General features: G+C 43.8%; 62 protein-coding genes and 1 pseudogene (2 of these 63 running past the window's edge). 24 read left to right on the top strand and 39 right to left on the bottom strand.

Annotation, left to right across the window (positions count from 1 at the left end; genetic code table 11):
• Positions 1–1009 carry the 5' portion of a replicative DNA helicase gene (dnaB, locus tag CW740_RS02595; protein ID WP_106646064.1) on the bottom strand. It extends 377 nt beyond the left edge of the window, so only the first 1009 of its 1386 coding nucleotides appear in the window; the start codon lies at positions 1007–1009; the stop codon falls past the left edge of the window.
• 289 nt (positions 1010–1298) lie between these two features.
• Between dnaB and CW740_RS02590 the strand changes: the two genes are divergently transcribed.
• The 6 genes from CW740_RS02590 to CW740_RS02565 all read left to right on the top strand — a co-directional run bounded on the left by CW740_RS02590 (position 1299) and on the right by CW740_RS02565 (position 5271).
• Positions 1299–2039: an endonuclease NucS domain-containing protein gene (locus CW740_RS02590; RefSeq protein WP_106646063.1), complete on the top strand. Its 741-nt coding sequence runs from the start codon at positions 1299–1301 to the stop codon at positions 2037–2039.
• A gap of 321 nt (positions 2040–2360) precedes the next feature.
• Positions 2361–2657 (top strand): hypothetical protein, encoded by a 297-nt coding sequence (locus CW740_RS12420; RefSeq protein WP_157826391.1) that lies wholly within the window; start codon positions 2361–2363, stop codon positions 2655–2657.
• Positions 2658–3153: 496 nt separating this feature from the next.
• Positions 3154–3552, top strand: coding sequence for a thiol-disulfide oxidoreductase DCC family protein (locus CW740_RS02580; protein ID WP_106646061.1), 399 nt, complete (start codon positions 3154–3156; stop codon positions 3550–3552).
• Positions 3549–3971, top strand: a complete 423-nt coding sequence (locus CW740_RS02575; RefSeq protein ID WP_227523883.1) for a hypothetical protein — start codon at positions 3549–3551, stop codon at positions 3969–3971. Before CW740_RS02580 ends, CW740_RS02575 begins: the two co-directional genes overlap by 4 nt.
• 47 nt (positions 3972–4018) lie before the next feature.
• Positions 4019–4417 (top strand): GFA family protein, encoded by a 399-nt coding sequence (locus CW740_RS02570; protein WP_106646059.1) that lies wholly within the window; start codon positions 4019–4021, stop codon positions 4415–4417.
• A 23-nt stretch (positions 4418–4440) separates the two neighbouring features.
• The gene (locus CW740_RS02565; RefSeq protein ID WP_106646058.1) at positions 4441–5271 is read left to right on the top strand and encodes a hypothetical protein; all 831 of its coding nucleotides are present in this window, start codon (positions 4441–4443) and stop codon (positions 5269–5271) included.
• A gap of 138 nt (positions 5272–5409) precedes the next feature.
• Here the strand turns inward: CW740_RS02565 and rplI are convergent, their stop codons facing one another.
• The 3 genes from rplI to rpsF are packed head-to-tail and all read right to left on the bottom strand — an operon-like array spanning position 5410 to position 6531.
• Positions 5410–5865, bottom strand: a complete 456-nt coding sequence (rplI, locus tag CW740_RS02560; protein WP_106646057.1) for a 50S ribosomal protein L9 — start codon at positions 5863–5865, stop codon at positions 5410–5412.
• 25 nt (positions 5866–5890) lie between these two features.
• Positions 5891–6118 (bottom strand): 30S ribosomal protein S18, encoded by a 228-nt coding sequence (gene rpsR / locus CW740_RS02555; RefSeq protein ID WP_012800504.1) that lies wholly within the window; start codon positions 6116–6118, stop codon positions 5891–5893.
• Between the two features lie 14 nt (positions 6119–6132).
• Positions 6133–6531 carry a 30S ribosomal protein S6 gene (gene rpsF / locus CW740_RS02550; protein WP_018625237.1) on the bottom strand — a complete coding sequence of 133 codons (399 nt, stop codon included), beginning with the start codon at positions 6529–6531 and terminating at the stop codon, positions 6133–6135.
• A gap of 223 nt (positions 6532–6754) precedes the next feature.
• Between rpsF and CW740_RS02545 the strand changes: the two genes are divergently transcribed.
• From CW740_RS02545 to CW740_RS02535, 3 genes are read left to right on the top strand one after another with little or no spacing between them, the layout of a single operon-like run.
• Complete coding sequence (locus CW740_RS02545) at positions 6755–7246, top strand: hypothetical protein (protein WP_106646056.1); 492 nt, start codon at positions 6755–6757, stop codon at positions 7244–7246.
• A gap of 25 nt (positions 7247–7271) precedes the next feature.
• The gene (locus CW740_RS02540) at positions 7272–8252 is read left to right on the top strand and encodes a type II secretion system F family protein (protein WP_106646055.1); all 981 of its coding nucleotides are present in this window, start codon (positions 7272–7274) and stop codon (positions 8250–8252) included.
• 2 nt (positions 8253–8254) lie between these two features.
• Complete coding sequence (locus tag CW740_RS02535) at positions 8255–8743, top strand: pilin (RefSeq protein ID WP_106646054.1); 489 nt, start codon at positions 8255–8257, stop codon at positions 8741–8743.
• 4 nt (positions 8744–8747) lie between these two features.
• On the opposite strand, the gene asnC is transcribed toward CW740_RS02535, so the two are convergent.
• On the bottom strand, positions 8748–9218 hold the full coding sequence (asnC, locus tag CW740_RS02530; protein WP_106646053.1) for a transcriptional regulator AsnC: 471 nt from the start codon (positions 9216–9218) through the stop codon (positions 8748–8750).
• Positions 9219–9396: 178 nt separating this feature from the next.
• On the opposite strand from asnC, the gene asnA reads away from it, so the two are divergent.
• A complete protein-coding gene (gene asnA, locus CW740_RS02525; RefSeq protein ID WP_106646052.1) occupies positions 9397–10389 on the top strand; it encodes an aspartate--ammonia ligase in 993 nt (330 codons plus the stop codon).
• 128 nt (positions 10390–10517) lie between these two features.
• Here asnA and CW740_RS02520 read toward each other — a convergent pair whose 3' ends face one another.
• Positions 10518–11210, bottom strand: a complete 693-nt coding sequence (locus CW740_RS02520; RefSeq protein WP_106646051.1) for a hypothetical protein — start codon at positions 11208–11210, stop codon at positions 10518–10520.
• 123 nt (positions 11211–11333) lie between these two features.
• Here CW740_RS02520 and CW740_RS02515 point away from each other — a divergent pair, with 123 nt between their 5' ends.
• The 4 genes from CW740_RS02515 (at position 11334) to CW740_RS02500 (ending at position 14993) form a co-directional block, all read left to right on the top strand.
• Entirely contained in the window at positions 11334–12536 is a 1203-nt protein-coding gene (locus tag CW740_RS02515) for an Nramp family divalent metal transporter (protein WP_106646050.1), read from the top strand.
• Positions 12537–12607: 71 nt separating this feature from the next.
• On the top strand, positions 12608–13366 hold the full coding sequence (pxpA, locus tag CW740_RS02510) for a 5-oxoprolinase subunit PxpA (RefSeq protein ID WP_106646049.1): 759 nt from the start codon (positions 12608–12610) through the stop codon (positions 13364–13366).
• An 8-nt stretch (positions 13367–13374) separates the two neighbouring features.
• Entirely contained in the window at positions 13375–14067 is a 693-nt protein-coding gene (pxpB, locus tag CW740_RS02505) for a 5-oxoprolinase subunit PxpB (protein ID WP_106646048.1), read from the top strand.
• Positions 14064–14993, top strand: a complete 930-nt coding sequence (locus tag CW740_RS02500) for a 5-oxoprolinase subunit C family protein (RefSeq protein WP_106646047.1) — start codon at positions 14064–14066, stop codon at positions 14991–14993. Before pxpB ends, CW740_RS02500 begins: the two co-directional genes overlap by 4 nt.
• On the opposite strand, the gene CW740_RS02495 is transcribed toward CW740_RS02500, so the two are convergent.
• The 4 genes from CW740_RS02495 to CW740_RS02480 form a co-directional block, all read right to left on the bottom strand.
• On the bottom strand, positions 14990–15667 hold the full coding sequence (locus tag CW740_RS02495) for a hypothetical protein (protein WP_106646046.1): 678 nt from the start codon (positions 15665–15667) through the stop codon (positions 14990–14992). The genes CW740_RS02500 and CW740_RS02495 overlap by 4 nt on opposite strands.
• A 29-nt stretch (positions 15668–15696) precedes the next feature.
• A complete protein-coding gene (rlmB, locus tag CW740_RS02490) occupies positions 15697–16437 on the bottom strand; it encodes a 23S rRNA (guanosine(2251)-2'-O)-methyltransferase RlmB (RefSeq protein ID WP_106646045.1) in 741 nt (246 codons plus the stop codon).
• A 30-nt stretch (positions 16438–16467) separates the two neighbouring features.
• Positions 16468–18885, bottom strand: a complete 2418-nt coding sequence (gene rnr / locus CW740_RS02485; RefSeq protein ID WP_106646044.1) for a ribonuclease R — start codon at positions 18883–18885, stop codon at positions 16468–16470.
• Positions 18886–19029: 144 nt separating this feature from the next.
• A complete protein-coding gene (locus CW740_RS02480; RefSeq protein WP_106646043.1) occupies positions 19030–19320 on the bottom strand; it encodes a hypothetical protein in 291 nt (96 codons plus the stop codon).
• A gap of 150 nt (positions 19321–19470) precedes the next feature.
• Here CW740_RS02480 and hldE point away from each other — a divergent pair, with 150 nt between their 5' ends.
• On the top strand, positions 19471–20889 hold the full coding sequence (hldE, locus tag CW740_RS02475) for a bifunctional D-glycero-beta-D-manno-heptose-7-phosphate kinase/D-glycero-beta-D-manno-heptose 1-phosphate adenylyltransferase HldE (protein ID WP_188459734.1): 1419 nt from the start codon (positions 19471–19473) through the stop codon (positions 20887–20889).
• A gap of 70 nt (positions 20890–20959) precedes the next feature.
• On the opposite strand, the gene CW740_RS02470 is transcribed toward hldE, so the two are convergent.
• The 15 genes from CW740_RS02470 to CW740_RS02400 form a co-directional block, all read right to left on the bottom strand.
• Positions 20960–21424 (bottom strand): hypothetical protein, encoded by a 465-nt coding sequence (locus tag CW740_RS02470; protein ID WP_106646041.1) that lies wholly within the window; start codon positions 21422–21424, stop codon positions 20960–20962.
• Between the two features lie 222 nt (positions 21425–21646).
• Positions 21647–22408, bottom strand: a complete 762-nt coding sequence (locus tag CW740_RS02465; RefSeq protein ID WP_106646040.1) for a class I SAM-dependent methyltransferase — start codon at positions 22406–22408, stop codon at positions 21647–21649.
• A gap of 261 nt (positions 22409–22669) precedes the next feature.
• Positions 22670–23266, bottom strand: a complete 597-nt coding sequence (locus CW740_RS02460; RefSeq protein ID WP_106646039.1) for a Yip1 family protein — start codon at positions 23264–23266, stop codon at positions 22670–22672.
• A 45-nt stretch (positions 23267–23311) separates the two neighbouring features.
• Positions 23312–24025 (bottom strand): fumarate/nitrate reduction transcriptional regulator Fnr, encoded by a 714-nt coding sequence (gene fnr, locus CW740_RS02455; protein ID WP_106646038.1) that lies wholly within the window; start codon positions 24023–24025, stop codon positions 23312–23314.
• A gap of 72 nt (positions 24026–24097) precedes the next feature.
• On the bottom strand, positions 24098–25474 hold the full coding sequence (hemN, locus tag CW740_RS02450) for an oxygen-independent coproporphyrinogen III oxidase (protein ID WP_106646037.1): 1377 nt from the start codon (positions 25472–25474) through the stop codon (positions 24098–24100).
• Between the two features lie 274 nt (positions 25475–25748).
• Positions 25749–26480, bottom strand: a complete 732-nt coding sequence (locus CW740_RS02445; protein ID WP_106646036.1) for a sulfite exporter TauE/SafE family protein — start codon at positions 26478–26480, stop codon at positions 25749–25751.
• Positions 26477–26728 (bottom strand): cbb3-type cytochrome oxidase assembly protein CcoS, encoded by a 252-nt coding sequence (gene ccoS, locus CW740_RS02440; RefSeq protein ID WP_106646035.1) that lies wholly within the window; start codon positions 26726–26728, stop codon positions 26477–26479. Before ccoS ends, CW740_RS02445 begins: the two co-directional genes overlap by 4 nt.
• 2 nt (positions 26729–26730) lie before the next feature.
• The gene (locus tag CW740_RS02435; RefSeq protein WP_106646034.1) at positions 26731–29175 is read right to left on the bottom strand and encodes a heavy metal translocating P-type ATPase; all 2445 of its coding nucleotides are present in this window, start codon (positions 29173–29175) and stop codon (positions 26731–26733) included.
• A 1-nt stretch (position 29176) separates the two neighbouring features.
• Positions 29177–29689, bottom strand: a complete 513-nt coding sequence (locus CW740_RS02430) for a FixH family protein (RefSeq protein WP_106646033.1) — start codon at positions 29687–29689, stop codon at positions 29177–29179.
• A 15-nt stretch (positions 29690–29704) separates the two neighbouring features.
• Positions 29705–31114: a cytochrome c oxidase accessory protein CcoG gene (gene ccoG, locus CW740_RS02425; RefSeq protein WP_106646032.1), complete on the bottom strand. Its 1410-nt coding sequence runs from the start codon at positions 31112–31114 to the stop codon at positions 29705–29707.
• 42 nt (positions 31115–31156) lie between these two features.
• Entirely contained in the window at positions 31157–32068 is a 912-nt protein-coding gene (gene ccoP / locus CW740_RS02420; protein WP_106646031.1) for a cytochrome-c oxidase, cbb3-type subunit III, read from the bottom strand.
• Positions 32061–32246, bottom strand: a complete 186-nt coding sequence (locus CW740_RS02415; RefSeq protein ID WP_106646030.1) for a cbb3-type cytochrome oxidase subunit 3 — start codon at positions 32244–32246, stop codon at positions 32061–32063. Before CW740_RS02415 ends, ccoP begins: the two co-directional genes overlap by 8 nt.
• Positions 32246–32869 carry a cytochrome-c oxidase, cbb3-type subunit II gene (gene ccoO / locus CW740_RS02410; protein ID WP_106646029.1) on the bottom strand — a complete coding sequence of 208 codons (624 nt, stop codon included), beginning with the start codon at positions 32867–32869 and terminating at the stop codon, positions 32246–32248. Before ccoO ends, CW740_RS02415 begins: the two co-directional genes overlap by 1 nt.
• 12 nt (positions 32870–32881) lie before the next feature.
• On the bottom strand, positions 32882–34312 hold the full coding sequence (gene ccoN / locus CW740_RS02405) for a cytochrome-c oxidase, cbb3-type subunit I (protein WP_106646028.1): 1431 nt from the start codon (positions 34310–34312) through the stop codon (positions 32882–32884).
• Between the two features lie 463 nt (positions 34313–34775).
• On the bottom strand, positions 34776–35297 hold the full coding sequence (locus CW740_RS02400) for a hypothetical protein (protein ID WP_106646027.1): 522 nt from the start codon (positions 35295–35297) through the stop codon (positions 34776–34778).
• A gap of 214 nt (positions 35298–35511) precedes the next feature.
• Here CW740_RS02400 and CW740_RS02395 point away from each other — a divergent pair, with 214 nt between their 5' ends.
• From CW740_RS02395 to CW740_RS02380, 4 genes are all read left to right on the top strand, one after another.
• On the top strand, positions 35512–37002 hold the full coding sequence (locus CW740_RS02395; RefSeq protein WP_106646026.1) for a S10 family peptidase: 1491 nt from the start codon (positions 35512–35514) through the stop codon (positions 37000–37002).
• Positions 37003–37153: 151 nt separating this feature from the next.
• Entirely contained in the window at positions 37154–37723 is a 570-nt protein-coding gene (gene efpL / locus CW740_RS02390) for an elongation factor P-like protein EfpL (RefSeq protein ID WP_106646025.1), read from the top strand.
• Positions 37724–37795: 72 nt separating this feature from the next.
• Positions 37796–38464: an alpha/beta fold hydrolase gene (locus CW740_RS02385; protein WP_106646024.1), complete on the top strand. Its 669-nt coding sequence runs from the start codon at positions 37796–37798 to the stop codon at positions 38462–38464.
• Between the two features lie 90 nt (positions 38465–38554).
• Entirely contained in the window at positions 38555–39358 is an 804-nt protein-coding gene (locus CW740_RS02380) for a DODA-type extradiol aromatic ring-opening family dioxygenase (RefSeq protein WP_106646023.1), read from the top strand.
• A 9-nt stretch (positions 39359–39367) separates the two neighbouring features.
• Here CW740_RS02380 and CW740_RS02375 read toward each other — a convergent pair whose 3' ends face one another.
• From CW740_RS02375 to orn, 14 genes and pseudogenes are all read right to left on the bottom strand, one after another.
• Positions 39368–39589: a DUF1653 domain-containing protein gene (locus tag CW740_RS02375; protein WP_106646022.1), complete on the bottom strand. Its 222-nt coding sequence runs from the start codon at positions 39587–39589 to the stop codon at positions 39368–39370.
• Positions 39589–40767 carry a DUF418 domain-containing protein gene (locus tag CW740_RS02370; RefSeq protein WP_106646021.1) on the bottom strand — a complete coding sequence of 393 codons (1179 nt, stop codon included), beginning with the start codon at positions 40765–40767 and terminating at the stop codon, positions 39589–39591. The genes CW740_RS02375 and CW740_RS02370 overlap by 1 nt, the downstream gene beginning before the upstream one ends.
• Before the next feature lie 77 nt (positions 40768–40844).
• The gene (locus CW740_RS02365; RefSeq protein WP_106646020.1) at positions 40845–42146 is read right to left on the bottom strand and encodes an adenylosuccinate synthase; all 1302 of its coding nucleotides are present in this window, start codon (positions 42144–42146) and stop codon (positions 40845–40847) included.
• A gap of 210 nt (positions 42147–42356) precedes the next feature.
• Positions 42357–42542 (bottom strand): DUF2065 domain-containing protein, encoded by a 186-nt coding sequence (locus CW740_RS02360; protein WP_106647995.1) that lies wholly within the window; start codon positions 42540–42542, stop codon positions 42357–42359.
• A gap of 82 nt (positions 42543–42624) precedes the next feature.
• The gene (gene hflC / locus CW740_RS02355; RefSeq protein WP_106646019.1) at positions 42625–43509 is read right to left on the bottom strand and encodes a protease modulator HflC; all 885 of its coding nucleotides are present in this window, start codon (positions 43507–43509) and stop codon (positions 42625–42627) included.
• A gap of 9 nt (positions 43510–43518) precedes the next feature.
• Positions 43519–44583, bottom strand: a complete 1065-nt coding sequence (gene hflK, locus CW740_RS02350) for an FtsH protease activity modulator HflK (RefSeq protein WP_106646018.1) — start codon at positions 44581–44583, stop codon at positions 43519–43521.
• 92 nt (positions 44584–44675) lie between these two features.
• Complete coding sequence (gene hflX, locus CW740_RS02345; RefSeq protein WP_106646017.1) at positions 44676–45974, bottom strand: ribosome rescue GTPase HflX; 1299 nt, start codon at positions 45972–45974, stop codon at positions 44676–44678.
• Positions 45975–46148: 174 nt separating this feature from the next.
• Positions 46149–46490: pseudogene (gene hfq / locus CW740_RS12645) on the bottom strand (RNA chaperone Hfq); the annotation flags it as partial.
• A 184-nt stretch (positions 46491–46674) separates the two neighbouring features.
• Positions 46675–47628: a tRNA (adenosine(37)-N6)-dimethylallyltransferase MiaA gene (miaA, locus tag CW740_RS02335; protein ID WP_106646016.1), complete on the bottom strand. Its 954-nt coding sequence runs from the start codon at positions 47626–47628 to the stop codon at positions 46675–46677.
• Between the two features lie 47 nt (positions 47629–47675).
• Positions 47676–49436, bottom strand: coding sequence for a DNA mismatch repair endonuclease MutL (gene mutL / locus CW740_RS02330; protein WP_106646015.1), 1761 nt, complete (start codon positions 49434–49436; stop codon positions 47676–47678).
• A 43-nt stretch (positions 49437–49479) separates the two neighbouring features.
• Positions 49480–50820: an N-acetylmuramoyl-L-alanine amidase gene (locus tag CW740_RS02325; protein WP_227523882.1), complete on the bottom strand. Its 1341-nt coding sequence runs from the start codon at positions 50818–50820 to the stop codon at positions 49480–49482.
• 14 nt (positions 50821–50834) lie between these two features.
• Complete coding sequence (gene tsaE, locus CW740_RS02320) at positions 50835–51314, bottom strand: tRNA (adenosine(37)-N6)-threonylcarbamoyltransferase complex ATPase subunit type 1 TsaE (protein ID WP_106646014.1); 480 nt, start codon at positions 51312–51314, stop codon at positions 50835–50837.
• Between the two features lie 31 nt (positions 51315–51345).
• Positions 51346–52854: an NAD(P)H-hydrate dehydratase gene (locus tag CW740_RS02315; RefSeq protein ID WP_106646013.1), complete on the bottom strand. Its 1509-nt coding sequence runs from the start codon at positions 52852–52854 to the stop codon at positions 51346–51348.
• Positions 52855–52891: 37 nt separating this feature from the next.
• Positions 52892–53440 (bottom strand): oligoribonuclease, encoded by a 549-nt coding sequence (gene orn, locus CW740_RS02310; RefSeq protein ID WP_106646012.1) that lies wholly within the window; start codon positions 53438–53440, stop codon positions 52892–52894.
• 166 nt (positions 53441–53606) lie between these two features.
• Between orn and CW740_RS02305 the strand changes: the two genes are divergently transcribed.
• The 5 genes from CW740_RS02305 to CW740_RS02285 all read left to right on the top strand — a co-directional run.
• Positions 53607–53975, top strand: a complete 369-nt coding sequence (locus CW740_RS02305) for a 4a-hydroxytetrahydrobiopterin dehydratase (protein WP_106646011.1) — start codon at positions 53607–53609, stop codon at positions 53973–53975.
• A gap of 33 nt (positions 53976–54008) precedes the next feature.
• Positions 54009–55016 carry a small ribosomal subunit biogenesis GTPase RsgA gene (gene rsgA, locus CW740_RS02300; protein WP_106646010.1) on the top strand — a complete coding sequence of 336 codons (1008 nt, stop codon included), beginning with the start codon at positions 54009–54011 and terminating at the stop codon, positions 55014–55016.
• 94 nt (positions 55017–55110) lie between these two features.
• Positions 55111–55962 carry an archaetidylserine decarboxylase gene (asd, locus tag CW740_RS02295; protein WP_106646009.1) on the top strand — a complete coding sequence of 284 codons (852 nt, stop codon included), beginning with the start codon at positions 55111–55113 and terminating at the stop codon, positions 55960–55962.
• A 153-nt stretch (positions 55963–56115) separates the two neighbouring features.
• A complete protein-coding gene (locus CW740_RS02290; protein WP_106646008.1) occupies positions 56116–56646 on the top strand; it encodes a cytochrome b in 531 nt (176 codons plus the stop codon).
• 321 nt (positions 56647–56967) lie between these two features.
• On the top strand, positions 56968–57671 hold the 5' portion of the coding sequence (locus tag CW740_RS02285; protein ID WP_106646007.1) for a sigma-54 interaction domain-containing protein. The gene runs 643 nt beyond the window's last position; 704 of the gene's 1347 nt are visible here — the first part of the coding sequence; it begins with the start codon at positions 56968–56970; its stop codon lies off the right edge, out of view.

The following is a 57671-nucleotide window of genomic DNA, read 5'->3' as shown; positions in this document are numbered from 1 at the left end:
GCATCAACTGCAAGTAATCGACCATGATAAGTCCAACGCTGCCGTATTCACGCGCCACTCGACGCGAACGTGAACGCATTTCAGCAGGCGAAAGACCGCCCGCATCATCAATCAATAATTTGGTATGGTTTTTCAGCTGCAGGACGCCGCTGTTGAATTTGTCCCAATCTTCGCTGGACTGAATCTGCCCCGAACGTATCTTGTTCTGTTCCAGACGCCCCAGTGAAGAAATCGAACGCATGATAATCGACTCACTCGGCATCTCAAGACTGAACACTAGAACCGGCTTGTCCTGATTGAGCGCTACATTCTCGACAATGTTCATGGCAAAGGTGGTTTTACCCATCGACGGACGAGCTGCCACAATCACCAAATCACCCGCCTGCAAACCGGAGGTCATCTTATCCAGATCGGTAAAGCCCGTCGCCAGACCAGTAATGCCGCCTTTATTCTTCTGAATAGTTTCAATACGCTGAATGGTGCTTTTCAGGATGTCTTCAACCTTGCTCGGACCTTCGCCGCTGGCTTCGCGCGCCTGCGAAATGGCAAATACTTTACGTTCCGCCATATCCATCAATTCAGCCAAGCTACGCCCCTTGGGATTGAAGCTGGCATCAGCAATTTCATTCGACGCTGAAATCAATTGGCGCATAATCGCCTTTTCGCGCACGATTTCCGCATAAGCGCGAATGTTAGCGGTACTTGGCGTGTTTTGCGCCAAATCACCCAGAAACGCCAGACCGATATCAGTTTCGCCCTTATGCTCCAGGTGCTCCGACAAAGTAATCACATCCATCGGCTTAGCCATATTGGCCAGCTCTTCCATCGCCTTGAAAATCTCACGATGGTTTTTCACATAAAAGTCCGTGGCGAGCAGCATCTCAGACACCATCTCCCACACCTCATTATCCAGCATGACACCACCAAGCACCGACTGCTCGGCCTCGATAGAATGCGGGGGAACTTTTAAGTCTTTGATTTTATTATCTGATTGATTGGCTGTAAGCATTTTAAGGTTCTAGCGTTAACAATAAGTTATGGCCGCATTCAAAATACAGAACACGAACCCATTCATAAACCACAAGAGTTTACCACGTAAGCCATTTTAACTCTTATGCCATCAACAGCAATACAATAAAGCTTTGGATGACTTGAGGATAAGTTGTGGATAAGTACCTTATATTGAGTTGATGTCACAACCACCTGATTGTACTAACAGTAGCATGGCTTGTAATAACGAATGAAAGATAATAAGGTTTTCCCAACGACTACTGATAACTTCTTAATTGTGGGGCTTTATGGCATCAGTTTATGAAAAGCCTGTAAGGGTACTTATCCATGAAATGGTCCATGAATTCGATATGAATTCACAGTCCATCATTTCACGTGTAAATATTCGCTCTTGGTTTAGTAAAAACTATCCAAAAATAAAAAATGGCACCATTTCAGCACATTTGCTTAGAATGTCAGTTAACGCCAAAAGCCGTGTTCATCACCCAGTAAAGCCAGGTGAAGATGATCTATTTTATCAAATTGATACTTCACATTTTCGTCTTTATAACCCGCAAAGTGATCCCCATCCAATTTACCCCGGAAATAACAATAATAATGAAGATAATGAAGAAATGGATGATGTAACAGAAGAAGTTAGTCAAGAATTTGCATATGAAAAAGACTTACAGAATTACCTTTCAAAGAACCTTCACCTCATAGAGCAAGGACTAATTTTATATGAAGAGGAAGACATAAAAGGGATTGAGTTTCCAGCAGGAGGGAGGTTTATAGATATTTTAGCTAAAGATAAAAACGGTAACTTTGTCGTTATAGAGCTCAAGGTTTCTAAGGGGTACGACAGGGTTGTGGGTCAGCTACTCAGATATATGGCTTGGATAAAGCAAAATCAGGCTGAATCAGGTCAACTTGTAAGAGGAGTCATTGTAGCTAGAAATATCTCAGGGGATTTAAGACTCGCCTGTACACAAGTCCCAGACATTCAGTTATACGAATATGAACTTTCCGTCAGTTTGAAACAAGCGTAACTTCGAAAAGCTAATGGGGTCAGGAAGCTAATTGGGTCAGAGTAAATTACAAATAATAATACGGTGTTATAAATGAAGCGAATATGTCCTGCCTGTAATAAGAAAGAGCTTTATTACAAGCCCTTCTTCTCTCACCCATGAATTAATGGGGTCAATTAATGGGGTCAGAGTAAATTATGAATTAATGGGGTCAGAGTAAATTAAAGCCAGCACTCGTAGCCTCGAAGGAACAAAGTGACTTCGAGGTTTTTATTCGATATCCCTCGACTAGCCTGATTTTAACCAAAGCTACAGCTACAAATTTGTTAAAAGGTAGTTCAAATGAGTAATGAGCAACACTATGTAGAATGCAGCGAACATGGACAGCAGCAGGCAACCTTTGTTTGCCAGCACATAGTCCAGAGTCTTCGAGATGGTAAGCTAAGAGGATTTTGGTCTTCAGAAGAGAGTCCTGACAACCCCAGACCAGATTCCTGGTGCTCAACATGCGAAGATGTAGTAAATCGCGTTGGTGAGTGGAATGAGGAATCAGAATCTTTCGCTGGCATAAGCCTGTTGTGTGGCGTCTGTTACGACCGCGCGAAAGATATGAACACAAGAAACCATAACAAGAGATAGTAAGAATTCTGGAAGTAGCAAGCGTAGCCACGAAGCACTGCTCTGAGCACGGAATTATACATATGAATGAATATCTACTTTACACTCAAATAATTTTAATACTGCTAGTGCCAAGTATCTATATGCTTAATCTACATACGTCCCTCTTGGTTGGCGGAAAAGCAACTAAAGCCTTTGATGCTTTCACTATAATATTGTTATTTCTTGGAATAGCATATTTAATTTGGCAAGGCCTCTCAAAATATACCATAGGAGTTCTGTGTATCGCAGCAAGCCCCCTTATACATAGCCAGATCTTTAAAGTTTGCTTCCGTGCTTTCGTAAAGAAATTTGGTCGGCCACCAAAAGATGTTTATTTAAATTTTCGGTCAGGATTATTCTGGGATCGCGCCTTTGCAATATGTGTATCTTTAGGTTGTATATATATTTCATGGAGCCTAGTTTTCTATTTTCACTGGGAAGTCATAGAATCAATAAAATCAAAGTAAGTTTACCCATGCCAATCCACCCAATCATACTCTTCGACGGTGAGTGCAAGCTTTGCTCTGCGTGGGTGCCTTTTGTAATCAATCGTGATCCTGGTGCTGCGTTTAAGTTCTGTTCGGTTCAGTCGCCCAAAGGTCAGGAGTTGTTATCAATGCATGGTCTTGATACTGAGAATTTTGAGACGATGGTTTTGATCAAAGGTGATGAAGCTCACTTTCGTTCGGAAGCCTTTTTCGAAATTATTAAACAGCTCAAAAAGCCTTGGCCCTGGCTGAGGATTTTACGTATTTTTCCTGTACGGTTTCGTGACTGGTGTTACGACCGAATTGCTCTTAACCGCTACAAGCTTTTTGGCAAACACGATTATTGCATGATTCCGAGTAAAGAAATTATGGATCGGTTTTTATGATGAGTATTTCATTGGCAAAACGTTGGCTGCAGACCTTGGCCATTATTCATGTCATTGGTGGCTTGCTGTTACCCGTTATGGTGTATACCTCACTAGCAGCACCTTACTTCCAGCACCTACAGACCGCATTCCCGAACAGTAACCCTCAGTCATTACAATTTCTGATTGGTGTCTTTGGGCCAACCGTCGCTAGCTGGGGGCTGTTATTTTTCTATGCGATTGGAAAGGCATTTGAAACTAAAACCAAAAAAGACTGGTGGTTGTTAGTTTGCGCAACTCTAGTCTGGGCGGTGTTAGATACCACCTTCTCTCTCGCTAATCACGTTGCTGCCCATTTTTATCTAAACGGGTCTGTTTTAGTCTTGTTTTTAATCCCTTTATTATTGACTAAGAAACACTTCAAAAGTCAAACGACCTAGAGTATTTTGAACAGCAGGAAGTCAGATACAAAGCCTAGGAGCTTACTATGCAAATAACAGGTTCATGCCTTTGCGGCAAAGTACAATTTGATATAAGCGATAATTTTGACAGTTTTTATCTTTGCCACTGCTCCAGATGCAGAAAAGCAACTGGAACTGCTCATGGGGCAAACCTGTTTGCGACTAAAGCTACTTTAAACTGGCTCAAAGGTCAGGAGCTGGTAAAAACATTTAATTTACCCAACACCCGTTTTACCAAAAGCTTCTGCACAGAGTGCGGTTCTTCAGTACCAACAGAAATTAAGGGAAAACTCGTCATTGTCCCGGCGGGATGTTTGGACTCCTCGCCAACTATCAATCCTACTGCTCATATATTCTTTGATGATAGGGCAAGCTGGGAAGATAAATTATCAGACACCAAGCGATTTGCTGCCCTTCCTAAATAATAATTTTTAATAAGGATCCTACTATGAAAAAACTTTTAATGACTGTGCTTGTACTTGCGATATCTGGCTGCCAAACAAACTCAAAGCAAGCTACTGATAGTATGGATAATGTCACTGCTCCTGGGGAGTCGCAAAAACCACTGTTCTATACACCTGAGCAAATTCAAAAAATTCAATTCAGCGAACAGGCAGGGTATCTCATCTGGATTAAAGACTCTCTTGCCTGGACCGCAACTGACAAAGTTCGTGAAGAGTTGGATCTTAGTACCATTGATAACCCACTAGGCTGGCTCGTACATCTTGATCCTGAAGGGAATCATCGTGTGAGCTTTTATCGTTCTAATAGTGATGGAGAAATCCTCTCATTCGCGGATGTATTCTATAACGACAGCTTCGAAATTTCCGGTTTTGAAGCTCACCCCAAGCGAGCAGTTACCGAAGACGAAATAGTCATGCTTACCGCACTCTCTAGTGCTGGGAACAGCATTACTGAAGCTTGTTCAGAAAACTTAAACAGTGTCGTACTAGAAGATGATGATGGATGGAATGTTTTCTTTTTGACACCACCAACAGATCCCGGCGTTATTCCAATTGGTGGCGCACAAAGATTATTGGTCTCTAAAGATGGGAAGTCTGTTATGGAACACGAGCACTACTCTAAAAGCTGTATGAACCTTCAGCCTCAAGGAGAAGATGTACATGCGCTAATGATGACTCATATTGTTGATGAGATCCCGTCTCCTGTTCATGTCTTTACCAGTTTGAGTTATGACTACCCGCTTTATGTAGCTACTTCACTGGGTTTGTGGCAAGTCATTGAAGGTGATATCGAAGAAGTTAAGGATGCGAATTAAAACCAGATTTGAGAAAGCGGAGTGGACTTTTGTGTCCATGAGCATTTCGAGAAGAGTTTTAACAAAGCATTGATGAAGATTATGCGCCAGAAAAAGAAAAGGCACCCGAAGGTGCCTTTTTTTTGAGCTCTAAAACAATTAAGCTTGTTCTTCGCCAACAACAACAACTTTGATGTTAGCTTCAACTTCTGGGTGCAAATGCACTTCAAAAGTGAATTCGCCAGTTTGACGAATCGCGCCTTCTGGCATACGAACTTCTTTCTTCTGAAGTTCAACGCCTTGAGCTGTAACTGCGTCAGCGATGTCAGCTGTGCCAACAGAACCGAACAATTTACCTTCGTCACCAGCGTTAGCTGCGATAGTCACAGTCAAGCCAGCTAGTTGCTCTGCACGCGCTTGTGCTTTAGCCAATTTCTCGTCAGCGGCAGCTTGTAGTTCAGCACGACGCTCTTCGAAATGTTTGATGTTTTCCTTAGTTGCAGGAACCGCTTTACCTTGTGGAATCAGGAAGTTACGACCATAGCCGGCAGCTACAGTTACGCTATCACCTAAGTCACCAAGATTGCGGATTTTTTCAAGTAGAATGACGTTCATCGTTATTTCCTCTTAAAAATGCCGCTTATTCGTGGCTGTCAGTGTAAGGCAACAAAGCCAAGAAACGAGCGCGTTTTACTGCAGACGCCAATTGACGTTGGTATTTTGCGCTTGTGCCTGTGATACGGCTAGGTACAATTTTGCCTGTTTCTGTGATGTAGTTTTTCAAGGTTGCTGTATCTTTGTAATCGATCTCAACAACACCTTCAGCCGAGAAACGGCAGAACTTACGACGACGATTAAAACGTGCCATGATATGTCTCCTTATTACTCAGCCGAAGCTTCTTCAGTTGATTCAGATTTCTCTTCTTTGGCTTCTTTACGAGGCTTTTCAGCTTTCTCGTCTTTTTTAGCAGCAGCCATAGGAGAGGCTTCGGTAACAGCTTCTTTACGACGCATTACCATGTTACGCAAGATTGCGTCATTGAAACGGAATGCATCTTCAAGCTCTTCGATGATTTCGCCTGTAGTTTCAACGTTCATTAAAACGTAGTGCGCTTTATGAAGTTTGTTGATTGGGTAGGCTAGTTGACGACGACCCCAGTCTTCTAAGCGGTGAACTGTGCCAGCCGCGTCTGTGATCATCTTTGTGTAACGTTCGATCATGCCAGGCACCTGATCAGATTGGTCAGGGTGCACTAGGAATACGATTTCGTAGTGTCTCATTAAAGTCTCCTTTCGGTTTCCAGCCACCAGTAACTCTTTGATTTGTATAAAAAGTTAAAGGCAACAAGGAGTAAACCAGATTGTCAAAAAATTAGTGGATAGCCACTAAGGGCGCGTATTTTAAGGATTTTAGCCCTTTGGGTCAAGGTAAATTGACCTTGTCGACTGGCTGTATTAGTATCGACTCAAACATGGATTTTAGAATTATAAACTTGGACTCTCTTTGAACTCTCTGCGCAAAAAATACCCTTTTCAGCTTGGTAAGAGCTTTTTTAAGGCCGACTCCTGGTTGAGCCTTGAAGTGATTGCAGTTCTGGCAATTATGACGACTCTGACCCTTTTTGGGATTAGAATCACCGCAGACTATTTCTATAAGGTTGCGATTGCAGCGCCTTTAAGCCACCAGTTTATAGAATACCGCCTTGAACAGCAGGAATATTATGCCTGGCACGGTAACTTTAAACAGCAGGGAAAGGATTATGAGTGGTTCGAATTTGGCGATAATTTGCCCAAAATTGATCAGCTTTATACACAATCTGCTAAATTCAACTTAGTCATGCAGCCTTTTCAGCAATACCCCTCGACACAAGTGACATTCATGCTGGATGATAGCCATAACTCTGTCATAAGCCCTGCTTGTACTGTTAAGCAGGATGAAACGTTCCACCTGATGCCTTTTTTCTGTAAAGAGGGTTCGGTAAAGAAGCAGCTATAAAATACAACAGATATTATAAATTATTATGAAAAACGATAACTCACAATTTTACTTGCGCCAGTTTGTACACCTGATGGCCAAGGGCGAAGAGCCCAGGACGGCATTTAACATCATGGTTAACGAAGTTCCTGCAGAGCAACGTGACCGCTGGCAGCAGGCACACACTATCTATGAGGCCACACAAAGCCTTGAGCGTGCTTTTGAAAAGCTGAATATCAAAGGTTCACCAATTACCGAACAGCTTCGTCGCGGTAAAGAGCTGGGCCTGAATGAGCTTGAAGTCCTGCAACACTACACTGCGGCCAACTCAAGCGAAATGCAGATTGCGCAGATTGTCAAAAGCCGCATTCTGCGCAGCACTGGCTACGCAGCTTTATTGAGCGTGATAGCTCTGTTGGTGCTTGGCGTTTTCAGTCTGTATCTGGTTCCTGCTTACAATAATATTATTATGGATGGTCAAATGTACTCATCCAGCTTCCAGCATCGAATGGATGTACTGCAATTTAAATCTTGGTGGTCGCTGCTTCTTTATTTGCCACCTGTTTTAATTATTGCGTTATTCGTGTTGGCCAATCTGACTACTGTTGAGTCATACACACAAAGCAAACTTCTTACCAAGCTACCGATTATGCGCGGCATCATGATGCACCTGAGTCGTGTTCGCTTCATTTATAACTTAAGTGCTTTTTCACAGAGACTGCCTGATAATCAGAATGAACGCTTAAAAGCACTCAACTCACCGTTCTTTAGTCAGTCAGAGCAACTGACGTTTGATCATATTTTCTATGCTCAGGAAAAAGAACAGCTGCTGGCTCTTTTCAAGCTTCAGACCTTTGCTGAAGAAAGCCCTACTTTAATCAACTCACTGGAAACACAGGCGATTGAGTCCACACACCGTAAAACTGCCATGCTGGCTATCACATTACATCTACTGGTCATAGCCATTGTATTTCAGGTCGTTCTTTCAATTTATTTACCAATTTTCCAGATGGGTTCAGGATTTTAATTATGAAACACACAATAAAAGCATTCACCCTGCTCGAATTAATGGTGGTCGTGGCCATCATCGGCATTCTGGCTGCCATTTCTTTACCGGCATATCAGGATTATATCGTCCGCGCAAAAATTGCTGAAAGCATCACTCTGGCCAGCGAAGTGCAGAGCACGGTTAAAGAATATTACAAGTACCACACCAAGTTTCCGGCGGATAACATGGAAGCTGGTGCGCCCAAGCCAGAACACCTGTTAGGTAATTACGTCACAGGTATTGAAGTTGAAGATGGCGCGATTCACGTAACGCTAGGGAACAAGGTTAATCATCCCTTGGAAGGTAAGATCTTGAGCATTAGACCGATTTACGTGACCGCCAATCCAACCAGCCCTATTTCGTGGGTGTGTGGTGGCGATGAGCCTCCCGCGGGCATGAGCGCAGCTGGCGAAAACAAGACCAACATTGACGCTAAGTACCTGCCTTCAAGCTGTCGTAAAGCATATTAGTACCCTAAATCAAAAGCCCATCAATATCCCTATGGATCGGATTCTGTAGGGATATCATGGTTTCCGTCGAGCGCACCTGCTCAATGGCCTGCAATTTATTAATCAACACATCCTGAAAGGTTTCGATATTCGGTGTCACCACCTTGGTCAAAATACTGTATTGGCCAGTGGTGTAATAGGCCTCTATCACTTCCGGGATTTGCTCCAGTAAAGCCGCCACCGGCTGATAGTCCTTGGCACTCTTCAGGAAAATACCAACAAAACAGCAGACATCAAAGCCTAGCGCCTTGGGCTCAATTCTTACCTTGGTGCCTTTAATAATGCCAGCCTGACGCATTTTCTCGATTCGCACATGAATCGTTCCTGCACTGACATCCAGCTGTTCGGCAATTTTGGCGTAAGGTGTACGTGCCTCGAGCAACAACTCCGACAGTATCGATTTATCCAGATTGTCGATTTGATAATCTTTTTGCAATTCACAGCCCCTTTTTTAGATATTACCCAACAGAAACCCTATTAATTAGATCTTATATCGCTAACAAACTGTTTTATTAGACAGATATTGCATATTAACCCGACAAATTAGATAAATATAGCTCAATTAGTCAATTAGTTATCGATATAACAACGATTCATAGGAAAAGGGGTTCACCATGCAACAGTTACCACACCAGGCTTTTGTACAGGATCAAAAATTGATTCAAACCATCAAAAGTCAATTCACCGATGCTTTAAGCGAAGCACTTTCCCTAATCGAAGTTCAGGCACCGATTTTGACCATCAAAGGCGATGGCATCCAAGATGATCTGAATGGTGTCGAAAGGCCGGTGTCGGTATCGAGTAAAACAATCAATAAGCAGCTGGAAGTGGTGCAATCTCTAGCAAAATGGAAGCGATTGTTGCTAGCACGAGGTGGTTTTCAGCCGGGTCATGGCATTGTTGCGCAGATGCGCGCTTTGCGTCCTGATGAGGAATCACTGAGCGAACGTCACTCTTTATACGTGGATCAATGGGACTGGGAGAAAGTGATTACGGCATCAGACAGAACCACTGACTATCTGCAACAGGCGGTCAAACAGATTTATGCAGCCATGCGTTCGATTGATTTAGTAGTCGCAGAGCAGATGGGGCGCGAACCAATCCTGCCTGAACAGATCACTTTTATTCACAGCGAAACACTTCGCCAGCGCTATCCTGAATTGAATGCCAAGCAGCGCGAACACGAAATTTGTAAAGAGTATGGCGCTGTCTTCCTGATGGGTATTGGCGGAGAGTTAGGTGATGGCAGTATCCATGACGGTCGCGCACCCGACTATGATGACTGGAGCACACCAACCAGCGAAGGCCTGCAGGGTTTGAACGGTGATATTCTGATCTGGAACCCAATCCTCAAAGACGCCTTCGAAGTATCTTCCATGGGTATTCGGGTATGTAAGGATGCACTCATTCGACAGCTCGAACTACGCCAGTGCCAGTACCGATTGCATATGCCCTGGCATCAAAAGCTGATACAGGATGAATTGCCACTAACCATTGGCGGCGGTATTGGCCAATCACGTTTAATCATGCTGTTGTTGATGAAGGCACACATAGGGCAGGTTCAATTCAGTGTATGGCCTGATGAAGTGGCGGTGGGATTGCTGTAAGTAATGAACGCCCTATGACAAAACAAAATGGTGTCATCCCGCGGTCAAGCCGCGGGATGACGTACAGTTTGGTAAATCCATAGTTCCAGATTCCGGTAGGGGCAGTGCCTATGTGCCTGCCCGAAGAATTATTCTTCGGTGTCGGGTCTTGAAAGATAAACATACATCTCCCCTGACTCATCACCCATATTATCAGAAATAGTCACATACTTGCTATATTCGGATTCTCTGAGTTGTGATGAGACATCAAAAAAGGCAGTGATTTTGTGACCCATTCCTTGTTCATTTGGTGTTATTGAAACTCGACATTTTGTGGTTTTACATTCGATACCATTAAAGCTCATATTTAAAAGTAAATCTGACTCATGAATCATGTCTGTAATATCATCCTGAACCTTGTAAGCCCAGCTTGGGTCTACCTTTTCTTCTTCAAATTGCTCAATTAAACTCTCCTTTTCAGCTCTTAGCTTTTCTACTTCCTCTTTATCAATCGTATTGCTTTTGCTTGAAGCTCTCATTGGTTTTGAGCTTTCCTGAGCTATATCTTTATTTGCTAGTAAATCTTCCAACTCTTGGATGCGAGATTTATCGGCTTTTCTATTCTCAGAAATTTCAGCAATTGTTGTTTCTAACTCTTTAATTTTTGCTTTAAGAGCCAATGTAGTTTCAGCTCCAGCAACTTGATTATTATTAATCTGATTTGTCTGTTGTTTTGTCGGAGTGCTAATAACTTTCGTTATGCTCTGATCGTTTTGATTAAAAAAAAGATATGCATTTGCCGCTAAAGACAGAATCAGGCCTACGATAAGGATTTTTTTCATTATTAACTCCATGTTTTATAAATATTGTTGGCTATGCTTTATACCCCATGACAATTCCTCATGCAAATAATTGCCTGAGATATCAAATAGATGTAGGCTCATACAAAACGAAATGTGAACAGTATGACAAAACGAAAATTCTCTTTTGGGCCAGCTACCTTAGTCACCGCCGCTTTTATTGGCCCCGGCACAGTGACAGTTGCAACCAAGGCTGGTGCAAGCTTCGGATTTGTATTGCTGTGGGCACTGGTGTTTTCAGTTATCGCCACTATGATTCTGCAAGAAATGACTGCACGCCTGGGAGTGGTTGGCCGGAAAGGTCTGGGTGAGTCGATTCGAGAACAGTTTACCAACCCTCTGGCCAGAGGCGTGGCCGTTATTCTGATCATTAGCGCGATCGTCATAGGCAATGCAGCTTACGAAGGTGGCAATATTGCTGGAGCAACCTTAGGGATTGATGCGGTCTTTGGCGAGTGGTTTCTGGCAGGCACTTTAAATGGCTGGGCATTACTGATCGGTATCATTGCTTTCGTTCTGTTGTGGACAGGAAGCTATAAACTTATCGAGCGCTTTTTGATAGCCATAGTATTAGTGATGAGCGTATCTTTCATTTTGACGTTTATCATTACCAAACCCGACTTTGGTGAACTCTTCTCTGGCTTGCTTATTCCAACACTACCAGATGGCGCTACCTTAACAGTCATCGCTCTGATCGGGACCACTGTGGTTCCCTACAATTTATTCCTACACGCCAGCAGCGCCAAAAAGAAATGGCATGATGAAAATGATTTACCAGAAGCTCGTCGGGACTTGTTGATATCAATTCCGCTTGGTGGCCTGATAACCATGGCGATTATTTCCACCGCGGCCAGCGCATTCTTCTCAAAACAGATAGAAATCAATTCAGCAGCAGATATGGCTTTAAGCTTGGAACCATTGTTTGGAGCAAGTGCCAAATACCTGATTGCTCTGGGTTTGTTTTCAGCTGGCATCACTTCAGCGATTACTGCCCCGCTGGCGTCTGCCTATGCACTGGCTGGCCTGATGCAGCTCGGCAATGATATGCGCTACATTAAATTCCGAGCTGTCTGGATCGGTATCTTAGTAACTGGAGTTATACTAGCTTCGATCGGCTTTAAACCCATTTCGATTATCTGGTTTGCACAAATCGCTAATGGCATCTTGCTTCCGGTAATTGCTATTTTCCTGTTATGGACCATGAATCAGTCTTTTCTGGGAAAACACAAGAATTCAATTACGCAAAACATCCTGGGCGGTCTTGTGGTTCTGGTAACCTTAATGCTCAGCGGACGCAGTCTGATGTAAGCTTTTGGGCTTCTTAATTAACACCAGGTTAAACAGCTTGTTACCACTGGAGTGTGCTAAACTAATCAATTATGACAACCAAATATTCCATCGACATTAATTGTGATCTGGGCGAAAGCACCAACCCACAAAAATGGGAAGCCGATTCGCACCTCATGCCCTACATCTCTTCCTGCAACATTGCCTGCGGCGGTCATGCTGGTAACGCTCAAAGTATTAAAGTCACTGTTGCGAATGCAATTCACAATCAACTTAAAATTGGGGCTCACCCTTCTTACCCTGATAAGGACAACTTTGGTCGCGTCTCAATGAAGATAGGCGAGCAGGAATTGAGACAAACACTGCGTCAACAGATTGATACAATTGCAGAAGAATGTCAGCGGCAGAATACCGAATTACACCACATTAAACCGCATGGTGCTCTGTATAATGATGCAGCGGCAAACAAAGAGTTAGCCTTAATCATTGCCGAAGAAATTAAAAGTTTTGGTGATGGTATTAAGCTGATGGGGCTGGCTCAGTCAAACCTGTATACCGCAGCACAGGAATTGGAGTTAGAATTTTTGCATGAAGGATTCATGGACAGAAACTACCATGCCAATACTCACCTGGTCCCAAGAGGCCATGCACAAGCGCTTCACAAAACTCTTAATGAAAGTCTTAGTCAGGCACTGAGTCTGGCAAAGGGAGATTCCATTTCGTCTATCGAAGGTATTCCGCTGACATTGAAAGTTGATACCATTTGTCTGCATGGTGATAACCCCAATGCCAAAGACATTGCACAGCGGCTATATCAATTGCTTCGTGAACATGAAATTGAGATCAGCTAATAATAAAGATGCCATTCAATAACAAACTCTTCGTAAACAGCGACCATTCTATTCTTATTGAATTTGATGGTGATATTTCAGAAAACCTTTTGCGTTATATTCTGGGCGTAGCGGAATCAATTGAGCAAAGCCCACCAACTGGTTTTATCGAATTAGTTCCTGCCTACAACAGTCTACTCATTATTTTTGAGCCACTGGAGTTTCAGCCGGAGCAGGCTTTGTCTCAGATTGAGACTGATATGAAACAAGCAAAGATGCTAGATGCCAGTAGCGGTAACACCATAGAAATACCGGTGTGCTATGACGAAAGAGTTGCTGAAGATATCAACTATGTTGCAGATTACTGCAGCATGACGGTTAAAGAATTGATCGAAGCCCACAGCAGCCAGGAATATACCGTCTATATGCTTGGATTCCTGCCGGGCTTTCTCTATTTAGGTGGTCTTGATGAGCGACTTCACTGCCCTCGCCGCGACAACCCACGAACAAGAATAGAAGCTGGCTCTGTTGGAATTGGTGGCAATCAAACAGGTATCTACCCAATTGCCAGTCCCGGTGGTTGGCAGATTATTGGCCGCACGCCAAAGACCATGCTGGATATTCATAAGTCACCACCCGCTATTGCCCATCCGCTGGATAAAGTGCGCTTCGTACCCATCAGCTATGAAGAGTTTGAACGACTCATCGAGGCAAGCGAATGAGTATTAACTTCATCAAAGCTGGCATGCAAACCAGCCTACAGGATCTAGGTCGTCCTGGTTTTAGACGATTCGGAATTCCCAATAATGGAGCGCTTGATCCAGTCAGTCTACAGATTGCCAATTGGCTAGTCAGCAAACCTTTAAACTCTGCCTGTCTTGAAATTACCCAGGCTGGGCCAGTGATTGAATTCACTCAAGATATGGCCATTGCTGTGACAGGAGCTCACTTCGAACTTTCGATTGATGATATACCAGTGGATATGCATCAGACACTTTTGGTAAACAAAGGTGAACGGTTAGCTTTTGGCAAGTTAGTTAATGGCGCCAGGGCTTATCTGGCTTTTTCTGCAGAACCTGATTTACCAAAAATTATGGAAAGTTACTCAACCAATTTAATGGCCAATTTTGGTGGATATGAAGGAAAGGCCTTTAAGAATAATAACACGCTGCCATTAACCAATATCGTTAATCCGAAAACTAAAAAAACTCCGAAAGAACTACAGCTTGAGTTTGGCGACAACTATCAAATTCGTTTTGTTGAAGGCCGTGAATGGTCAGACTTTTCTAATGCCACGCAAAATTCATTCATGGATTCAGGATATAAGGTTACCAGTCAAAGTAACCGCATGGGTATGCGATTAAAAGGAGAAGTTTTAAAAACAACTGAAACATTGTCGATGACAACCGCACCCATCACACCTGGTACCATTCAGATACCACCAGATGGCCAACCGATAATTACTTTAGCTGATGGCCAAACAACTGGTGGGTACCCAAGAATTGGGCAGGTTATAACTGCAGATTTGTCGATATTAGGACAACTGAAAGCTAATGACTCGATTAGCTTTCAGTGCATAGATGTTGATGATGCGATTGATTTGTTGAACGCAAAGACTAACTTACTGAAACAATTCCTTTATGTTTAATCTGACTCTTCGTCTTCCTGATACAAATACATAAAGATTTCGTTCGTTTCCTCATCAAAAGTAGCTTGATTGCTTAAGTTCTTTAACAAATCACTGCTATCGAATAATTGAGAAGCATCCATCATTGCCATCATTCTACTGGACTGCTTATCATCAAAGGTTTCCAGAGTGACTTTGCAAACAGTCGTTTTACAAGTGACATCTTTAAGATTTAATTGATTGGTAATGTCGGAATTGGCAAACAAATCATATACTTCGTCCTGTCGCCTAAATGCCCATGCAGGATCAACAGATTCTTTGTCAAAGTCCTCTTTTGGTTGGTTCATATCCAGTCTAAGCTTTTCCACCAACTCTTTGTCCATCTCCTTGCTGGTTTTAAATGTAATAGCACCTGTAGATTTTGAAGAAGAATCGGCTTGCTGTTGTTTTAGCAATGCAATTTCACTTTCAAGTTCAGCAATTTTATCAAGATACAATTGCTCTTGTTTAAGATCTTCATTTTCCTCGACTGCTTCCTGCTTTATGATTTGTTCTTCAACTTCTTGTTTGATTTCAGCTTTTTGTTTAGTGACTTCTTTAACGACAACATTTTCTTTCTCAGATTCGTTATTTAATAAGAAATAACCATTTGCTACTAAAGATAAACCCAATAAAACATAAACAACTTTATTCATTATTATTTCCTTCCCTTCAATTAACACAATTACTTTGTTCTTTGTCGAACCGCCTCAAATAAAGTTACGCCTGTGGCTACAGACACATTTAAACTGGATACTTCGCCAGCCATTGGAATCTTAATCAGGTAGTCACAGTTTTCGCGTGTCAATCGACGCATCCCCTCGCCTTCAGCGCCCATGACAATCGCCAATGGGCCAGTTAAGTTGGCTTGATAAATATCCTGATCAGCTTCACCTGCGGTTCCAGCGATCCACACTCCAGCTTCCTGTAATTGTTTCATGGTTCGAACCAAATTAGTCACTGGGATAAACGGAACGGTTTCAGCTGCACCACAAGCAACTTTGCGCACCACATCGGTAATGCTGGCTGCGTTATCTTTTGGAGCAATCACCATATGAACACCTGCTGCATCGGCGCTTCGTAAACAGGCTCCCAGATTATGCGGGTCGGTCACACCATCAAGAATCAGGATTAGTGGAGCTCCATCAATTTGACTGAGCAATTCTGGAATATGCTTTTCATGAAAGCTTTTTTTCTTTTCTGGTCGACAAACTGCAATTACGCCTTGATGACGTTGGTCAGTCATTTCATCGAGTTCGTCGCGATCTTTTTGAATAACTGGAATATTCTTATCCTGCGCCAACTTAACCACTTTGTGCGATCGCTGGTCATGGCGATTGCTTTGAATATACAATCGCTCTACTCTTTCACTACTACGTTTTAATAGGACTTCGACAGCATGTAGTCCATAAACTAATTCTGACATGAGTTACTCTTTTAAATTTGGTTGAAACTGCTACTTACTTTTTTTCTTACCATTCTTGCCGCGTTTTGGCTTGGTATTTTTCGCACCTTTCTTGGCACTGCCAGAGGCTGGTTTACTGCCTTTCGCAGCACCTTTACGGTAATCACGACGCTTCTTACCATCTTTCCCTTTCTTGCCATCACCACTGAGCGAACCTGATTTTTTAGCTTTGGCATAGAGTTTTTTACGCTCTTGTCCTTTGGGTTCTTCGCGCTTAACGTACTCACGCTCGATTAATGCAAAATCAATATTTCGCTGTTCCATATCGACGTTGGCGACCTTAATTTTGACACGATCACCCACTCGGTAAGACTGTCGTTTATGCTCTCCAATCAAGCGCATTTTCAAGGCGTCAAAATGATAATAATCATCACCCAGTTCACTGATATGGATAAGACCTTCGACGAACAATTCATCAAGTGCCACAAAAATACCGAAGCTTGTCACACTGGAAATGGTTCCCCAATATTCCTCTCCTACACGGGTCAACATGTATTCACACTTAAGCCAATCAACCACATCGCGTGTTGCCAAATCGGCACGACGTTCAGTCATGGAGCTGTGCTCAGTAAAAGCTACCAGTTCTTTTTCTTCATACTCAATGCCACCATCTGTACCGGCCATTTCAAACTCACGTGCCAGTATCGCTTTGATGATGCGATGAACTAATAAGTCAGGATAACGACGGATTGGTGAAGTGAAGTGAGTATAGGAGTCAAACGCTAGACCGAAGTGCCCTTGATTGTCAGGACTGTACACTGCCTGCATCATTGAGCGAAGCATCATTGTCTGTATCAGTTCCTGATCAGGTCTTTCTGCAATGGCATCATGCAATTCGCGATAATGACGAGGCTCAGGTGTTGAACCACCAAACAGGAAAATGCCTAACTCACCCAGAAACGCTCTGAATTTTTCCAGCCGCTCCTCGGAAGGTCCCTCGTGAACACGATACACGCCCGGCTTTTCATGTTTCTCAATGAACTCAGCAGCTGCAACATTGGCACAAATCATGCACTCTTCGATAATCTTGTGGGCATCATTTCTGACTCGGCCAACAATTTTTTCAATCTTTTTATTTTCGTCAAAAATGATTTGCGTTTCTGTGGTCTCAAACTCAATGGCTCCGCGCGCTTCTTTTAACTTTAGCCTTGCTTTAAATAATTCGTGCAGTTCTTTCAGGTCGCCAACCAGTGGCGCATATTCTTTTTGTAATGCTTCGTCGCCACTTAAAATGCCCCATACCTTGTCATAAGTAAAACGGGCATGAGAATGCATTACGGCTGGATAGAACTTTGATGCAGTTACTTGCCCCGTTGCCGTTAATGACATCTCGGCCACCATACACAGACGATCAACTTTAGGCTTCAATGAACATAAGCCGTTAGATAACAGCTCAGGCAACATAGGTACAACGAATTCTGGGAAGTAAACTGAATTACCGCGCTCTAGCGCTTCCTGATCTAACGCGGAGCCTGGTCGGACATAGTGACTGACATCGGCAATCGCTACCCATAAAGTCCAGCCGCCTTTCGCTTTACGACGACAATACACCGCATCATCAAAATCACGAGCATCTTCACCATCAATGGTGACCAGTGGTAACTGGCGTAAATCGACACGCCCCTGCCAGTCTTTTTCGGTAACCTCAACGGGTAACTCACCCACTTCCGATAACACATCATCCGGCCATTCATAAGGAATCTGATGATTGCGAATGGCAATCTCGATTTCCATTCCTGCTGATAAATAGTCACCTAAGACTTCGGTGATGATACCGCGTGCGTGCTGATTACGTTTTGGTCTTTGAACAATTTGTGCAACAACCACCTGACCGATTTCGGCATTCATGCAGTCGTCAGGTGCAATGATTAAATCATGTAAAATTCGTGGGTCTTCTGAAGTTACAAACTTCATTCCATTTTCTTCGTTAAGACGGCCAACGATGTGGCTGGTTGAGCCATCGAGTATTTCAACAATGGCGCCTTCAGTGCGGCCACGACGATCCACATTACGGACTCGCGCAAGAACCTTATCACCATGAAATACGGTCTGCATCTCTCGTGGCGACAAATACCAGTCATCACCACCTTTTTCCAGCGCGAGATAGCCGTAGCCATCTCTGTGCGCCAGGACTTTGCCCCGCACCAGATCGGTAGCATCAACCAGACAATAACGACCTTTTCGATTACATATTAACTGGCCATCACGCTCCATAGCGTTTAAGCGTTTCTGCAACGCTTCGACCTGCTCAGGTTCCTTCATCTCCAATCGCTTGGCCAACTGATCCAGCGATACAGGCTCACCGGCCTCTTCTAACTGACGCAGAATAAACTGACGGCTTGCGATAGGGTTTTGATAACGCTGGGCTTCTAGCTCAGCTTGAGGGTCCTGATTCTTTCTTTTTGACATAGAGTATTCCTAGTTACAGAGCTATCAAATAATGGCTCTGAGCCATTGTAACGGTTATCCGAAGCAAGGCCAATCAATCCCATTGAATATCTCCAGATAGCAAAAAGGCGACCTGATGTCGCCTTAATACTTATGTTCTTGCAACTAACCTTTCTTCGACTCAGCAATGTAGTACCTTGCCTTATTGGCATTTTTGACACAGGCATCATAGGACTCAAAGGTCTGGTTGGTTTTAGCCGCGGTAAGTAAGCTGGCTGCCTTGGTATAGTTCACGCTTCCTGCAAAACCTTCACTCTCTGCAAAGTTAAGCTCTTTGTAAGCCACATCCAATGCGGCTCTACAGGTAGCCGCACTTTCTTTTTTGGGCGCTCCAGCGCAAGCTAATAAAGTCAAACTTACTAACGATATTACTGAACATTGAATCAATACTTTCATCGCATATCTCCAGTTTTGGGTATAAAGTTACTATAGCCCAACCAATAGACTCCGCAAATACACTCTTCACAATTTTCTGATTAACTCTTACATGCCTGCCCACAAATGGGTATTATTACCGCAACATCAAGCAATCACTGGGTTTGCCCCTTGAAAGTAACGCTACCTGACTTTTCCAAAGCAAAGATTTTAGTAATTGGCGACATTATGCTGGATCGCTACTGGCATGGTGGTACTTCACGTATTTCTCCAGAAGCGCCGGTGCCCGTGGTCAATGTACAGGAAACTGAGGATAGGGCCGGTGGCGCAGGCAACGTAGCGCTCAATATCTCAGCGCTCGGCAGTCAGGTGACATTATGCGGCATCACTGGTCAAGACGAAGCTGCTGACAGTCTCAGCAAATTGCTCGATGGCCATAATATCCAGTGTGCCTTTGATCAAAGAGCGCATCAGAACACCATCACCAAACTACGTATCATCAGCCGACACCAGCAACTGATCCGTCTCGATTTCGAAAAGGACTTTTCACTCCAGTCAGGAATAGACCTTGAACTGGTAGCTGACCTGATTAGCCAACATGACTTAGTTGTCTTGTCGGACTACGGCAAAGGTACCTTGCAGGATCCTCAGTCGATCATTCAGGCCGCCAGAAAAGCAGGTAAACCAGTGGTGGTTGATCCCAAAGGTACAGATTTCACTAAATACCAGAATGCTACCGTCATTACACCGAACCAGTCTGAGTTTGATTTGATCGCAGGTAGTAGTGCTAATGAGGAAGAATTCCTCAGTAAAGGTCAAACACAAAGAGAAACCCTCAAGCTGGATGCATTGTTGGTAACTCGTAGCGAAAAAGGCATGGCGCTGTTTGAAGAAAGCCATGAGCCATTCTTGCAACCAACCCAGGCTCGCGAAGTTTTTGATGTGACTGGCGCAGGCGATACGGTTGTTGCAGCATTAGCAACGGGGCTTGCCAGCGGTCTTGATCTTAAAACCGCCACTCAGATTGCCAATCTGGCCGCAGGCATCGTAGTTGCCAAGCTGGGAACAGCAACCGCCACCCGTCAGGAACTGCTCAATGTCATGTTGCAACATCAACCTTTATCACAAGGGGTTGTCACTGAATCAGAGTTATTAGAATTGCTACAGAAATCCAAAGCCAGTGGCGAAACCATTGTCATGACCAATGGCTGTTTTGATATTTTGCACGCAGGCCATGTCACCTACCTCAAACAGGCTGCAGCTCTTGGTGATCGCCTCATCGTAGCCGTCAATAGCGACGATTCAGTACACAGACTTAAAGGCGAAGGTAGACCGGTTAATCCAGTTGACCAACGTATGGAAGTCCTCGCCGGACTCGCCAGCGTAGACTGGGTCGTAGAGTTCACCGAAGACACACCCGCACGATTAATTGGCGAGTGTCTGCCTGATATTTTAGTCAAAGGCGGCGATTACAAACCCGACCAAATTGCCGGCGGTGAAGCCGTCATGAACAATGGCGGTCAGGTAATTATTCTCGATTTTGTGGATGGGGTTTCAACTACGAAGATTATTGAAAAGGCGCGGGGCTAGATTACTACTTGTAGAGGTCCCTTAAAGCAAAAACCTCGAAGTCACAATTGTTCCTTCGAGGCTACGCTAGCTATTTAGTTTCAAACTTTTCATAAAGCTTTTTTTCAAGCTCCTTGAAATATGGGTTATCTGCAGACCATGCTTTACTCCCAAAACCATCTGAGTCTTCATATTTATATGTCATGATAATGTATTTACCAGTACCTTCAACTTGTGCTCCCTGGCAGTAACCCCCAGAAACATACATCGGAACCTCGCTTGTCTGCTTAAAGATTTTGATAGGTAATGAGCGATATTCGTACTCTACGCTACCGATATAAATGAGCCCCTCTTCACCCATTTCATATGGACTATCTTTATAGGATTTTTCAATATGCCTCTCAAATTCTTTATAATTAATTTCAACAACATATCCTATAAAAATATGTTCAGCTTCTTCAATCAAGTCCTCAATAGGAGTGTAATCCACTGTACAAGCATTGCTACTTTGTATAATTGAAAAAAATGTAATAGCTAAGAAAAATAGTTTCTTCATGACTTTTCACTAATTGTTAATACCGAGCTTAGATAACAATATTTGATTAAAAGATTATTAATTTTATTATCTGTAGTTGTTCCAAGGTCATTAAAGAGTGAAATGTTGAGTTTTGCAATGACTTTATATGAATGGAAAATGTAGATTCCGCATCTGAGTGCGGAATGGCTTGATAGTGGACCAAGATCGAGCCTGGTGCTTGGCTACATCCTACTGGCTTCATTAATTTTCAGGCTTACGGCAGACGATGAGTTTTATCGGCCACTGTACTTTTTTCATGTGGTTTGTATCACACCAAGCGAAGATGAGTTTTTGCGATAGTTGGCTGATAGGGTTTTTCTGTTCCTGCTGAATATAGTTCTGTGTTGCTGACCAGCTGTTGAGGTAACCGATGACCTGATCGAAGGTCCAGGTCTTTTCAACTTTGAAGTCCGGTGTGGGAATGGTTTGAAATGGGAACTGGTAATCTGAAAAATTATTTTCCAAAGTTTCCCGTTGGTTAGGCCAGTAGTTCTTTAATACATTTTCGTATAAATGTCGGATGACTGCGTCTACTTCGTGATTGATTTGCAGTAATTGATAATTCCAAACCGCCAAAATTCCGCCGGGCTTTAGAATTCGCTTAGCTTCAGCAAAGAATTTGTCTATATCAAACCAATGCAGTGCCTGTGCGACTGTTATGATGTCCATGCTTTCATCAGGAAATTTACATTGCTCGGCTCTGCCGACGAAATATTTGATGTTTTTCCGTTGGTGAGCGTTTTCAAGCTGACGAGTACTAATATCGGAGGCATAGACTTTACTGAAACTCTGAGCAAGTCCAATTGCTGCTTGACCATTGCCTGTTGCCACATCCCATGCATTTTCATGGTTGTCACTCAACATGGCTAGATAATGAAATAACTGATCCGGATAGTCCGGACGGTAGCGCCGATAATTTTCAGCATTTGAAGAGAAATTAAATCCTTTATATACAGATTCCATCGTATACCCCACTCCTGTTCCCCTAGATATGTCGCTTGCATTGTTTCAGAGGCGACAAGGCTTAGAATAGCGCGGAAGCTGATGAATTTCAAAAGGTATTATTTTGTGGTTTTACGGTGTCAGTTATGACGATTGTTGGATTAGGTGCTTTATCTTTATTTATACAAAGAGCAGATTCCGCATCGGAGTGCGGAATGACAAGATGTTGAGAATTGATGCTTGCGATAGCAATTGAGGGCCGCCATGGCCCTCTTAATATATTTAGCGAGTAAAAACTGGCCCCATGCCGTTGGCCCAGAAAATGACGCTGATAGCAAGTACTGCCACAATCAGTACCAGGGCTACGGTAAGAATTGAGTTGGTGAACAGAATGCCACGGTCTTTATCGATTCTCATCATGATTGGCGTTCCTGCGAAGAGTATTCTTAACGCTAAGGCAACGGCGACCAGAGTCAGCAGGGTATTAAGCCATAATAATGGATAGGCACTGGTAATGCTGATCAGGAATAGTGGCATGCAGGAATAGGCAACCAGAACGAAAGCATCGCTGACGGTTGCATTCGAATCATAAGTTTGTGCCATCCAATGAACCAGGCGGGCAAAAATATAAAGACCGACCAGAATGGCTAAATAGGCGGCGATTGAAATAGTCAGCGCGCTTTGCCAAGTCAGTTTGACTGGCTCTTCGTAACCGATTCGCCAACCGCTGTAAACTGCGCCAATAAATGCGAAGACTGGTGGCAATAACGCCATCCAGATCACCATTCGGATATAGGCCTGTTTGACAGAAAAGTTTTCTTCTCTTAATTGCTCCCAGGCCTTTGCTGGATTATATAGAACGTTAAAACGATTTTTCATTGCCCTGCCCCCTTGTCCTTTCCGGTTCTTTTTAGTCTCAAGACTTTAGTGGTGACACTTACTCCCGGCTAGAACGTTCAATTGATTGAAATCGGTAATCGTCACTTCTTTATCTTTTATCGCGATCAAACCATTTTGTTGAAGCTTTGTGAAGAGACGGCTAACAGTTTCCACTGCCAGACCTAAATAATTAGCGATATCGCCACGCGTCATTACCAGGTTAAAACAGTTGCGTGATAATCCACGTTTGCCGAAGCGGCTGGATAGGTTAACCAGAAAAGCCGCCAGACGCTCGTCGGCGCTTTTCTTATTGAGCAGCAGCATTAATTCCTGGTCATCATGGATTTCACGACTCATGACGCGTACAAGCTGCTGTCTCAAACCAGGAATTTCTCCCGAAAGCATTTCCAGCTTGTGATATGGAATGGTGCATACCATTGAGGTTTCCAGCGCTTTGGCCATACTTGGATGCTTGCCAGAACTGATGGCATCAAGACCAATGATTTCACCGGCTAAATGAAAGCCTGTGATCTGCTCTTCGCCACTTTCGGAAATGGTATACGACTTGATACAGCCCGAACGAACTGCATAAATAGCCTGGAATTCTTCACCAGAACGAAAAAGCATCTCATTCTTATTGAGAGGCTTTTTGCGCTGAATAATGCTGTCCAAATGCTCGACTTCGGACTCGGCCAGCATTACCGGCAAACATAACTGGTTGATACTACAACTCTGACACTTAATTGATGGCAACGCCATAAGATTCACACACCTGAAAATTTATCCCAGTTTAGTACATTCTGCCCTTTTTTCAAACGAATTTAGGAGAATCTAGATAGCTTTAGAATACGTCGGAATGATGTTAACTTCCTTGAAATATGCATCAAAAGCCATGCAAATGTTACGAATTAACAATCTTCCGGCATCGTTGACCTGAATCCCTGTGTCAGTCAGGTTAAGCAGGCCGTCTTCTTCAAAGCGAACCAATGATTCCAGCTCATCGGCGAAGTATTCTTTAAAGTTGATATTAAAAGCTTTTTCGATATCGCTGAAATCCAGTTTAAAGTGGCAAATCAATTGCATAATCACTTCACGACGTAACAGATCATCGTCTTCCAGATAACAGCCACGCCATACTGCAAGCTCACCTGCTTCTACTCGTTCGTAATACTCATCAAGACCACGCATGCTTTGGCTATAACTATTGCCAACCTGACTGATGGATGAAACACCCAATCCCACCAGGTCACATTCTGCGTGAGTGGTGTAGCCTTGGAAATTACGATGCAAATCGCCATGTTCCTGAGCTTGAGTCAACTCATCATGCGGTAAGGCAAAATGATCCATGCCGATATAAACATAGCCCGCTTCAGTCAGCTTTTTGATTGCAGACTCAAGGATACGGAGCTTCTCTTGTGGAGAAGGTAAGTCGTAAGCATTAATACGACGCTGTGGCTTAAAGCGATGCGGTAAGTGTGCGTAGTTAAATACCGACAAACGATCAGGCGCCATGGTAATTATTTTATCAATGGTTTCATTAAAACTATCGACCGTTTGATGTGGCAGACCATAAATCAAATCGATATTGATAGAGTCAAAGCCATGACGGCGCGCCTGTAATAACAGATGACGGGTGTCTTCTTCTGGCTGAATGCGATTGACCGCTTTTTGCACTTCAGGATTGAAATCCTGTACACCCATGCTTAAACGATTAAAACCAGCATGGGCAAGACTGGCCATGGTTTTGTTGTCCACGCTACGCGGATCAATCTCAATCGAGAACTCGCCATTATCGTCGTCAAACTCAAACAGCTCGCGTAATTTATTGACTAAACCTTCAATCTGCTCATTTGAAAGGAAGGTTGGCGTACCACCGCCCCAGTGAATCTGTGTGACTTTACGGCCTTTGACATAAGGCGCAATCATTTCCGCTTCTTTAACCAACGCAACCAGGTAGCGATCCGCTTTTGATTTGTCCTTGGTAATGACTTTATTACAGGCACAGTAGTAACAGATATTTTCACAAAAAGGGATGTGCAAATAGAGCGACAATGGCTTGCCAACATTGGATGTTTTTAATGTCTTTTTAAAATCCTCAACTCCAAAATCATCGTTAAATTGCAATGCAGTTGGATAGGAAGTGTAACGAGGACCTGCGATGTTGTATTTTTCAACGAGTTCGCGGTTCCAGATTGAAGATTTAGGCATAGCCTGCACCTGTTTTGCTTTACGATGGATACAGGATAGGTAATTTAACGAACAAGCGGATTGATCTAGATCAACTGGATTCGAGTCTGCTAATTTATTTGTAATTCAATCGGTTATAAAGATTCATTTTCAATACATTTTCTAATTAATAAACCTTTTTCGAGTTACTTTTTGTGCTTCAACTGGCTGCTTGTCAACAAACTTGATCAGCACTATTCCGATGAGATTGATAAATGTCAGGCTTTTGGTTCAGAGCCGTATTTAGCGCCAATATTTAATGGTGAGAATGGTTTATTTTTGTCTGCATCTGATGATGCTGATGACCATCTTGTCCATTAGATATTTTAATAACTGCTTGATAAATAAAGAAGCTTCCCCATAGTATGAACAAGAGTCCAAAGATAGCACGCACCTTTTGGTTGCGGAAAAAATTAACCAGCTTATTGCTAAACACACCAACTGCGAACATGGCTGGCAAAGTGCCCAAACCAAAAGCTACCATGCTGGTAAAACCACCCATGGCTGTTCCTGACGTACTGGCCATTGCTAGAGCGCTGTATACTAATCCGCAGGGCAATAGCCCCCATAGCAATCCTACAACGGCGGCCTGATGAAATCTTTTGATGGGTAAGAATCGACTCTGTACCGGTGACACTTTTTTCCACAGTCTACGACCGAGCTTTTCAAAGTAAACGAGCAGGTTTTGCCAACTTAATAGATAAAACCCCATCATGATCAACATGATACCGCCCAGAACGATCAATACTGGAAAGTTGGTCCACTTGCTAAAAAGATAACCAAAGCCACCAACTAAAGCTCCAAGAATACCGTAACTGAGTACTCGGAATATCTGATAAGTGAAAGACAGGCGCAGTGACTTTTCCTTCGCAGTACCGGTATTGAGCGCAACGGTTAAGCCACCGCACATGCCAATGCAATGTGTTGAACCTAGAAAACCCATGGCAAAAGCTGAAAACAATGCGGTTAATAGTTGCTCGCTAATCATGCTTTTGAACCTGGTTGATCATTATCTTCTTTAGTAGAGTGTTCCGATTCTTTTTGTTTATGGCCGTTCTCTTCAAAGTATTTTTTTTCACCTCCTTTCTCATCGAAATCTTTCTCTTCGAAAAGGATTCTACTCGCCTCTTTATCCAGATCAGAATACTGATCAGAGTTAACTGCCCAGAAGAAAATGCCAACGGCTATTGCCAGGAAAATCAGGGTCAGTGGTATTAACAAATAAATTGCATCCATGATTAGTTTGCGACCTGCTGCTGTTCACGCTTCAATTTCAATGAGTTGACCACCACGACAATGGAGCTCAACGACATACCAATAGCTGCAAGATAGGGAGGTATATAGCCCATAGCAGCAAATGGAATCATCACTGCGTTATAGATCAATGCCCACGATATATTTTGTTTAATAACCGATTGAGTCTGTCGACTTTTTTGCAAGATAAAAGGAATGTCCAATAAGTTTTCTGACAACAAGTAAGCATCTGCAGTAGTACGCGTCAAGTCGGAGGCCTTTGCCATTGCTACCGATGAGTCCGCGGCAGACATCACCGGTGCGTCATTTAATCCATCACCGACCATCATTACGCGTGCCCCTTTGGACTGCAACGATTTGACATAAGATAACTTCTGCTCTGGAGTCATGCCGTTAGTCCAACTCTCAATGCCTAATTGCTTTGCTAACTTTTCAGTTTGCTCGCTGGGATCACCGCTCAGAATATGTAATCGATAGCCTTTTGTTTGTAATTGCATGACCATAGCTTTGGCCTGCTCGCGAACCTTATCGGTTAATTGCACATGAGCAAGAAGTTTCTGACCATCATAAAGCCACAAACCCGAATTTTCAGATTGAGACTCAACCTCATCAAACTGTCCATCACAGGATTCGATAAACTGACGATTGCCGAAATAGAAAGTATCGCCTTTGATAGAGCCTGATACGCCTGCAAACGAATGATGCTTAATATCAGACGCAGTTACTTCATTATTTTGATATTCGTAGAAAGCCCGAGCGATTGGATGTTCCGACTGCGACTCCAGTGCTGCGATAATAGCTAGAACCTCCTGCTTACCGAGCCCTGAAAATAACTCTACCTTATCGACAACAAATGCGCCTTCTGTCAAAGTTCCAGTCTTATCAAAAATCACATCAGTGACATGACTGGTGTTTTGGAGAAAATGCTGGCCTTTAATTAATACGTTCCTTTGATTATGTGCCAACGCACCACAGGTCATGGCTATCGGTGTTGCTAAGCCAAGTGCGCAAGGACAGCTCACCACCAACACTGAAAGGGTAATCCAAAGGGCTTCCTGTGGTTCATGACGCAGCCAATACCAAGCGACAGTTGCTGCCAATAACAGAATAAATAAAACAAAATAACGAGCGACGGTATCTGCCAATAATCCGATGCGTGGCTTTTCAAGCAATGCTGCTTCCTGCATGCTCAATAATTTTGCCCAATAACTGTTATCTGATGTGCCGCTGACTTTAAGACGGATAGCCTGATGGGTATTAACACTACCGGCCATCACCATCTGACCCTGATGCTTTTGGCGTGGTAAAAACTCACCGTTAAGCATGGCTTCATTGACTTCAGCCTGTTCGCTGATGAGTTCACCATCAATCGGTACTGTCGCACCGGGACGGATCAAAATTTCATCGCCCTGCTGCAGCTTTTTCAAAGACACCATTTTGCCTTGCGATTCATTGCAGCTTACTCGTTCAGCATAAACTGGCAGGCTATTTTGTCCTTTATAGACTTTTTCACTGACCTGTTGACGCGCCCGGAACTCAAGGTAGCGTCCTATCAACAGGAAGAAGACAAACATGGTGACCGAATCAAAATAGACTTCACCGCTCTGAGTGAGCACAGCCCAGATACTGGCGCCATAGGCTAGAAACAGCGCCAAGGTTATCGGCACATCCATATTCAGACGAAACTGTCTTAAAGATTGAATAGCACTAAAGTAAAAAGGAAATCCTGCATAGAACAAAACAGGTGTAGCGATCAAAAAGCTAACGAGGCGTAAGAAGTGTCCGTGCTGCTGATTGATGTCGTCCCATGCGCCAAGGTACAACCCTACCGCATACATCATCACTTGCATCATGCCCAGTCCCGCTAAACCTAAACGTCGCAACCAACTTTTTTGTTGCTTAACATTGATAGCCAATGCCTGCTCGGGTTTATAGGGAAGCGCTGAATAACCCAACTGATGTAGGCGCTTCAGAATTTTGCTTAGCTCTATAGCCTCAGGCTGCCATTGAAGGTTTATGGTCTGCGCGGCCACATTAACCTGGACACCAGTTACTCCCGGTATCTTTCTCAGGGTTCGTTCAATCAGCCAGGCGCAGGCACTACAGCGGATGGGTTCTGATAATAGAATAATCGAGGAAGACTGATCATTTGTTACTGAGTCTTTTTGCGTTACCCGATATTCAGCCTGAATATCCTCTTCGTCAAAAGCTACCAATTCGGGAGGGAGCTCCTGATCAGGACGAATCGCCTGTTCGGTTCTAAACTTATAATAATCGGTCAGACCATTGCTAACGATGGTTTCCGCAACGGAATAGCAGCCCACGCAACAAAACTCACGTTCTTTGCCCAGCACTTCTAGCGTCTGATGATAATTTGCCGGAATAGGCAAACCACAGTGAAAACACTCGCTACGGACTTTTGCGTCCATCTTAATAACCTAAGGTCAATTCACGCTTAGTTGGTAAAGTCCATATCTGCTCAAGTTCCCATTCATCACCATAGGGGCGAAGAGTTACGTGCCACTTTCCCTGAGTGTCTTTTTCTGAACCATCGGCCATCAGTTCCGCAAAATAGACACCATTGGCATTCTTTTTTAAGGCCAGTGAAAAATCTCTCTCCGCCAAAGTGGCATGACGAAAATCCAGAAATAAACTGTCATCGATCGGTTGCTTTGACTGAAGCATGATTTCAAGTCGAGTGCCGCTCAAATCAACATCTGCCCGAATACCCATTTCCTTAGCAAGCTGGCGCTTTTCCAGAATCTGATTGATGGCCAGTCCTTCTTTGTAATAATCATCCTTAACCATGCTGGCAGGATTGTTCACCGCAATCGTTACCAATAAAATTCCAGTCACCACCGAGCTGGCTGGAATGGCAATCACAAACCAGGGCCAAAATTGTTTGTACCAGGGTTTAGTATCTTTATCTTGCACTTGATTCATGGGTATTCCGCGCGATTAGCGTCTTCTAACTGGACCAATAAAATTGGTCCCTTGATTAATAGCAATGGACTCATCATCCACGCTTTGCAAGCGAACGGTCAGCTTTTCAGTTGTGCCCGTTAAATTGAAGGGATCAATCGACACCCGAACAGGAACCGTGATCACAGCACCAGCTGCCACCGTTACTGTTTCAGGACCTTGATAGACCAGCTCCGAATGACCGGTGATATCAATCGCGTAAGTGTGTGCCTTCTGATCCTTATTAACGATTCGCAAGTTATAAATATTTTCGATAAAACCTTCTGCCGTCGTTAAATATAGGCGATTTCGATCTTTGATAATATCGAGTTCCAGTGGGGTACGAAGCCACACCGACAACACAAAAATTAAGCTGATTAATATCAGTATCGAGCCATAACCAATAGTCTTGCCACGTAACAGCTTCACTTCTTTACCATTATCACGATTTTCAGTGGTATAGCGAATCAAGCCAGGCTCATAGCCCATCTTATCCATCACTTCATCGCAAGCATCAATACAGGCCGCGCAGGCAATACATTCATACTGCAAGCCGTCACGAATATCAATACCGGTTGGGCACACATGAACACACTGCATACAGTCGATACAATCACCCAACCCTTTTGCCTCATACTCTTCCTTGGGCATATCTTTTTTACGCGGGCCACGCTGCTCACCACGCTGTTCATCATAGGCGATGATCAGAGTATCCTTATCGAACATGGAACTCTGGAATCGCGCATAAGGGCACATATAAATGCAGACCTGCTCACGCAACATACCAGCATTGCCCCAAGTGGCGAAACTGTAAAATAGAACCCAGAAGGTTTCCCAGGGACCTGTACTTAAGGTCAGGATTTTATCGGTAAGTTCTGTAATCGGAGTGAAATAACCGACGAAGGTGTAACCGGTAAACAATGCAAAGATAATCCACAGCGCGTGTTTCGCCAGTCGCTTACGAAGTTTTTCAAAGTTCCAAGGCTGCTTTTCTAACTTTAATTGTTTATTACGGTCTCCCTCAACTAGTCGCTCCATCCAGATAAAGACTTCAGTCCAGACAGTTTGCGGACATGCGTAACCACACCAGAGGCGTCCAGCAATGGTCGTGAAAAAAAACAATGCCATTGCCGCGATAATTAACAGTAACGTCAGGAATATAAAATCTTGTGGAAAAAAAGTCAGACCAAATAAATGAAATTTTCGTGCGGGCAGATCAAATAGAACGGCCTGTTGACCGTTCCAGCTAATCCAAGGTAATCCATAATACAGGCCAAGCAATAACCAAACGGACAAGACTCGGAGGTTGTTAAACCGTCCTGATACTTTCTTCGAAAAAACTTTTTTCCGCTTTACGTAGAGGTCCTGTTCGTCGCCTACTACGTAAGTATCGTTTTGTTCACTCATTGCTCAAACCTGTATTAATGTTTAGACCAATATTACAGACTGTTACTCTTGGCTTTGCTTATCATCTGAGTGAGATAAGCTATACACATAAGCGGTAACCAGATGTGCCTTTTCTTTGCCTAAGATTTTGTCGTGGGCTGGCATATTGGCCTGAATACCATTTTCAATCACATCTTTAATCATGCTGATTGAACCACCATGCAACCAGGTTGTGTCTTTCAGGTTTGGTGCACCCATGGCTGTATTACCACTTAAGTCTTTACCATGACATGCAGCACACATAGCTTCGTATTTCACTTTACCTTCATCAACAAGATTAGGTTTGAAGGTACGCTCCACTTCATTTTGGCTTAGTATGTAATGCACCACCTGTGAAACACCCTCTTCACCTAAAGCAGAACCCCAGGCAGGCATTGCACCTTTACGACCTTCCATAATTGAATACATGATGTCATCAGGTGTGCCACCGTATAACCAGTCATCGTCAGTCAGATTTGGAAAGCCAATACCGCCACGCCCATCTGCACCATGACAACCGAAACAGGTGTTGGCAAAAATCGACTGCCCCATCTGCAATGCTTCTGGTTCGTTCTGCAAATCTTTTACAGACATGGCCGCGTACTTTTCAAAAAGTGGCATATATTTAGCATCTGCTTCGGCGACTTCTTCTTCGTACTGGCTGATCTGCGACCAACCTAGAACGCCTTTAAACTTGCCAAGGCCCGGATACAAAATCAGGTACACAATCGCAAACACAATCGTGATGTAAAACATCCACAACCACCAGCGAGGCATTGGGTTGTCATACTCTTCAATACCGTCATAGACATGGCCTGTTGTTTTGCCCTGCTCACCACTTTGCTTCTTTTTGCGAGTAAAATAGAGCAACGCCACGCAACCAAGAATATTGATGGCAACGATCAGAATAATATAAAAGCTTAATGCATTACTCATGACTCATCACCTCTTTATGATTGTTGGCTGTTGACTCCTTATCACCTTCATCGAGAGCCATACGCGCTGCCTGGTCATACATTGGCTTACGTTTTTTTGAATACACCCAAATACAGAGGCCGATAAAGAGCAACATAATTATCAGGGTCATAACACCGCGGAAAATATTGATATCCATTATTCACCTCCTGAATTTTGTACTGTGCCATGCTCATGGCCAAGGGACTGCAAATAGGCAATCAAGGCAGTGATTTCTTTTTTGCCTGCAACCTGCTCTTTGGCAGCTGCAATCTCTTCATCGGTATAAGGAACACCTAACTTACGCATGGTCTCCATTTTGGCAGCAGTTTTTTCACCATCCAGAATGTTTTCATCTAGCCATGGGAAAGAAGGCATATTCGACTCAGGTACCGGATCACGAGGATTCATCAGGTGCACATAATGCCACTCATCCGAATAACGACCGCCGACGCGAGCCAGGTCAGGCCCAGTACGCTTTGAACCCCATAGGAATGGGAATTCATAAACGTCTTCGCCTGCTACAGAATAGTGACCATAGCGCTCTGTTTCGGCGCGGAATGGACGTACCATCTGAGTGTGGCAAACGTGGCAACCTTCACGGATATAAATATCACGACCTTCCAACTCAAGCGCGGTATAAGGACGCAAGGTGGAAATAGGTTGCGTGGTATCTTTTAGGAAAAATAAGGGCACGATTTCAGCAAGACCACCAAAACTGATGGCGACCACAATCAGAATACCCATCAAACCAACATTCTTTTCGACTTTTTCATGATTCATTTGTGTGCCCTCCTAGTGCGCTGGTTGTGGGATACGGGTATCCGCATTTTTCGCGCCGGAAATCGTCTTCATCACGTTGTATGCCATAACAAACATACCGGCCAGGAAGATGATGCCGCCAAGTAAACGAATACCATAGTAAGGATAAGTGGCTTCTAAGCTCTGCACGAAAGAGTAAGTCAAAGTACCGTCAGAGTTTGTAGCACGCCACATAAGACCTTGAGTGACACCCGCAATCCACATCGCTGCGATATAAAGCACCACACCGATTGTCGATAACCAGAAGTGCATGTTAATCAAGCTGATGCTATGCATCTTTTCTTTACCGAAGATAGAAGGAATCATGGCGTAAAGTGCACCAATCGAAACCATGGCAACCCAGCCCAAAGCGCCTGCGTGTACGTGACCCACTGTCCAATCAGTGTTATGCGATAAAGCATTCACCGTCTTGATGGACATCATTGGGCCTTCAAACGTCGACATGCCGTAGAAGGATAATGATACGATCAGGAACTTGATAATTGGGTCGGTGCGAAGCTTATGCCATGCACCGGACAGGGTCATAATACCGTTGATCATGCCGCCCCAGGATGGCGCAAGAAGAATCAATGAGAAGACCATACCCAATGACTGTGCCCAGTCAGGTAATGAACTGTAGTGTAAGTGGTGAGGACCGGCCCACATATAAATCGCAATCAATGCCCAGAAGTGAACAATCGATAAGCGATACGAATATATCGGGCGACCCGCCTGCTTTGGAACATAGTAATACATGATGCCTAGGAAACCCGCAGTCAGATAGAAACCAACCGCGTTATGACCATACCACCACTGAACCATCGCATCAATCGCACCTGAGTAAACCGAGTAAGATTTCCAGGTAGTCCAGTCAATCGGAAGCGCTGCGCTGTTTACGATGTGCAGCACCGCAATGGTGATGATGAATGCACCGAAGAACCAGTTCGCTACATAAATGTGCGACACCTTACGCTTCATGATGGTGCCAAAGAACAACACTGCGTAAGCGACCCAAACGATAGCGATCAAGATATCGATTGGCCACTCAAGCTCAGCGTATTCTTTAGTCGTCGTTAGACCCATTGGCAAGGTAATTGCCGCCAATACAATCACCAATTGCCAACCCCAGAATACAAAAGCCGCCAGCTTATCGCTGATCAGTCGTGCATAACTGGTACGTTGGACACAGTGAAGAGAAGTAGCCATCAACACACAGCCGCCGAAAGCGAAAATAACCGCGTTAGTATGAAGTGGACGAAGACGGCCAAAATGTAGCCATGAAGTATCAAAATTCAGTGCCGGGAACATCAGCTGGGCAGCGATTAAAACCCCAACCGCCATACCAACAATTCCCCAAACTACAGACATAACGGCAAACTGCCTTATGACCTTATAGTTATAATTATCTTTTTTTAGCTCACTCATCATAACCTTCCTTATAAACCAAGGACTTACATAAATTCAGGGTGTTTTAGCAGTGTGATCATAAGGAAGGACCGATATTGAATACTTGATCTGGATCAAGCGAATCCATAAAGGCCTGTTTTAATTCATATATGAAGTGATAGGCAATAACTATGACGCCAAAAATGCCGCCTACGCCGAGTCCATACATGAACCTTAAGTCACTCTTTCATAAAGACATATCCCTAAGTGCAGTCGAGTTATCACCAACAGGACTCAGGATAACATAAGATTTTAATATAAGAAGTATTGGATTGGCATTTTTACAGGCCACTATTCGCACGAGGATTTTTAAGGTATTAGCCCAGAAAAGATTAATTATTCTAGAAATAATTAAAGGTAATGAAAATGATAATCATCCCGCCATTTTATTGAGATAATTTTATAGAAGATAGCGGGATGGATTTAAAGAATAAGAAATTGATTAACGAGCGATGCGAGCCATAAAACCAGCTATGGTGCGGCATTTAACAACCAACAATAATGCAACAATTAACTCAACTAACGTTGATATTATTGCGGCCTGATCGCTAACATCCATTGCTAATAATGTAGATACTTGTGACGGCGTCATTATTTCAGATGATCCGCTAGAGGACATTGCGTAAAAAGCGAGCCAAAACGCACCATCCATTAAAGATTTGTACAAAAAGAACAAACCAATTGATGCTACAAAGATTGTTAACAAACTTTTAGGATTGACCGGCTCAAACTCTCGTTCTTCCTTACCTAGCAACTTATAGGCAACCGTTAAAGGGAAAAACCAAAGAAAAACTGAAGTGATTATAGGTATTAACATTATAATCATTGATATAAAGCCTGGCTTAAAGGATGTCATATCATTCAATCTAAGCGTAAGGAATTCAATAATTCCGATTACCCCGTAAATAAACAGACAAATAGCAAAAAGTCGTACCACTAACCCCAGATAATGAATTGGTTTCATGTTTTATCCCTTTTATGTTGTTGAGTTTTAATTTATCAATTTTTCATGAGTATAGGGTTTCAACTGTTCAATTGAAAGGTTGAGATCTTTATAACCTACTTTATATGACTCACTGCCGATAACATTTCTTACAAATCCCCGCTTGCTCAATTGCCCAATATTGCTAGGCTGTTAAGTTAAGTTTTTTTCATGTGTTGTTATTTGGGGAATTTTGATGAAAATTGCAGTCCTGTTATTGAGTATGAGCTTATCTTTTAGCGCATTTGCCGCTGAAGAGAAGTCAGAAGCACCGAATCCTTATCCTGAAGAGAAAACCGTTATTACAGAGCATTCAACAAAAGTTGGCGGCAAGACTATCAACTATAAGGCTGAAACGGGTAACTCATTTGTTTATAACGAAAACAACGAAGTCATAGGTTCGATTTTCTTCACCGCCTACACTCAAAAAGGCGCAAAAGCCAAAAACCGTCCGATCACTTTTGCCTACAATGGTGGCCCGGGCTCAGCATCTGTCTGGTTGCATATGGGCACACTTGGCCCGAAGCGTGTGGTGATGGATAAAGAAGGGTTCCCATTAAAGCCGCCGTTTGAGATGGTGGACAATGAATACTCATTGCTGGACTTAACCGATATCGTGTTTATCGACCCTGTGGGCACTGGCTATAGCCGCTCGCACGATAAAGGTACCGATAAAGACTTCCACGGTGTCTGGGAAGATATTCGCACGGTATCTGAATTTATTCGCCTGTATATGACTCGTAATGAACGTTGGAGTTCGCCTAAGTTCCTGATTGGCGAAAGCTACGGTACTACTCGTTCAGCCGGTATTGCTTATCACATGGGTCAAAACCATGGTGTGTATTTCAATGGCATCATGCTGGTATCCAGCGTGCTTAATTTCCAGCTGGACGACTTTAACGACCAGATGGATTTGCTACCGCCTATAACCATGCTGCCAAGCTACACCGCAGCTGCCTGGTACCACAAAAAACTGAAAGCGCCTTTGGATGCCGATTTAAAAAATGCCATTGAACAAGCCAAAGAATTTGCGCTGAATGAATATGCGTTGGCTTTGCTGCAGGGTGATAACCTGGAACCCCGCAAGAAGCGTGCTATTGCTGAAAGAGTTGCCGACTTTACTGGCCTTTCTGTTGATCTGGTTATGGAGAATGATTTAAGAATTTCGTTAGATGATTTTGTGCATAATATTAAGCGCAAAGAGGGCGAAACCATTGGTCGTCTGGATAGTCGTTTCACCACTCCAGAACTTGATGCCTTAAACAAGCCAGGCTATCGCGACCCAAGCTACATGGCTATCCATGGTACCTACACCGAAAATCTGATGACCTACCTTTCAACTGAGCTCAATTATAAGTCAGACCTTCCTTATTATATTTTGGGCGGCGGTGTAAAAAGCTGGAACTATGAAGACTTTTATCGTCAGAACCGTGACATCAGTGACAAGCTAACTGCGGCCATGCTGCGTAACCCAGACATGCAGGTTTATGTGGGTAATGGCTATTACGATTTTGCGACACCTTTCTTCGCTACTGAATATACATTTTCTCATATGGGACTGCCCAAGCAGCTCAAAGACAATGTGCACATGTACTACTATGAGTCAGGTCATATGATGTATATCCGTGAGCATGATCTGATTAAATTGAAAAAAGATTTAACCGAGTTCTTTAAGAAATCGCTATAAAACATAGAGTAATTGGGCGACCACACTGGGTCGCCCATACCACTTTCTTAACTTACCATCCGCTCATTTATTTCCATTCCCCTATTCCCAATATCCTGACATCCTCATACAATATGCCCAATTTTTAACCTCTATAAATTGAGAGTTCATCATGGCAAAAGCAAGTGATATCAAGCGCAACATGGCGGTTGAATACAACGGCAAGTTGTTGGTTGTTAAGAATATTGAAGTCAGTAGCCCTAGCGCACGTGGTGCTGCTACCCTGTACAAGATGCGTTTCACCGATGTTCAAACTGGCCTGAAAGTTGAAGAACGATTCAAAGGTGATGACCAAATCACTACCGTTGACTTGACCAAGCGTCCAGCGACTTTCTCCTATACCGAAGGTGACAGCGTTATTTTCATGGACAGTGAAGATTACAGCCAATACACCTTCAATAAAGAAGACATCGAAGACGAGTTACTGTTCATTACAGAATACATCGAAGATTTACGTGTCGTGCTGGTTAATGACAAAGTGATTGGCCTTGAGTTACCACAATCTGTAGAAATGGTCATTGAGCAAACCGACCCTTCAATTAAAGGGGCTTCGGCAACTGCCCGAACTAAACCCGCAACCTTCGCAACAGGTTTGACTATTCAGGTTCCAGAGTACATCGCCAACGGCGAGAAAGTTAAAATCAACGTTGAAGAAAAGAAGTTCATGAGCCGCGCGGATTAATTCCGCGCTTTCATTTATCAAATATCCCAGCCTGTTGTAGGATGGCTTTATCATCCGACAACAACCTTCTCTATGAAAATTATTCTACTGCCCGGTGTTGATGGTTCGGGGATCTTGTTTGCTCCCTTCTTGAATACATTTAAGCCTGACCTACCCGTTGAAGTCATGCCATTAACGGATGATTCTGATCAGAGTATTTTGAACCAGGTTTCGATTATTGAGGATGCGGTGAGTGATGAAGAAGTGATTCTGATCGTGGAGTCTTATTCGGGCTTACTGGCTTATGAACTGGCGAGGCGCAACAAAATTCGGATTAAACAAATCTTCTTCTTTGGTTGCTTTCTACAGCCACCAAGCTTGATTGGTAAGATTGGTCGTTTTCTTCCAGTACGACTTCTGAACATAATTCCAAATAAAGTGCTGGCTCATATTCTGTTTAATCGATGGTCATCACCTGAGCTTAAACAATTACTAAACAAAGCCATACAGAACATTAACTTTTCCAACATTAAAAAACGTTTTAAAGCCATCGCTACTGTTCAAAAACCAAGTCAGGTTATTGATGTGCCATGTGTTTACGTTCAAGCGACTATGGATAACCTTGTAAGCGCCTATAACCTCAAAGCTTTTGAGGAGTTGTGCAGTAACTTACAGGTCGAAGTTGTCGAAGCAACACATATGCTTTTGCAAACACAACCGGAAGCTATGTCTCAGTTAATTCATAAACATATCCAATTATAACAATAGCGCACAGTGACTATGTGCATTGGGTTATAGTCTCTTCCAGTGATTGTCAGCTACCATTAGGGTAACTTAATTAATGGATTGAATATGGCTGCGCAAAAAGCAACGATTGCATATATTTCTCACGGGGGCGGTCCGCTTCCTTTACTTGGCGACCCAGCCCATCAGGAGATGGTTGATAATCTTCAATCATTTGCCAAAGAAGTACGTAAGCCTGAAGCTGTCGTCGTATTCAGTGCTCATTGGGAAGAGTCTGAAGTGAGCATTATTTCTAATCCGCGTCCTTCACTTTATTATGATTATTATGGTTTTCCAGAAGAGTCTTATCATATTCAGTATCCAGTTTCCGGAAATCCTCCTCTAGCAGATAAAATTCAGACCCTGCTGTCTCACAAGAATATCTCCACTGAAATGGAGGCTACTCGCGGGCTCGATCACGGTGTCTTTGTCCCCTTAAAGATTATGTATCCTGAGGCGGATATTCCGGTCATTCAGATTTCATTATTGAACGGGCTCGATCCAGAGAAACATATCCAGTTAGGCCGAGCTCTCAGAAGCCTACTATCCGAAAATATACTGATACTTGGCTCTGGATTCTCTTTTCACAACCTGAAGGCATTTTTTGGTGCCAGAGATCAACAATCTCGACAACTCAACGAAGCTTTCGATGACTGGCTTACAGAAACCTGTATGAGCGCATCATTACATGAGTTTGATCGTGCAGAGAGATTAATGGAGTGGCAGAACGCACCGGGCGCGCTCTATTGCCATCCGCGCGAAGAACATCTGATACCGTTGCACATCTGTTATGGACTTGCACAAAGAGCTGCCGATAAACGGTTAAGCTTTGATGTCATGGGCAAAAGAGCCAGTTGCTTTATCTGGAGTTAGTTAAGCGTATTAACTTTCTTCAACTAGCTCAAAGCGTTTTACTTGCTCACCATCAACTTCAATGGACTCAATAAACATTTCCAGAGGTCGAATCCAGGTATCGAAATCGCCATAAAGTGTTTTATAGACGACAAAATATTCCAAAGTTTCTGAGTGTCTTGCCACGTCCAGCACTTCGTAAAACTTACCTTTGTAATGCTTATATTTGCCCTTAACAATTTTCTCGCTCATTATGCATTCCCCCAGCTATACCCTTTTCGCCATACGGTTTCTAATGGACCCTGCTCGAAATATTGAAACCACATTTTCACAAACATGATTTGTATCGCCCAAATGGCCAGCGTAAGCAAGACCAACTCACTGCGCGAAACTTTTCCATACATATCAAGTCCATAACCGTAGAAAATAAATCCGCAAATAACACTTTGCATTATATAAAGAGTAAAAGCCATCCGCCCTACTTTGGACATTAAGCTTTGCAGTCCTTGCGCAAAACTAGACTGTGCCCAGACTATGAATAAACACACATACGCCATAGCCAGAACAAGGGCACCGATATAGAAACTAATGGATAAATAACTGTTAAAAAACTGGTAGGAGAAACCTGTTTCGGTGTAAAGCCAGGCAGTTATAAGCGATAAAGGAAGTCCTACTAACAAACAAGCCCACATAATGGCTTTATGGTTGCGCTGCCCACTAAAAAAGCCCACTTTTACCAACCCCATTCCAACCATCATCAATCCTGAGGTACGCCATAATGTGAAATATAGGAAATCCCAGGTCTGACGCTCTATAGCGACTTCAATACGGTCTGCTGTAAGTTGCCACCAGTTTCCCTTGTATGCATTTAACATTTTAGTTTGTGTTTCAGTATCCGCAGACCAATAAGGGCTAGTTGGTGGGGGATCGAAAATAGCCAATATTGAATCATAAATATAGGGTGCAACAGATCCCAGTGCGAGAAGGAAGCCTACAGTAATGAGTAAAACAGGTTTAAGATTTCGCAGCCAGAAAACTAACATCCCGCATAAAGCATAGGCCACCAAAATATCTCCGTCCCAAATCAAATAAGCATGTAACAAGCCAAATACCAGCAACAATACAGAACGCATAAAGAAAGGTTTAATAGGAGTGATGCCTTGCTTGGTATATTTATTGGCGAATAGAACTATGCCGGCTCCATACAATATTGATAACAACGCCATAAAGCGCTGCTTAACTAATGCGTATTCAAACAACCAGATCCATTTATCGGCTGCTGTAAAATCACCGAATGCCAGTGGGTTATATCTAAGCAAGCTCGGAGTGGAGAAGTAATTAATATTGATTACCAGTATCATCAAGATGACCACACCACGCATTAAGTCAATACTACTGATCCGATCATTGCTGGAGGCAAACATAGTCATTCCCTTTCTTATAATTTATTTACAAAACAAGTAGCCATAAAAAAAGCGACCCGCAGGTCGCTTCTGTATTTTCTTATTTAAGCTTCAAATGGATGGCGCTTAATTATGGTTTCAACACGATCAGGACCAGTTGAAATGATGTCGACAGGAACGCCAACCAACTCTTCAACTTTAGCGATGAAGTCGACCGCATTTTTAGGTAGCTCAGCAATTGATTTAGCACCGAAAGTTGATTCTTTCCAACCCGGCAACTCGATGTAAACCGGCTTTAAGCGCTCATAGTCTTCTGCACAGCTCGGTGTGTTGTGCATTTCACCATTCACTGGGCAGTCATATTGAACTGCAATTTTTACCGTCTCAAGACCATCAAGAACATCCAGCTTGGTCATGCAAAGACCAGATACGCTGTTAATATCCACAGCGCGCTTCAATGCTACTGCATCCAACCAGCCACAACGACGTGGGCGACCTGTGGTTGCACCAAACTCGTTACCGACTTTTGCCAGGTGCTTGCCAGTATCATCAAATAGCTCAGTTGGGAATGGGCCACCGCCTACACGTGTGGTGTATGCTTTGGTAATACCCAATACATAATCAATGTGACGTGGACCGACACCAGAGCCAGTAGCCACACCACCAGCTGTAGTATTTGAAGATGTCACAAAAGGATAGGTACCGTGGTCGATATCAAGCAAGGTGCCTTGCGCACCTTCAAACATCAGTTTTTTACCTTCACGACGCATATCAGCAAGAATGGCAGGAACGTCTGAAACCATAGGTTTCAGCCACTTTGCATATTCTTTGCAAAGAGCAAAAGTCTCATCAAAGTCAATTGGCTCAGCTTTGTAGTATTCAGTCAGGACAAAGTTGTGCAGTTTCATCACATCACGCAACTTCTCTTCCAGACGAGCATCATCAAACAGATCCTCAACCCGTAAACCACGACGTGAAACCTTGTCTTCATAGGCCGGACCTATACCACGACCAGTAGTACCGATTTTCTTTTGCTCAGTACGCGATGCTTCACGAGCGTTATCAAGCGCGACATGATAAGGAAGAATTAAAGGACAGGCAGGGCTGACTCGCAAACGCTCCGTGACAGGCACGTTTCGCTCAAGCAACATATCCATTTCCTTGCGTAAGGCATCAGGGGCAAGCACCACACCGTTACCGATGTAACACATAACACCGTCATTCAAAATTCCTGATGGAATCAAATGAAGAACGGTCTTCTCGCCTTTGATGACCAATGTATGACCTGCATTATGACCGCCCTGGTAGCGCACTACGGCGCTCGCCTGTTCAGTTAACAAGTCAACGATTTTACCTTTACCTTCGTCACCCCATTGGGTGCCTAGAACCACAACGCTTTGTGCCATTTTTAACTCTTTCTCTACTTAGTAGATTGATGGGTTTATTGCCACGAAAAAGGACAGGAAACCGCGCATTTTACCGTCAAAAAACGCGAAAATCCCCCTTTTTTTGAAAAAATCGAACTCTACGATGAAAACAGGAACTGTCGCTTTGAATATCAATGGGTTAGCCATAAAATCCCCATAGATTCTAGCTTACGGATATCAAGCCTGAACCTATAGAACCCACAGAACCCAGACCAGGCCGGCGAGCATCGTCAAAAAACCACCTATTCGAACGCTGGTATCGGGTCGCTTCATCACTTCCCACATCATGCGTTTCCACGCCTTGGGCATGACCGCAGGCATGAAGCCTTCAAATACCAGTAACAGACCTAACGCTATCATAAATTCCTGTGACATAAGCTCACCCGCTTTATCCACCGTCAACCTTCAAACCATTAAAAAAGGCCAGCTAAGCTGGCCCTTGCCTTGATGGAAAGTTTTATTTTCCATCCATGTCTTTGAAATACTTAAAGAATTCACTGTCTGGCTTAATGACAATCACGTCATCTTCGCTTTTGAATGATTCTTTATAAGCATCCAGACTGCGCAAAAAGGCATAAAACTCTGGGTTCTTGCCATAAGTTTTAGCGTATATTTCCGCAGCTTCGGCATCTGCCTGACCACGAATCTCACGAGCCTCACGATCCGCGCTGGCTAAAATGCGCTGGATTTCAGCATCGGTTTCAGCAACGATAATCTGACGATCTTTTTCACCCTCTGAACGATGCGCATTGGCAATTTTTACCCGCTCATTACGCATACGATTATAAATTGACTCACTTACTTCAGTTGGCAAGTTGATGGTTTTAACGCGAATATCGACCACCTCAATACCCAGATCAGGTGCAATCTTCTGAGTCTCAGTTAGCATCAAGCCCATGACTTCTTCACGTTCGCCGGAAACCACCTGTGTACGTGTACGCTTACCAAACTCTTCACGTAGGGCGTTCTCAACAGTGTTATCCAATAAACGTTCAGCCACACGATAGTTAGCACCGGTACGACGGTAGAAATGGTCAAAGTCTTTAATGCGCCATTTAATATAGCTATCAACGATCAGGTCTTTCTGTTCAGTAGTAGCAATACGATCAGACTCACCATCAAAGGTCTGGATTCGCTTATCCATCGTAATGACTTCGTCCGCAATGGGCCACTTGAAATGGAATCCACGTTGATACAACTTTGCGGTATCATCGTCATTTTTCTTAATATCACCGAATTGCAGCACAATCGCCGTTTCCCATTCTTTTACCTTAAAAGTACAGGTCATGATGACGATGGCAGCAATAATGAGTACTACAATTAATGAAATTAGCTTATTCATGTTCGTCTCCTATTGCTGCTTTTGATTGCTGTTGTCAGTGTTTGAAGTCTTGCTACGCTTCATAATACTGTCAAGCGGGATGTAGGTCATATTATTACCACCTTCGACATCAAGCATAACCTTGCTGGTTTTGCTCAATACGCTCTCAATGGTTTCAATATACAAACGCTGACGAGTCACCACCGGAGCCGCCGTATATTCTGGCAATAATTTCTCGAAACGAGCTACCTCACCCGCAGCTTTCTCAACCACGCGGGCGCGATAGGCGTTTGCTTGCTGTATGAGTTGTTGTGCCTGACCTTCGGCAAGAGGAATCTGTTTACTGCGATAGGCCTGGCCCTGTTCAAGATAGGCACGCTGATCTTCTTCCGCTTTGATAGCGTCATCAAAGGCGGGCTTAACTGACGGTGGAACATCTACGTTGCCGATTAAGTTCAAACGAAAGATTTCAATACCAGCATTATAAGGTTTAAGAATTGATTTCAATTCATTCTCAACATTCTTACGAACATCTTCTTTCTTATCAGTACGCGCATCCTGCAAAAGAGTGTGTCCGATAACCTGGCGCAGCGCTGCTTCGGTGGCATGCTTCAAAGTTTCAACAGGGTCGACAACATTGAACTTATAATCCAATGGATCGTTAACCCGATATTGAACTTTAACCTTAACCGTCGCTACGTTATCGTCTTTGGTTAACATCAGGCCTTCAACTTCAACATCCTTGATGCTTTCAACGTCGATTAAATAGACCTGCTGAATCGGAGGGAACGCAAAGTGTAAACCAGCCGTATCGGTACGAGTATGCTTACCAAGCGTCAATACAATAGCATTCTGCTTTTCATCAACAGTATAAGCTGACTTAAACAAGTAAATTGCTACCAACACCAACAAGCCAATAATAAAAGAGGCATTTCCACCAGAACTGCCTTTACCATTGCCCTTACCACCACCGAATATGCCACCGAACTTTTCGCTGGCTTGTTTCAGTAACTTATCAAGGTCATTGTTATTATTAGGGCGTTTTTTGCCCCATGGGTCTTGATCATTATTATTACCCGGTTCATTCCAGGCCATAGTCATCTCCAGTTCACTATTTAAAATCTATCCCGAATTGTAGGGAGCACTAGCCCCCCTTTCAAGGTAAATCGGGCATTCTGTTACAATTACTAATTTACAACAAAAGGACTCAAGTCCTTTTCGAGCTGACGTCCAAGGCGAATCCAGTCTGATTTTGGCAGACTGATTGTCAATAAAATGTCACCATTATCACTGGTATTTTCCGATTCTACTGCCTGAAGTTCGTATAGCAGACCGCGCAACCTTCCCTGATGAGGAGGAATCCTCAGTTCCGCATTAAATTGCTCTTCCTGCGCCAATTCCTCAATGGCCTCTCTTAACAACTCAATGCCCTGTTCTTTTAGAACCGAAATCCATACTCGAATGGGACGCCCTTTATCGTCACGATCCACATGGGGCTCAGCGCCTTCAATCAGGTCAATCTTGTTATAAACTTCGAGTCTTGGAATATCCGTAGCACCAATTTCACTTAATACTTCTTCCACCTGCTCCATATTTTCCTCACGACGCTCGCTGGCGGCATCAATCACATGCAGCAAGACGTCCGCTTCGACTGACTCTTCAAGGGTTGCTCGGAAAGCGGCTACCAATTCGTGTGGCAGGTGGCGAATAAACCCTACCGTATCCGCGATAATGACATCAGTTCCCTGTGGCAAACTGATACGTCTTAACGTTGGATCCAATGTCGCAAATAACTTATCTTCCGCCAGCACTCCTGCCGTAGTTAAGTAATTGAATAATGTGGATTTCCCGGCGTTGGTATAACCAACAATGGAAATGGTTTTGATATTGGCGCGCTTTCTGGAACGACGTCCCTGCTCACGCTGCTTGGAAACCCTTTCTAATCGTTTATCAATATACTTAATTCTTTCACGCAGTAAGCGACGGTCTGTTTCCAGCTGTGTTTCACCAGGACCACGCAAGCCGATACCACCTTTTTGTCGCTCAAGGTGTGTCCAGCCTCTAATCAGGCGTGTCGATAAATGGCGCAACTGAGCCAGTTCAACTTGCAACTTACCTTCAAAGGTCGAAGCTCGCTGGGCAAAGATATCCAGAATTAGACCTATACGGTCAATCACCCGCGCTTCAACCGCGCGCTCAATGTTACGTTCCTGCGCAGGCGAAAGGTTGTGATTGAAAATTATGACATTGGCATTGGTAGCCTGCTTGGCGCTTTTGATTTCATCAATTTTGCCACTACCAATAAAGAATTTTGGGTCAGGACTGGAGCGTTTGGCAGTGATAATATCCATGACCTCCAGACCAGCAGAGCGAACCAACTCCACAAACTCCTGTAAATCTTCCTGGTTTTTTTCCTGGCTTAGAGACTGCTGAAAATCGATATGTACCAAAATGGCGGATTCGCCACCACTGTGTCGGTCAAACAAGAAATCACCTCAACATGCGAACCTGTTCGCTGTGAATACAATAATTAAAGAAAGGAATTGATGAGTAAATCATAAAGAATTTAACACAACAAAGCCACCGACCGACAAGAATCGGCAGATGGCTTTGTGTAAAACTATAAAGATCTTTGTTTTGGTAGGAATTAAGAACTACATTCCGCCCATTGGTCCGCTACCGTAACCGCCACCACCAGTCATAGGACCGGGGCCCATACCGCCACCTTGAGGACCCATGTTGTGATCGTTACCTGGACCACCGTTACCGTTATCGCCATTCTGACCATAATGACCACGAACATTGCGAATCGGAACAACAGTTGAAACTGCGTGCTTGTAAACCATCTGGCTAACAGTATTTTTCAATAAAATGACAAATTGATCGAAAGATTCAATCTGGCCTTGAAGTTTAATGCCGTTAACGAGGTAAATTGAGACAGGCACTTTCTCACGACGTAATGCGTTCAAGAAAGGGTCTTGTAGTGATTGCCCTTTTGACATAGCTCTCTCCTGTGTGTTTTATGTATTTTCATTATTGGGGCCACTTCTAACTCAGGCCTTAATCAATAATTCATTTATATATCTACAAATCAAATCTTAGTCGAGCTCAATGAAGCCCAAGCTCGCTAAAAGTGTACACGAATTAAACACCCAGATCGAGGTATATCAATAGGATAGCGTCACATTACATAGAATTTAACAATTGGACAGTTTCTTTATATAGGCTATCTATGGGTTGCCTGGACTCTATCCAATGCAGGTTTTTCCAACTTCTGAGCCAGGTAAACTGACGCTTGGCCAATTGACGAGTCGCAATAATTCCTCGCTCAATGGCTTCTTCAAGGGACAGCTCACCTTCCAGGTGTTGCCACATCTGCCGATAGCCCACAGATTTAATGGATGGCAGCTCTGGATACAAATCGCCACGCGCGTAAAGCGACTCAACTTCCTGTAAAAATCCCTGCTCCATCATCTGATGAAAGCGCATTTCAATTCTTTGGTGTAAAAAGCTTCTATCGTCAGGAGCTAGCGCGATCTGTAGGGTTTGATAAGGAAAATCATTCTGTTCCTGCTCAGCATGTAATTGACTCAAAGGCTTGCCGGTAATTTCATAAACTTCCAATGCTCGCAGAGTCCGCTGCGGATCATTTTCATGGATCCGGCTAGCTGACTCAGCATCGATTCTGGCTAACTCCTGATGCAACTTGGTTAACCCCTCACTTTCGAGCCGTTGTTGTAAGTTAGCACGCACTTCCGGATTTGAGTCTGGCAGGTTGTGCATCCCTTCCAATAACGCCTTGTAATACAGCATGGTTCCGCCAACTAACAGCGGAGTCTTGCCCTGGCTTACAATATCCTCCATCTCACGCAAGGCATCATCGCGAAAGCGCGCAGCAGAATAGGGATCCGCAGGATCGCAGATATCTATTAATCGGTGAGGGGCTCGGGCCAACTCTTCTGCCGAAGGTTTAGCAGAGCCAATATCCATCCCTTTATAGACCATCGCTGAATCGACACTGATGATCTCTGCATTGAGACGCTCTACAAGCTCAATAGCCAGCTCGGTTTTGCCTGAAGCGGTTGGCCCCATAATAAAAATGGCAAGAGGTTTTGCTTGAGTCTTTTCTGGTCGGTGCATTGATTGGCCTGGCATAGTGGTCGGGGTGTGACTTCAAATATCGAAAATTATTGGGAACTCATCAATAGTTCCAGCAACTGCTCAGAAGTATATCGCTTACAGAACTTTGATTCATTCCATGGCAGGTGAGCCAACTCTTCTAACCAATGAGTTTGACCCTGCGGTGCCCAATTATCGGAAAGGGTTTCGATAAGTAACCGCTGCCAGTCTTGCACGGTTAAACTTTTACTGACTGACTCATACACAACTTGCTGAAGCCATTGCTGCAAGTCGAGGTGTGAAATGCAGCTTGGAACTTTTCTAACTACCAGTGTTTTTGGACCAGTCTGAGTTAAATCAAAGCCAGCTCCCCTCCAAGCTGTAATAAAGTTATCGCCTACCTCATCGGCAGGTATGCCAAGTCTCAAGGGGAACAACATTAGTCGCTGTTTCACTTCCCCAGCCAGCCACTCCTGTTGCAAACAGTCTCTCATGTGCTTGCAGAAAAAGGCTTTAAGATCCAGAGCATTAATTCCTTGCTCTGTCTGTTGCAGTAACAAACGGTCATGCAAAAGCCAGAAATCACCTTTGGCAAGTTTCAAATCAGTTTTAGGTTTCTGTGGCCAGTGATTTTTCTGTTGTGGTACATAACCAGCAGGGCTTCGTTCATTAACTTGTTCCCTTGCCGGCTCTGCAAAAGCACCTGCCTGATGGCGCGGTGTGAAATAAGGATCATCCTTAGTTTTAGACTGAACCAATGACAGCGATGGCTTCATATAGACAAGCGTTTCACGGCTGTTACCGCCGTCATGATTATTTTCAAGAATGTCGCTTTGTTCCAACAGTGCCTCTTCAACCATCCGGCTCATAAAGTCATGAACCTGGCGACCATTGGAAAAGCGCACTTCATGTTTAGTTGGATGAACATTTACGTCAACCTGAGTTGCTTCCAGTTCCAAGTAGAGCACATAGGCAGGCATACGTCCTGCCGGTAAGCGATCATGATAGGCCTGGCGAATAGCGTGATTTAGCGTCCGGTCACGTACTGCACGGCCATTCACAAAAACATACTGCCCGAGACTCGAACTTTGATGCCAGTCTACTGGTGAAAGCCAACCATATAACCTTGTAGACTCAACTGCGCTATCTAACTTTATGGCTTCTCTTAAAAATGAAGCGCCCAGAATTGAGCCAATTCGCTGCTGATGCTGCTCATGATTATGAGCCGCAGGTACACGCTTGATGACTTTGCTGTTGTGCCTCAAGGTAATGGCCACATGAGGTGACCCAAGGGCAATTCGTTTAACCGTTTCTTCAATGTGGACAAATTCGGTACGCTCGGCTCGCAGGAATTTTTGCCGCGCAGGTGTATTAAAAAATAAGTCCCGAACTTCAACGATGGTACCCGCAGGAAGTGACTGAGGTTGCAGCTTGACCTGCATATCCAGACCTTCAGCGATTGCCGACCAGCCCATTTCCTGAGCCTGAGGTCTTGAACTGAGTTTCAACTTTGCCACAGAACTGATACTGGCCAAAGCCTCGCCACGAAAGCCCAGTGTATAAATCGCTTTCAGGTCATCAGAATGTTCAATTTTACTGGTTGCATGACGCGCCAAAGCAAGTTCCAACTCATCGCGACTGATACCTTCGCCATTATCCGTCACCCGAATCAGCCGGGTCCCACCACGCTCAATATCAATTTGAATTCTATCTGCCTTGGCATCAATGGCGTTTTCCAATAATTCTTTCACTACGGAAGCTGGTCGCTCTACGACCTCACCCGCAGCAATCTGGTTGGCAACTAAAGGAGAAAGCTTATGAATTGGCATTAAAGTAATTTACTTGTAAAAAAAGAGAAAACCGAATCAAACTTTATTCGGCAGTTGGAATAACCAATTTTTGGCCAATCCTTACGACATTGGTTGAAAGCTGATTGGCACTTTTTAAATCTCTTACTGAAACATTAAATCGACGAGCAACCTTGATCAGGCTGTCTCCGCGCTGCACATGATATATATTCTGACGATAACGCGCTGCAAACAGTGTTCCATCCGGTGCGTGCTGTTTAAAGTAATCAACAATTCCGTCACCAACGCCACGAGCTAACTTTTGTCGATAAGAAGCGGTTTTCATCAGTGCTTCTTCTTCAGGATTGGTGATGAAGCCCAACTCAACCAATATTGACGGAATGTCTGGATTTTTGAGTACCAGCAAGGAGTTTTCTTCAACATGCTTTTTGTGCATTTTAGGAACCACTTTGCTCATGGCGCCATGCACTATGTTCGCCACCTTGGTACTTTCAGTAATAGAATTCTCCATCTGCAAATCAAGTAGCACAGACTTAACGGAGTTGTCGTAATTTGAGAGAACCACCGAGCTATCAACACCACCCAGTAGTTCTGACTTTTCTTCCTGCATCTGCATCCAACGCGCGACTTCAGACTTGGCGCCGTGCAAGTTGAGAACCCAAACCGATGCACCTTTTGCCCGAGGACTCTTAAAGCCATCAGCATGCACTGATACGAATAAATCTGCACGCTGCAATCTGGCCAGATCGGTGCGCTTTCGATGCGGTAGATAATAATCGCCTGTTCGGGTCAGAAAAGCTTTAATGCCTTCTACCTTATTGAGTTCTTTCACCAACTCTTTAGAAAGCGCCAGTACAATATCTTTTTCTTTAGTGCCACGGCCACCTATGGCCCCAGGGTCTTCACCACCATGTCCGGCATCAACTGCAACCACGATATCGCGATCACTTCCCTGAGCAGCAACTGGAGGCTGGATTTCTTCGCGGCTTTCATCAAATAGATCAATAACCAGCCGATCACCATATTCCTGATAGGGTTTAAGTGAGAAACTCTTAGGTTTGGCCGCTTTATTCAAATCAAGAACCAGGCGCAGAACACCATCACGCGGAGGGCTGCTTTTTCGCACTCGCTTGACCAGATCGCTTTGAATATCAAGTCGGTTAAGATCAACATTGACGTTTGCGCCAGGAATATCGACGACTATTCGGTGAGGGTTTTCAAGGATACTGATCTCATGGGTGACTGGGGAGGATAAATCAAGGACAACACGAGTCGATTCCGGCGATTGCCAGAAACGCATGCTTTGGATCACCGATGCCTGTGCAGCGGATATACCAAGCGTGAGCATTAACATGCTCAGTGTAATTGTCAGCCACTTTCTCATCATATCGTTATAGTTAGTCACTTATTCCCAGTGCTTTAGCTTGATTTTGGCATAAAATCACAGCTTTTTTCCAGTTTTTGCATAATCTCGCTTTTAGCCGAAGACAAGGTTACCACTCGTCCATCATTATTATAATCCAACTCAATCATCAGATCGGCCTGCGGAATCATTCCCAAGCCCTTTTCTGGCCACTCTATCAACATGATGGAATCAGGTTGTTGATATTCCCGAATACCGATAAATTCCAGCTCTTCAGGATCAGCTAACCGATAAAGATCAAAGTGGTAAATGGACACACCTACTAGCTCGTAAGGCTCTACCAAGGTGTAAGTAGGGCTTTTTGTGGCTCCCTGGTAGCCAAAGCCACGTAAAATTCCGCGAATTAGTGTGGTTTTACCGGCCCCAAGGTCACCCTTAAAGTAAATCGTCATAGGTGCTTTAATGCAGGCGGCCAGTTTTTGTCCCATCCTCACGGTTTGAAACTCATCGACTAATTCAACTGTAATATTCTGCATCTGCTCAAATCCGAAACAAGAGGTAAACCAGTTACCTGTTTACCAAAAAGTTTATCGTTTCAATCAACTCGGAAGCCAACATGCCTCGAGTTCTATCGCCAGCTGCTTCAACACCAGCAGCAAAATGAATAGAGGTAGCCAGTCGCGCTGCATCCCAGCCTGACATACCCTGCACCACCAAAGAGCCAATCAGTCCACTTAACACATCTCCAAGCCCGGCTGTTGCCATAGCTGGATGAGCACCACCTGCTATTACTACCTGTTGCCCATCAGACAATATCGTTCCTGCACCTTTTAATAAACAAATACAGTGATATTTTTCGGAGATGTCTTTAGCAGCAGCGATTCTATCATCACTGACTTTGGCTGTATCGCAGCTTAACAGCCGAGCTGCTTCGCCAAAGTGTGGAGTCAAAATCAATGGCTGCGGCAAAGTCACACTATCATTGTTTTCAAGGCTTCTCTGTAACCAGAAAAGTCCATCACCATCTATGAGACAAGGTAGCTTCTGCTGTACGGCATAGCTGAATGATTGCTCAAAAACCTGTCGCGCCCATTCACTTCGACCCAGCCCGGGGCCGAGCACTATCGCGTCAAACTGTTTTGGGCTGGTTTCAATTAAACTGTTAAAACTCAACTCTTCAAAAGCTACACCATGCCACATGGCTTCTGGGCAAAAGCCTAAAGCCGCACTACGATTGTCTGGGTGCAGGAATGTCGTTACCAGCCCCGCACCGCTGCGGAGCGCAGCTTCAGTCGCCAACATAATGGCACCACCCATAGTGAAGTCACCGCCAACACACATCAAGTGTCCGCACGCCTGCTTGTAGGTTGTCGCGCTACGCTCTGGCATTTCGTCAATCACATCCGCATAGGACTGTTTCCATGCAACAGGACGCTGTTGATAAAATTGCGACTGCCCGACACCCAGCATTGCCAGGTGCAGCTCGCCCTGAGCAGCGAGTCCTTCATTCATTACCTGACAGACTTTATAAAAAATAAAACTGACCGTATGGTCAGCTCTGATATGGGGCTCAGCACACAATCCAGTATCTGCATAAACACCACTGGGTAAATCCAAAGCAAGAACTGGCATGCCCGATTGATTAACCTGCTCAATCACCTGAGCGTACTCATCACGCAACTGCCCTTTGAAGCCAGTTCCCAGCAGGGCATCAACGATTACATCAGCCTGCTCAAATATGGCCTGGTTTGGCTCTTTAATGGTGATGTTCTTGTCCTTAATTTGCTGCCAGGCCTTGGCCGCATCCCCGGAAAGTTCATCCAGTGGTTTAATTGGCACCAGTGTCACCTGCATGCCCACACGTTGCGCAAGACCTGCCACTATTAAACCATCGCCAGCATTGTTACCAGAGCCTGTGACTATGACAATGCGGTGAGCCAATGGCCATTCTCGCTCCATGCAATCAAATGCTGCTCGTCCAGCCCGCTCCATCAGTTCAAACAGAGCAAAGCCCTGCGCTTTGGCAGCTTCCTGCTCAATGACTTTTATACTGTCTGCTGTAAATATGGGATGCATACACTTTCCTTAGGGCATGTTGGTTCTCTGCGGATCGCTATGCCAGATCAATAAAATGCTCACGGTAATAACGACACTCCTCAATGGATTCTCGAATGTCATCCAGCGCCAAGTGAGTCGCCGCCTTAGTCAAACCATTCAATATGGATGGCTTCCAGCGTCGAGCCAGTTCTTTTAGAGTACTAACATCAATATGACGATAGTGGAAATAGGTCTCCAGCTTTGGCATGTGTTTAACCATAAAGCGGCGATCCTGACAGATACTATTGCCGCACATTGGCGACTTGCCTTCATCAACCCACTGCTTCAAAAATGCCAAGGTCAGTTCACTTGCCTCATCTTCATCAATGGTGCTTTGACGCACACGCTCGGTTAATCCTGACTTTCCATGCTGAACGACACACCATTCATTCATATTGTCGAGCACCTCATCCGGCTGATGAATTGCGATGACAGGACCTTCCGCTAATATATTTAGATCCTTATCCGTGACAATAGTTGCAATCTCAATAACTACATCAGTTTCTGGATCCAAACCCGTCATTTCCAGATCAACCCAGATCAAATTATCGTCATTTTTTGTCAAAACCAGCTCCTAATCGTTACAATGTGCATCATTATACTCAGCTAAGCTCCATACTAATGAAGTTTTCAGCTATTATAGTCGCAGTTTTTGCGCTCGTATGGAAGCGCCTGAGCAGGTAACTGAAACCCGTTCACAAATAACAGCTTAAAGATTTATAGGAGATATTATGCAACTGGCACAGCAACAATGTGTACACAACGATGATGCAAGAAGCCCGCTTGATGAATCAAAACGCAAACAGCTAATGAGTGAGCAATTAAGTCACTGGCAATTTGATCAGGATACGGGAGCAATTTATCGCAAATTTAAGTTCAAAAATTATTACCACACCATGGCTTTTGTTAATGCAGTGGCCTGGATCGCGAATAAGCAGGCACATCACCCAGATCTTGAAGTGAGTTATGGCCACTGTCTGGTTCGCTACACTACTCACGATGCCGGTAACAGCGTCTGTCTTAACGATTTAATTTGTGCTGCCCATATTGATGCACTGGATAACAGTGGCAATTTTGGTCCTAACTTTCAGGAAGATTAATTTCTTCGTTGAAACATAAACAGGTAACTTGCTTTGGCTAAACCAGAAAAAAAATCCTCCAAGCGTTGGCGCAAAAAGCCCAATAAGCAGGTTAACTATACAAAACAGACAGTCGATCGAAATATCGATGAAGAAAGTCTGCTCGATCCAGAGCAAGGGATAGTGATCAGTCGTTTTGGACAGCAGGTTGATATTGCCGATGAATCTTTCAACACTATCCGCTGCTTTTTACGTAAATCAAATGAGGTTCCGGTGGTGGGTGATCGAGTCTGGTTTCGACGCCAGAAGGATCTGCCAACCGGAATTCTGGTGGAGCTGGAACCTCGCCGCTCACTGCTCAAGCGCCCCACCCCGCATCATGGCGTCAAACCGGTGGCTGCCAACATTGATCTGATTGCATTGCTGTTGGCACCGGAACCAGCTTTCTCAGAAGTATTATTGGATCGCTATTTAGTCGCTGCCCAAGCCAGCCAACTTCCAGTATGGATTATCATGAATAAGTGGGATACGGTTGCGCACAGCGAACAAGAAGCGATTAAAGACCGATTAAAACTATATCAGGATTTAGGTTATCCAATTTACTACATCAGCTCAAAAACTGGTGAGGGTGTTGATCAGCTGGTTAAGAGCTTAAAAGGTAAACAGCTATTACTGGCTGGCCAGTCAGGAGTGGGAAAGTCCACCTTAATTGGTTACCTGTTTCCCGATATGAAAATTGCAACGGGCGAAGTTTCTGAAACATCTGGGCTTGGTACGCACACCACAACCGCATCACGACTGTATAGACTTGACGATGACACTTACCTGGTCGACTCACCGGGAGTCAGGGAATTTGGCCTGTGGCATCTGGAAGATGAGGATATTAAACAGGGCTTTATCGAAATCTCACAAATTGGTGAGCAATGTAAGTTTCGCGACTGTAAGCATCTTAATGAACCGGGTTGCGCAGTGTTGGCCGCTGCAAAAGAAGGCTCTATTGCAGCGAGTCGCTTAAAAAACTACCGACATCTAATCCAGCACTTCGATCAACCTTTTGCTTAACTGAACTCTAACACTACGTATGGATAGGCTAATAGTCTGAGCCTATTATTTAAGCTACAATATCGCCAACTATTTATTGGAATTCTGAAAACCCATGTCCGACACATTAAAAGTATTATCACAATACCTGATTCCGCAACACGGCATTTCGCTGCTAATGGGAAAAATTGCCGAAAGCGAAAACGTTAAAATAAAGAATGCCTTTATCAAATGGTTCATCAAAAAGTACGGCATTGATATGAGCATTGCCGAACGCGAAAATCCTGAAGACTACAAAACCTTCAATGATTTTTTTACTCGTTCATTAAAAGCTGATGTCAGACCCATTGATTCAGATGACAACTCAATCGTTCACCCTGCCGATGGTGCGATAAGTCAATTAGGCAAAATTGATAATGGCTATATTTTTCAGGCCAAAGGCCACACCTACTCAGCAAAAACGTTACTGGGTGGCGATGCAGACTTAGCAGCCCCTTTTCAGGACGGAGAGTTCGCGACGGTCTACCTGGCTCCAAAAGACTATCATCGTCTGCACATGCCAATCGATGGCCAGCTAACCAAAATGATTCATGTCCCGGGAAAGCTTTTTAGCGTCAATCCATTAACTGCCCGCAAAGTACCAAACCTTTTTGCGCGCAATGAACGAGTGGTTGCCATGTTTGATACTGAACTAGGACCAATGGCGATGGTATTAGTAGGCGCAACAATTGTAGGCAGCGTTGAAACTGTCTGGCATGGTACAGTAACCCCTCCTACTCGTAAGGAAGTTCGTAGCTGGGATTATGAACACGGCGAAGTGAGCTTAAAGAAAGGCGAAGAAATGGGCCGCTTTAAACTCGGCTCTACTATCGTACTACTTTTTCCAAAGGATACGCTTGAATGGCATAAGAACATGAAGGCTTATGCCCCAACGGTTATGGGTCAACCGATAGCCTTTAAAAAATAATTACAAGCTTATGGCTGGTTTAGCGGCATCGCTGACTAACCCAGCCTAACTGCCCAGCCTTAACTAACCCTAAGCAACACTCCCTTCTCTTTACTTGCCATCTTCCTATAAAGCATTTTATATTGATGCTTCATAACCAAATGGGGAAACGTTATGCAAGAAAAATACTCACTAGCTCTGCGTGTGCTGCATTGGCTGATAGCACTCATGCTGATCGTTATGATTGCTGTTGGCTGGTACATGGCGGGATTACCGATGGAAAGCGAACTCAAATATGAAATTTATCCGGTCCATAAATCTTTTGGTATCACAGTGCTAGGGTTGGTAATTATAAGAATTATCGTGAGACTCTTTTCAAAGAATCCACCATTACCATCCAGCCTGGCAACTTGGGAAAGATGGCTAACAAAAATTACCCACTTCCTGTTCTATGTATTAATGGTGGCAATTCCTGTTGTTGGATACCTTTCATCAGACTATCAGGGTTTTGATGTTGAATGGTTTGGAGTGCCAATTCCAGGCCTGGTTGCCGATAATGAGGATACAGCTCACTTAATGCACGAGCTGCATGAAATACTGGCTTATTCGCTTTTATTACTGATTATTTTACACTTGGCAGGAACAATTAAACATCGCTGGTTTGATAAAGGATCTGACACTGATGTTTTAAGACGGATGCTATAATTAGTAAAAATCATAAGACAGATATATTTTTTAAGGGCTTCTACTTAATCTAGAAGCCTTTTCATTATCCATAGCTAGCTCTAGCTCATTGCAGCGCCGAATTTCATGTAAAGATTTCCAACTCAAAAGTGAATTTAAGTAAAACAATTTGACACTTTACATAACCAAAAAAACCTTCTTAAAAATCAGTTTTGTGGATCTATTTCTAGGTCTCTTTAATCGAGGTTTGATATAATTGAAACTTAAAACTGTGAAATAATTTTTATCAATTGTTTTACATATTTTTTTGTTCTTTTTACTTTTTAGATTGGGAGGCAAGGAATGCTTGACCACTCTCCACATGAAAGTCGCTCGATCCTCATTTTCGGTAAAGGTGACTCCGCCCAGGAACTCAGTGAGCAGCTCAAAGATAATGGCTGGCAAATTTTTTTCACTCAGGAAAAAAGTCAGTTTAAGAAACTCTTTCAGCACCATCTTTTTGAAGTCGTTGTCATTTTTTTATCTGCTGAACCTGAGCCTATTATTACTGAATATGAAGAGTTAGCCTCACTAAATATGGCGACAAAATGGATAGCCATTATTCCTCATGAAAACTGGCTGGAAGATCATCCAAACTTTCTCTTTTCACACCTGTTTTATGATTACCATCGTGAGCCTCTGCGTTACGATTATTTTCTCGCAACCGTTGGCCATGCTTTTGGCATGGCTGAGCTACAAAACAAACAGCTTAATCAACTTCAGGTGCCCCAGGACAGTGATGATATTATTGGTCGCTCGCCAGCAACGGCTCTTATTAAGCGCAACATTAATAAAATTGCGATGGAGGATGCCACTGTACTAATAACTGGTGAAAGTGGTACCGGTAAAGAGCTGGCTGCCAGAAAAATTCATCAGCGCTCAAAACGCAAGCAGGGACCATTCATTGCTATTAATTGTGCAGCGATTCCCGAGACTCTGTTTTACTCTGAATTGTTTGGTCATGAGAAAGGGGCTTTTACCAATGCCGACAGCAAAAAAATTGGGCG

Origin of the sequence: Kangiella profundi (assembly GCF_002838765.1) — a bacterium.
Taxonomy (GTDB): Bacteria; Pseudomonadota; Gammaproteobacteria; order Enterobacterales; family Kangiellaceae; genus Kangiella; species Kangiella profundi.
Note: the sequence above shows the minus strand (reverse complement) of the source record. Positions and strands in the feature narration are given on the sequence as shown.

What these genes read in the sequence shown, in the direction of transcription:
- CW740_RS02590 (WP_106646063.1), top strand. Translation starts at nt 1,299, where the DNA reads ATGGCATCAGTTTATGAAAAGCCTGTAAGGGTACTTATCCATGAAATG.
- CW740_RS12420 (WP_157826391.1), top strand. Translation starts at nt 2,361, where the DNA reads ATGAGTAATGAGCAACACTATGTAGAATGCAGCGAACATGGACAGCAG.
- CW740_RS02580 (WP_106646061.1), top strand. Translation starts at nt 3,154, where the DNA reads ATGCCAATCCACCCAATCATACTCTTCGACGGTGAGTGCAAGCTTTGC.
- CW740_RS02575 (WP_227523883.1), top strand. Translation starts at nt 3,549, where the DNA reads ATGATGAGTATTTCATTGGCAAAACGTTGGCTGCAGACCTTGGCCATT.
- CW740_RS02570 (WP_106646059.1), top strand. Translation starts at nt 4,019, where the DNA reads ATGCAAATAACAGGTTCATGCCTTTGCGGCAAAGTACAATTTGATATA.
- CW740_RS02565 (WP_106646058.1), top strand. Translation starts at nt 4,441, where the DNA reads ATGAAAAAACTTTTAATGACTGTGCTTGTACTTGCGATATCTGGCTGC.
- rplI (WP_106646057.1), bottom strand. Translation starts at nt 5,865, where the DNA reads ATGAACGTCATTCTACTTGAAAAAATCCGCAATCTTGGTGACTTAGGT.
- rpsR (WP_012800504.1), bottom strand. Translation starts at nt 6,118, where the DNA reads ATGGCACGTTTTAATCGTCGTCGTAAGTTCTGCCGTTTCTCGGCTGAA.
- rpsF (WP_018625237.1), bottom strand. Translation starts at nt 6,531, where the DNA reads ATGAGACACTACGAAATCGTATTCCTAGTGCACCCTGACCAATCTGAT.
- CW740_RS02540 (WP_106646055.1), top strand. Translation starts at nt 7,272, where the DNA reads ATGAAAAACGATAACTCACAATTTTACTTGCGCCAGTTTGTACACCTG.
- CW740_RS02535 (WP_106646054.1), top strand. Translation starts at nt 8,255, where the DNA reads ATGAAACACACAATAAAAGCATTCACCCTGCTCGAATTAATGGTGGTC.
- asnA (WP_106646052.1), top strand. Translation starts at nt 9,397, where the DNA reads ATGCAACAGTTACCACACCAGGCTTTTGTACAGGATCAAAAATTGATT.
- CW740_RS02520 (WP_106646051.1), bottom strand. Translation starts at nt 11,210, where the DNA reads ATGAAAAAAATCCTTATCGTAGGCCTGATTCTGTCTTTAGCGGCAAAT.
- CW740_RS02515 (WP_106646050.1), top strand. Translation starts at nt 11,334, where the DNA reads ATGACAAAACGAAAATTCTCTTTTGGGCCAGCTACCTTAGTCACCGCC.
- pxpA (WP_106646049.1), top strand. Translation starts at nt 12,608, where the DNA reads ATGACAACCAAATATTCCATCGACATTAATTGTGATCTGGGCGAAAGC.
- pxpB (WP_106646048.1), top strand. Translation starts at nt 13,375, where the DNA reads ATGCCATTCAATAACAAACTCTTCGTAAACAGCGACCATTCTATTCTT.
- CW740_RS02500 (WP_106646047.1), top strand. Translation starts at nt 14,064, where the DNA reads ATGAGTATTAACTTCATCAAAGCTGGCATGCAAACCAGCCTACAGGAT.
- CW740_RS02495 (WP_106646046.1), bottom strand. Translation starts at nt 15,667, where the DNA reads ATGAATAAAGTTGTTTATGTTTTATTGGGTTTATCTTTAGTAGCAAAT.
- rlmB (WP_106646045.1), bottom strand. Translation starts at nt 16,437, where the DNA reads ATGTCAGAATTAGTTTATGGACTACATGCTGTCGAAGTCCTATTAAAA.
- rnr (WP_106646044.1), bottom strand. Translation starts at nt 18,885, where the DNA reads ATGTCAAAAAGAAAGAATCAGGACCCTCAAGCTGAGCTAGAAGCCCAG.
- CW740_RS02480 (WP_106646043.1), bottom strand. Translation starts at nt 19,320, where the DNA reads ATGAAAGTATTGATTCAATGTTCAGTAATATCGTTAGTAAGTTTGACT.
- CW740_RS02470 (WP_106646041.1), bottom strand. Translation starts at nt 21,424, where the DNA reads ATGAAGAAACTATTTTTCTTAGCTATTACATTTTTTTCAATTATACAA.
- CW740_RS02465 (WP_106646040.1), bottom strand. Translation starts at nt 22,408, where the DNA reads ATGGAATCTGTATATAAAGGATTTAATTTCTCTTCAAATGCTGAAAAT.
- CW740_RS02460 (WP_106646039.1), bottom strand. Translation starts at nt 23,266, where the DNA reads ATGAAAAATCGTTTTAACGTTCTATATAATCCAGCAAAGGCCTGGGAG.
- fnr (WP_106646038.1), bottom strand. Translation starts at nt 24,025, where the DNA reads ATGGCGTTGCCATCAATTAAGTGTCAGAGTTGTAGTATCAACCAGTTA.
- hemN (WP_106646037.1), bottom strand. Translation starts at nt 25,474, where the DNA reads ATGCCTAAATCTTCAATCTGGAACCGCGAACTCGTTGAAAAATACAAC.
- CW740_RS02445 (WP_106646036.1), bottom strand. Translation starts at nt 26,480, where the DNA reads ATGATTAGCGAGCAACTATTAACCGCATTGTTTTCAGCTTTTGCCATG.
- ccoS (WP_106646035.1), bottom strand. Translation starts at nt 26,728, where the DNA reads ATGGATGCAATTTATTTGTTAATACCACTGACCCTGATTTTCCTGGCA.
- CW740_RS02435 (WP_106646034.1), bottom strand. Translation starts at nt 29,175, where the DNA reads ATGGACGCAAAAGTCCGTAGCGAGTGTTTTCACTGTGGTTTGCCTATT.
- CW740_RS02430 (WP_106646033.1), bottom strand. Translation starts at nt 29,689, where the DNA reads ATGAATCAAGTGCAAGATAAAGATACTAAACCCTGGTACAAACAATTT.
- ccoG (WP_106646032.1), bottom strand. Translation starts at nt 31,114, where the DNA reads ATGAGTGAACAAAACGATACTTACGTAGTAGGCGACGAACAGGACCTC.
- ccoP (WP_106646031.1), bottom strand. Translation starts at nt 32,068, where the DNA reads ATGAGTAATGCATTAAGCTTTTATATTATTCTGATCGTTGCCATCAAT.
- CW740_RS02415 (WP_106646030.1), bottom strand. Translation starts at nt 32,246, where the DNA reads ATGGATATCAATATTTTCCGCGGTGTTATGACCCTGATAATTATGTTG.
- ccoO (WP_106646029.1), bottom strand. Translation starts at nt 32,869, where the DNA reads ATGAATCATGAAAAAGTCGAAAAGAATGTTGGTTTGATGGGTATTCTG.
- ccoN (WP_106646028.1), bottom strand. Translation starts at nt 34,312, where the DNA reads ATGAGTGAGCTAAAAAAAGATAATTATAACTATAAGGTCATAAGGCAG.
- CW740_RS02400 (WP_106646027.1), bottom strand. Translation starts at nt 35,297, where the DNA reads ATGAAACCAATTCATTATCTGGGGTTAGTGGTACGACTTTTTGCTATT.
- CW740_RS02395 (WP_106646026.1), top strand. Translation starts at nt 35,512, where the DNA reads ATGAAAATTGCAGTCCTGTTATTGAGTATGAGCTTATCTTTTAGCGCA.
- efpL (WP_106646025.1), top strand. Translation starts at nt 37,154, where the DNA reads ATGGCAAAAGCAAGTGATATCAAGCGCAACATGGCGGTTGAATACAAC.
- CW740_RS02385 (WP_106646024.1), top strand. Translation starts at nt 37,796, where the DNA reads ATGAAAATTATTCTACTGCCCGGTGTTGATGGTTCGGGGATCTTGTTT.
- CW740_RS02380 (WP_106646023.1), top strand. Translation starts at nt 38,555, where the DNA reads ATGGCTGCGCAAAAAGCAACGATTGCATATATTTCTCACGGGGGCGGT.
- CW740_RS02375 (WP_106646022.1), bottom strand. Translation starts at nt 39,589, where the DNA reads ATGAGCGAGAAAATTGTTAAGGGCAAATATAAGCATTACAAAGGTAAG.
- CW740_RS02370 (WP_106646021.1), bottom strand. Translation starts at nt 40,767, where the DNA reads ATGACTATGTTTGCCTCCAGCAATGATCGGATCAGTAGTATTGACTTA.
- CW740_RS02365 (WP_106646020.1), bottom strand. Translation starts at nt 42,146, where the DNA reads ATGGCACAAAGCGTTGTGGTTCTAGGCACCCAATGGGGTGACGAAGGT.
- CW740_RS02360 (WP_106647995.1), bottom strand. Translation starts at nt 42,542, where the DNA reads ATGTCACAGGAATTTATGATAGCGTTAGGTCTGTTACTGGTATTTGAA.
- hflC (WP_106646019.1), bottom strand. Translation starts at nt 43,509, where the DNA reads ATGAATAAGCTAATTTCATTAATTGTAGTACTCATTATTGCTGCCATC.
- hflK (WP_106646018.1), bottom strand. Translation starts at nt 44,583, where the DNA reads ATGGCCTGGAATGAACCGGGTAATAATAATGATCAAGACCCATGGGGC.
- miaA (WP_106646016.1), bottom strand. Translation starts at nt 47,628, where the DNA reads ATGCACCGACCAGAAAAGACTCAAGCAAAACCTCTTGCCATTTTTATT.
- mutL (WP_106646015.1), bottom strand. Translation starts at nt 49,436, where the DNA reads ATGCCAATTCATAAGCTTTCTCCTTTAGTTGCCAACCAGATTGCTGCG.
- tsaE (WP_106646014.1), bottom strand. Translation starts at nt 51,314, where the DNA reads ATGCAGAATATTACAGTTGAATTAGTCGATGAGTTTCAAACCGTGAGG.
- CW740_RS02315 (WP_106646013.1), bottom strand. Translation starts at nt 52,854, where the DNA reads ATGCATCCCATATTTACAGCAGACAGTATAAAAGTCATTGAGCAGGAA.
- CW740_RS02305 (WP_106646011.1), top strand. Translation starts at nt 53,607, where the DNA reads ATGCAACTGGCACAGCAACAATGTGTACACAACGATGATGCAAGAAGC.
- asd (WP_106646009.1), top strand. Translation starts at nt 55,111, where the DNA reads ATGTCCGACACATTAAAAGTATTATCACAATACCTGATTCCGCAACAC.
- CW740_RS02290 (WP_106646008.1), top strand. Translation starts at nt 56,116, where the DNA reads ATGCAAGAAAAATACTCACTAGCTCTGCGTGTGCTGCATTGGCTGATA.